Consider the following 48,421-nt stretch of genomic DNA (forward strand, 5'->3'; position numbering starts at 1 on the left):
AAAGTACAGCGCGCAGAACGAATACACATAAAAGTCGAACCACTCGACGAGATTGCCCGATGAAGCGCCAACGATCGCGAAGATACGGCGCCGGGTGTCGAGTGCGGAAACCGCCGCCGGAATATTGAGATTTGTCATTGATCTTTGTACTCCTAGATGTCCCTGTTGATTTGTATTTGTAGTGCGCGGGTCCGCCACGCTTTATTCACTTCTTGGCTCGGCATTCTAAATGAATGTCACGTCGCGCAGCTCGATATTCTGCATCTCTAAATTGCGCATCGAGCGCGTCGACCCGCGAGCTATGCGTCACCAAATGTATGTTCACTTCCTCCGGACCATTGGGCGGCGCGAACATGAGACGCCGTTCAATGTGCCCCGACGGCAAGATGTGACTGAACGAGGCACCTTTCTGCAGGAGTTTCAATGAAAGTCAATACAGGCTCTTACCCGCTCTGGCCAGATGGAACGTCATCGAATAATCAGGACAACGCGCAGAGCTCGCAGAGTCGTGCCGTGCCGGCGGCTGCCGGCCACGGGCAGCGTTCGAACCAGCCTTCCACGTCCCTCGCAAACGCAGGCTTAGCTCCAAAAACCGATCCACGTTTGCCGTCCAAAGGGCCCGTCGCGACCCGGGCCGCCGCAGCTAACAAGGTCGATATCGAAGCTAACGCCATTGCGACGAAGGCGGTGATAGGCAACGAGATCGCAGCGGATATGGAAACGTTCTATGCGTCGCTCTCCACGGTTGATGACGACGTCGAACACCATCACGATACGACCGACCACATGATCGCAGCGGCGTCGGCCTACAGCCGGGTGCTGCAATTGAGCGCATCGGACAAACCGAGGCCCGAATTGCAGGCAAAGATCGACCGGCTCACGACCGCGCTGCAGAACTCCAAAGGCGATGAGTCGCTGGAGGCCATCGGCCAGCAAGCCAACGTCGACCTGTCGGCGTTGACTCATCATCCGGATCCCGCTTCGAACTACGGAAAATATGGCAAGGCGGCGAGCACGTACACACGAGCATTCATCTTCGACGAAGCGCGCTTCAACAACTCCGCTCTCCTGAGGAACTCGCCTTTCGCAACGTGGCAGCGGCCGACCAAGAGCGTACTCGATCCTCTGGGACCGAACGGCCGGCTAAGCATCCTGACTGGCACCCGTCTGAATGCCGCCGCGAGTTATTTCACAAAAGGCGGGCTATCGTTTCTGTCCGGCATGGAGAAATTGCGCAACGGCCAGGATCCGACGAAGGACTTCATCACGGCGGGCGCGACCATTGGACAGGGCATCAACGAGGTCACCGTCGGCATCGGTACCGATGTGGGCAATCATCTGGTCAAGCTGCAGCAGGCGAAAGCAAAGGTACAAATGGCCGGACCGCAGAGCACCGGCACTGGCGGGTCCACGGGCCAGGTTGGCCAAACGCAAGGCCCTTCGGAACCGGTCGTCGGACCCAGCCAGACAGCGGAGTTCGCCGACTTCGACCCGCACGACAAGCCCGATGACGAGGTCGACGAACTCGAAAAGAAAACCGCTGGACACATCGACGACCAACTCACGCAGCAACAGCAAGCCTTGCGCAACGATGTGATCGCGAAGCTCGAGAAGACGAATCCTGATGTACAGCAGCTCGAATTGCAGGATGCGACGGAAGATCTCGCGCCCAGCTATTTCGAGATGAAGGACATGGCGAAGCAATTCAAAGATTCGGCGGTCGATGCGGCCAACGACGCCCACCAAAACATCAAGACGATCGATGCAAAGGCGCAGGATGTCATCGCCAAACTGAAGAGCCAGGGCTTCGACACAGCCGACGCCGCGCGCCAGTCGGGCAAGCCGGACGCGATCGAACTCGGCAAACAGCTCGATCAACTGGCGGGCCTGAAACACGCAGCCTACGACCAGTTCAACAGCGCAATGCAAGAGCGGGAAAACGCGCTCATCGATGCCAAAACCGCTTTCGCCGACCTCGGCAGGCTGCTGAAGGATACGCCCGCGAGCGAGCGTCCTTCGAAGTTGAAGGAGTGGACCGACAAATACACGAAGTTCTTCGGGCAACGTCAAGCCAGCATACTCGCGAAAACCGACAGCTGGCCCGACTGGATGAAGATTTCCAAGCCGCTGCGCATGCAAATGGTGCCCGCCGCGATCAATACCCTTCTTGGCAGCGCGTCGTTTGGCGCTGCGCTGGATACGTACCTGAAGAAGCAGAGTGCGGGTACGCTGACGCCACAGGACCGGCTGGACTTCGCCGCATCCGTCGTCAATCTGTCGAGCGGCATGATTGGATTCGTGCCGGTTGTCGGCCCCGCGCTGTCGTTCGCGCTGGCGACACTCGGGCTGATCGTCGGCGGAATTGCGGATCAGTATGACGCCCGCATACTCGAGACCGATAAGTACAACCTGAAGGAGCAGATACGCGAGGAATACAACGCGAAGCACCCCGGCAAGACGATCGCCGAGCCCTACGACGGAGATTGAGCAGCGCCGGCGTGCGCAACGACGCCGTTCGCACGTCGGGCCGCCTCATGCTCATGCTCATACGAACGCGAAGTGCCATCGCATCGTTCCGCTGCGGACATCGCAACGAGCGATCCACCGATGATTCAAGCGAACGCCGTTACGCAAACTCCTCGCCGAGATCCACGGTGACATCGCGCGGGACCGCCTCGCCGTTCGCATACTGCTCCTCGAGCGAGCCGATGCTCGCTTCGACATACGCGCGCAGCACCGCGAAACTGCGGCCGCGCAGCCGCGCCGGCAGCGCGCGATAACGCGCCAACGCGGCCGGCGCGATCACCACGGTCATCACGATACGGCGCGCGGTCGCGCCGAAACGCATCGCCACCCAGTGAATCGCCAGCGTCGGCGTGCCGTCTTCCGCGGCGCGCTGGATGAACTGCGTCTGCTCGGGAAACAGATCGCTGATGACGCGTGCCAGTTCCTCGAACTCGGGATTGGCGCAGTCGTATTGGTAAGCTTCTTCCATGGGGTGTGCCGAAAGGATAGGCGTGATGGGAGGCCGATTGTAGAGAACGGCCAACGGTTCAACGTGAAGCACGCATCAAGCGGGCATCATAGGCGTCAAGCGGCCACCGCCGGCCGCCTGTACGCCCGGAACAGCAATCCCGCGACGATCACCGCTCCCACGGCATACACCGCATCCACCGCCGCGAGCGGCACCAGCTGCGCCTGGAACATCGCGGCGGGCACGTCCACCAGCGCATGCAACGCGATCGCGAGCGGCAGGATGCCGCGCCAGCCGACCCGCAAGCCACGCCACATCAACACCGACAAACCGATCTGGAACACCAGCGCGGCCACGCGTTCGAGCGCGAAAATGCCGGCGGTCTGCGGCGTCAGGCTGGCGAGAATCAGGTGGATACGCATCAACGAATCGGTCGGCAGATTGCTGAGATAGCCGTCCAGTTGGCCGCGGTTTTCGAAGACCGCGAACAGGATCCATTGAATCTGCACCAGCACGCCGACGAGCCACGCTTCGGCGCCGCCATGGCCGAGGCCGTAGGTCAGCGCAGTGCCGTCGTTCGTGCCCGTTGCCAGCGACGTGGAGCCTGACTTCGCCGCCGCACGCTTGAGCAGCAGCCGCATGCCGATGAACCGCCCCACTTCCTCGCAAATACCCGCGGCCAGCGCGCCGTACGCGACGAAGGCGAGCGGATTCGACAGGAAGCTCGCGGTCGCTTCATTCCGATGCAGCACGTAGTCGTTCAGCGCGCGCTCGATCACCATGGCGAATAGCCCGAAAACGGCGATGCCGGCGATGGCGTCGCGCGGTTTCAGCGCGAGCGGACGGCGCAGACGGCGGTAGATCAGAAAGGGTAAAGCGGCGACGAGCAGCGTCGCGAGGGCGAGGCTCGAGAGGGTAAGCGGTGCAACAACCATGAGTTTCCTTGCGATGTCCGGCGCGCACCCGCTGCGCGCCGCAGCCCGAATGATCGCAGATCGGCGAGAATTCAGCGCAAAGTGGAGGCGCGGACGATCAATTCGCCCGGCAAAAGACAGTCGCGCGCTGTGGTCTGAACGCCTTCAATGCGTTCGTGCAGGAACTCGACCGCGCGGTAGCCGATCTCGTAGGTCGGCTGGCGGATCGTGGTGACGCCGGTCAATTCGGCCCATTCGGGGTCGTCGATGGAAAGCAGCGCGACGCGGGCTTGCCAGTCGGCGCCGTAGCGCGCTTTCAGATGCAAGGCGAGACAGAGCGCGACGGGCGCATTGGCCGCGAACAAGGCGACGCGCGCGGCGTTGCCCGTGGCGCCGGCGGCGTCGCGCGCGTGGGCGGCCGCGTCGATCGCGCGGTCCAGTTCGGCGAGGCTGCGCTCGACGTCGGCGGCATCCGCGAGATTCAGCACCAGCGTGTGACCGCGCGCGGCGCCTTTGCTGCCTTGCTTGCTCTGAGCGCTCATCGCCTCACGGAACGCCGCTTCGCGCAGTTGCCGCGAGCTCACCTGTTCGAAAGGCTGAACCACGAACCAGATATCGTCAAAACCATTGTCCAGCAGATGCCGCGTGCCGAGTTCAGCCGCCGCCCGATTGTCGAGACCGACCATATCCGCGACGAGCCCATCCACCGAACGGTCCACCAGCACCGCCGGAATCCCGCCGCCGCCCACTGGCCGCAACGTTTCCTCGCGCACGCCGAGCGCGTTGACGATCACACCTTCCACCCGGTACGTGGTGAGCAGTTGCAGATAGCGCCGCTCCATCTCGACTTCGTTCGCCGCATGGCAGATCAGCGGCATCAGGCCGAGCGCGTGGCATGCCGCTTCGACGCCTTGCAGCACCTCGACCGTGTAGGGATTCGTGAGGTCGGCGAGCAGCATGCCGATCAGACGGTTGCGGCCACGCTTGAGGCCACGCGCCATCTGGTTCGGCTGGTAGTCCAGGTGCGCGATCGCGGCCTCGATGCGCGCGCGCAGTTCAGGCGACAGCACGCTCATCTCGCCGTTCAGATAGCGCGAGATGCTGGTCTTGCCGGTGCCGGCTTCGCGCGCGACGTCGGTGATCGTCGCGCGGCGCGGCGTGGCCTGCGGCGTCGTGCTCATCGGCTGCTCATCGATCGGAATCGGCTCATTTCGAAAGAACTTCGCGGTTGACGATATTGTTGGCCAGTGTGCCGTCGAGCGCGGCGACCAGGTTCTCCGCCGCATTACGCGCCATCGCGTGACGGGTTTCAAGCGTCGCCGAACCGATATGCGGCAGCGCGACCACATTCGCCAGCTTCAGCAACGGCGAGTCGGCCGGCAGCGGTTCGGTCTCGAACACGTCGAGACCGGCGCCGTGGATCGTGCCGTTTTGCAGCGCTTCGATCAGCGCTTTTTCGTCGACGGTCGCGCCGCGCGACGCGTTGATCAGGATCGCGCTCTTCTTCATCGATTTCAATTCAGCCGCGCCGATCATATGCTTCGTTTCCGGCGTCAAAGGCACTTGCAGGCAGACGAAGTCAGACACGGCGAGCAGTTCAGCCAGTTCGACGCGCCGCGCGCCGTAAGCCTCCTCGGCCTGCGGGTTCGCGCTGCGGTTGGTGTACAGCACCTTCATGTTGAAGCCGAGCGCCGCGCGCCGCGCCACTGCGCCACCGATCCGTCCAAGCCCGACGATGCCGAGCGTCTTGCCCTGCACGTCGACGCCGAACTGCGCCGGTCCGATGCTGTGCTGCCAGCGCCCCGCCTTCACCCACTCGGCGAGTTCGACCACCCGCCGCGCCGACGCGAGGATCAGCGAGAACACCGTGTCCGCGGTGGACTCGGTCAGCACGTCCGGCGTGTGCGCGAGCACGATGCCGCGGCGCGTGAGATCGCCTACATCGAACTGGTCGAAGCCCACCGAGATGGTCGAGAGCGCCTTGAGCCGCGCCGCGCCTTCGAGCATCGCCGGCGTGATCTTCACGCTCGAACCGATGCCGCCGTCCGCGTCCTTCAATGCGGCCACGAACGTGTCGTGCTGCGCGGCATCGACCTGCACGACTTGCGCATGTTGTTGCAGATAGGCGAGCACATCTTCGGGCAACGATTTCCAGGCGACGATCTTCTTCATCAGCTTATTTTCCTTGCAACGGGGTGGCGAGCCGCGGGCGCGTTGTTCTGTTCTTGCGCCTGCGGTTTGACGATCAGCGTCAGAATCACGGCGGCGATCAGCGCCACGCTCATGAATGCATACGACGCCGCGGGCGAACCGGTCGCGCCGTTCAGATAGCCGACCACATACGAGCCGACGAACGAACCGAGCGCGCCCATGCTGTTGATCAGCGCCATCGCGCCGCCCGCGACATTCTTCGGCAGCAATTCCGGCACGATCGCGAAGAACGGGCCATACGGCGCGTACATCGCGGCGCCGGCGATCACCAGCAGCGCATACGAGAGCCAGAAATGCGTGGAGCCGAGCGCGTACGAAGCCGCGAAGGCCACCGCGCCGACCAGCAGGAACGGCCACACGAATACTTTGCGGCGGTTGAGTTTATCCGATGCCCACGAAGCTGCAAGCATCGCGATGGTCGCGGCGAGGTAAGGCAGCGCCGAGAGCCAGCCGGTTTCGACCATGCCGAGCGTCGAGCCGTTCTTCAGGATCGACGGGAGCCACAGCACGAAACCATACACGCCGATGCTCCAGCAGAAGTATTGCGCGCACAGCTTGATCACCGCGGGCGTTTTGAACGCGTCGCTATAGTTGCGCACCGGCTTGATCGCGGCCTGCTCGGCGCGCAGCGTTTCGGCGAGGTCGTCCTTTTGCTGCTGCGTGAGCCATGACACCTGCTGCGGCTTGTCCTGCACGATGAACCACCAGATCACCGCCCAGATGATCGCGGGCGCGCCTTCGGCGATGAACATGTGGCGCCAGCCGAACGAATGCACCAGATAGCCCGACACCACCGACATCCACAGCACCGTCACCGGATTGCCGAGAATCAGGAAAGTGTTGGCGCGCGAGCGCTCGCTTTTGGTGAACCAGTTGCTGATGAAAATCAGCATGGCCGGCATCACCGCGGCTTCGACCACGCCGAGCACGAAGCGGATCACCATCAGCGACGGAATATTGCTGACCATGCCGGTGAGCGACGCGCAACCGCCCCACAGAATCAGGCTCCAGAACACGAGCTTCTTGACGCTGCGGCGTTCCGCGTAGATCGCGCCCGGGATCTGAAAGAAGAAATAACCGAGGAAGAACAGCGCGCCGATCAGCGACGACAGTCCCTTGCTGATGCCGAGATCCTGGTTGATGCCGGCGGCCGACGCGAAACCGAAGTTCGCGCGATCCAGATAAGCGAGGCTGTACGTGATGAATACGATCGGCATGATCGTCCACCAACGGCGAATCGCAAGCGATGAGGTCATGGGGTGTCTCCTTGGACGGCTTCCCGAAACAATGATGGACGGTCATGGGGCGCTCTGTTCGGGCGCTCTTGCTGTTATCGAGGCAGCTTGACTGAACGCGGCGCTTTGCCCGCGTCGCGGGTTGTCAGGCCGCGGCCGCGACGGACGGCGCGCTGGCTGCTTCCAGCGCGTCGAGTTCGGCGCGGCTCGGCAGCCCTTCCGAATCGCCGATCACCTGAATCGCCAGCGCGCCGATGCGGTTGCCGCGCGCTACCGCTTGCGGCAGCGACTTGCCTTCGAGCAGCGCGCTGACCACGCCGACGGCGAAACCATCGCCCGCGCCGACCGTGTCCACGACTTTCGCGACCGGCTGGCCGGCGATCACGGCGGCATCGTCGGCGGTGCGGAAGTACGCGCCGTGCGCGCCGAGCTTGATGATCACGCCACGCGCGCCCTGGTCCAGATAGAACTTCGCGATGTCGTCCGGCTGCGTGTAGCCGGTCAGAATCTCGCCTTCGCCGATGCCGGGCAACACCCAGTCGGCCAGCGCGGCGAGCGCGTTCAAACCTTCGACCATCGCGGCGCGCGACGGCCACAGCGTCGGACGCAGGTTCGGGTCGAAGGAAATCGTCTTACCGGCAGCACGCATTTCCCGCGCCAGATGGAACGCGAGTTCGCGTGAGCTCGCCGAAATCGCGGGCGCGACGCCGGTCAGATGCAGATGACGTGCCGGCAGCACGTAGTCCGCCGCGTAGTCGGCCAGCGACAGATGGCTTGCCGCCGAACCCTTGCGGAAATACTCGACCGCCGGGTCGCTGCCGTCGTCGTTTTTCGACTTGAGCTGGAAGCCGGTCGGATAGTGCTCGTCGGTGGTGACGCAGCCCTGGTCGATGCCCTCTTTCGTCAACGTGTCGCGCACGTACTGGCCGAACGAATCGTTGCCGACGCGGCTCATCCAACCCACCTTGAAGCCGAGGCGCGACAAACCGATCGCCACGTTCAGATCGGCGCCGGCGACGCGCTTCGTGAACTGCCCGACGCCCGCGAGCGGGCCGGTTTCGGCGGCCACGAACATGGCCATCGCTTCGCCGTAGGTGATGACATCGAGTGCTGCGGTTGTGGTGCTCATGCTTCGCTCCTGCGTGATCTTTTTTTGCTGCGTGTTTTGCGAGTTTTGCGTCGGTGCCTGCCGCTTAGCGTTCGCCGCGCAAGGTTTGCCGCGTTCCGTTTGCGCCTACCGTTTTGCGCTTTCCGTTGCTGCGTTCCGTTTGCCGCGTGCTTGTTGCCGCGTGCTTTTCTCGGTGTCGCTGCTCTCTCTCAGGTTCTACCTGCCGCTCACGCGGCGGCCAGCCATGCGACGTAATGCGCCGCGTCCGTGTCGACACGGCTCGTATCGAACGGAAATTCGATGCCGCGCGGCACATGACGCGGCAGCTTGTCGAGCACCGCGGCGAACTGGGTGTCGTCGACGGCCGGGGCGGCGGGAAAGCGTCGTGCGCCCTCGCCCACCGTCGTCTTGCAATGGATGTATTCCACATGCGCCGCCAGCGGCGCGGCGGCCTCGAGCGGCGCGACCTCGCGCCAGGCCCAGTTGCCGATGTCGAAGGTCATGCCGAGCACGTCGGCGTGCCCTTCTCGCGCCAATGCGTCGAACAGGCCGGTGAACTGCGCGAGCGAACCGCCCTCCGCCAATTGCCCGTTTTCGACGACGAGTCGCAGCGCCGCGCAGCGCATGTGATCGGCGATCACGGCGGCATTGGCGTCGGCGGCGAAACCGCCGAGCTGCAACTTGACGAAACGCGCGCCGAGCGCGAGCGCTTCTTCGACCGAGAGGCGCAACGCGTCGGCGTCGAGCTTGCCCTGCGCCGTGTACAGCGAAGCCGGCGTGGAGTACACGGACCACAAGCCCAATTCCGCGATCTGCTTGCCGAGCGCGCGCAGGTGATGCGGCGCGGCGTCGGTCTCGTCGGCGAACAGTTCGCGGCGCACTTCGAATCCCGCCGCGCCGGCCTGCTTGCTCGCTTGCGCCCACTTCAGATGACCGTCCGTGCGGACCGCGTCCATCCCGAATGCGCTTGCGACGATCACTACGTCCACTGGGTCTACCGCTGCGTCAGCCATGTCGAATTTACTCAAATCTGCGTCGTGATCGGCATTTGGAACCGGTTCCAAATACACTTCGAAAAAAAGCGCCGAGGCGCTTCCGATGCCCGAATAGTGCGCCGAGGCCGCCGTCATGCACCATAGTGGAAATCCCCAGGCGCGGGTTGGCACGGTGTGGGATTTGGGGGCCGGCCTGGCCAATTGAAGGGTCTCACCGGGGAAATTCATCCGGCGGCCGGCGGTTCACCGACGCTGGCGACGAAGCCGCGGCCCAAGTCGCGACGGTAGCAGGCTGGCGCCGGACCGTGACGCGTTTTTGCGCTAAACCATCCGCACGCGGGGCGTCGGCTGCCAGCGCCGAAGACTCAAGGCTCTTCCGCAAGACACAGCGCCAGAAACTGCTCCACCACCCGCGACGGTGCGCTCGCATGCGGGACCAGAATCGACAGCCGCCGCGTGAGCGGCTCCGGGCTAAGCGACAGCAGGCACAGCGCGCGGTCCTCGTGCCGCATCGACATGGCCGAGACGAAGCCGATGCCCATACCCGCCCGCACCGCTTCCTTCACGCCTTCGACGCCCGCAATCTCCAACGCCACGCGCATCGGCACGCCCGCCCGCGCGAACGCCCGCTCGACGATCTGCCGCACGCCCGAGCCCGCCTCACGCAGCACCAGCGGATGCTCGCCGAACGCCGCCAGGTCAGCCGGGGCGCCGTCGCCCAACTGCGCCAACGGATGCGAGCGCGGCATGATCGCGACGATCTCGTCTTCGCGCCACGCATGCACCGCGGTGTCCGGCGGCAGATCCACGCCGACCGGCCCCTCGATCATCGCGATGTCCACCGAATCGAGCGCGCCGACGATCTCCGTGGTGTTGCCGTCGGCGGTATGCAGCGTCACGTCCGGATAGCGGCGATGAAAGTCAGCGATCAGATACGGCAGCAGGTAACTCGCCGGCGTGGTGCTCGCGCCGATCCGCAGGGTGCCCTGCTCCAGGCCGCGCAAGGCGTCGCGGTACGCATGCGCCTGCCGCCAGGTGTCGCGCAGCCGCGTGGCGTAGCTGGCGAGCTGCTCGCCCGCGGGCGTGAGACGCACGCCGCGGCCATCGCGCTGATACAGCGGCTCGCCGAATTCGTCCTGCAACTGCCGCAACTGGCCCGACACGGCGGGCTGCGACAAATGCAGCGCCACAGCCGCCCGGCTGATATTGCGATGCTCGGCGACAGCAGCAAACGTTATAAGTTGATCCGGGGTCATGGAGGTCCAAATATCGGCTGAAGCGATACATTACATTCTAAATCATGATTTTTCATATCGATATATCTAATTTAGGATTAGCCCCATTGAATCTTAGTCAGTCACAGAAAAGGGCTGCTCCATGTCCACCGCTCATCTCACCGCCGCCAGTACGACGCCTGCCGGGTTTTCCACTCGCGGGCAACTCAACGGCATTCTGTTCGTCGCGCTGTTTGCCGCGGCCGTCACGCGCATCGCCGCGATTCCCGCCATTGCCGGATTGGGCTTGAGCCCGTTGATCGTGGGCATCGTGGCCGGCGCCATGTACGGCAACGCGCTGCGCGATGGCATGCCCGCCAGTTGGGCGGCCGGCGTCAATTTCTCGGCGCGCAAGCTGTTGCGCATCGCCGTGGCCTTCTTCGGGCTGCGCGTGAGCCTGCAGGAAATCGCTCAGGTCGGCGTACCCGGCCTCGCGGAATCCGTCCTGATCGTGGTCAGCACGCTCGTGATCGGTACGTGGGCCGGCATGAAAATCATGAAGCTCGACCGCGACACGGCCTTGCTGACTGCCGCGGGCAGCGCGATCTGCGGCGCCGCCGCCGTGCTCGCCTTCGAATCGACGCTGCAATCCAAGCCGCACAAGAGCGCGATGGCCGTGGGCAGCGTGGTGCTGTTCGGTACGCTCTCGATGTTCCTCTACCCGATCCTGTTCAAGGCAGGCTGGCTACATCTGGATACGGTCGGCGCGGGCCTCTTTTTCGGCGGCACGATCCATGAAGTGGCGCAGGTGGTCGGCGCGGCCAGCAACGTGAGCCCGGAAGCGACGCACATCGCCACCATCGTCAAGATGACCCGCGTGATGTTGCTGGTGCCGGTGCTGCTGATCGTCGGCATGTGGGTGAACCGTTCGGCACGTCGCGAATCGGCTGCGGCCGGCGCGCAAGGCAACGCACCACGCAAGCTGGCGATTCCCTGGTTCGCGCTTGGCTTCCTCGCCTTCGTCGTGATCAACTCGCTGCATGTGCTGCCCGAAGCCGCCACCAGTACGCTCAACACGCTGGACACCTTCGCGCTGACCATGGCCATGACCGCGCTCGGCATCGAAACGCGCATTGCGCAGATCCGTCAGGCCGGTCCCCGCGCACTGACCACCGGCTTCATCCTGTATGTGTGGCTGATTGCCGGTGGACTGGGAATTACATGGACTGTCCAGCACCTGTTCGGCTAAGCCGCCCTCGCCTTCACACCCACCCCGCCGCGTGCGGGGTTTTGCGCATTCTGGAGACCCATCCGGCCCGCTCGCGCGGCATACTGGTTGCTGACGTCGTCAGCTCATGCAATCGCTTAGGCAATCCGCTTAGGCGTCCCGTCAATGCAACCGGAATGAGGATCGATCGATGAGTCTGGAACTCTACTATTGGGACGGCCTGCAAGGCCGCGGCGAATTCGTGCGACTGGCGCTGGAAGAAGCCGGCGCCGACTACGTGGAAGTGGCGCGCGGCGAACCGTCCGACGGTCTCGGCACCAAGGCGATGATGTCGGTGATGAAGAGCAAGGACGAGCCATATCCGCCGTTCGCGCCGCCGTTTCTGAAAGACGGCGACCTGGTGATCGCGCAGACCGCCAACATCCTGTTCTATCTTGGCCCCCGGCTGAAACTCGCGCCCTCGGTGGAGAGCCTGCGCTACGTGGCCAACGGCCTGCAATTGACCATCGCCGACATGGTCACCGAGGCGCACGACACGCACCACCCGCTCGCCAGCGCGCTTTACTACGAAGACCAGAAAGACGCCGCCAAAGTGCGCGCGCACGACTTCATCGACAACCGCATTCCGAAATTCATGTCGTACTTCGAGCGCGTGCTCAAACAGAATCCGGCCGGCGATCAGTTCATGGTGGGCGACGCGCTCACTTACGTCGACCTGTCGATGTTCCAGCTGATCGACGGCTTGCTGTACGCGTTTCCGCGCGCGCTCAAGCGTTTCGGCGAACACTACCCGCGGCTCGCCGCCCTGCACGACGCGGTGATCGAGCGGCCGAACATCGCCGCGTACTTGCAGTCCGAGCGGCGTATCGAACACAACGAGGCCTGCATCTTCCGGCACTACCCGGAACTCGACAAGGCGGCGACTTGAGCCGCGCCTTCTTCCCTCGTTCACTCAACGTTTCGCGCCCGCCGTCCAAAGCGGGCGCGATGCTGTTACCGTGCGCGCTGTTCAACCCACTTTCACGACCCGTACCGTCGACGTGCTTTCATTCCTGCTGAAGCTGCGCACCCGCGCCCAAGATCTGTTCCGCCTTTCCGACGCCCACACGATGCTGATCTGGTCGGTCGTGGTCGGCGTCGCGGGCGCCTTCGCGACAATCGCCTTTCGCGAAGGCATCGCGCTGCTGCAATTCGCGATCGTCGGCAAGTCCGGCAGTTTCGTCGAAATGGCGCGCGGCTTGCCGTGGACCGTGCGCATCTGGCTGCCCGCGGCAGGCGGCCTGATCGCCGGCTTCTTTCTGCTGATCGCGCGGCGTTACGAGGACAAATGCAATCACGTCGATTACATGGAAGCGGTCGCGATCGGCGACGGCGTGGTGCCGGTCAAGCTGAGCCTGTGGCGCAGCGTGTCGTCGCTGTTCACGATTTCGAGCGGCGGGTCGATCGGCCGTGAAGGTCCGATGGTGCAACTGGCGGCGCTCGCCGGTTCGCTGATCGGACGCTGGGTGCATTTCGATCCGCCGCGGCTGCGCCTGCTGGTGGCCTGCGGCGCGGCGGCCGGGATCACCTCCGCGTACAGCGCGCCGATCGCGGGCGCGTTTTTCGTCACCGAGATCGTGCTCGGCTCGATCGCGATGGAGAGCTTCGGGCCTGTGGTGGTCTCGGCGGTGGTGGCCAACATCACGATGCGTGAATTCGCCGGCTACAAGCCGCCGTACGAAATGCCGGTGTTCCCGCCGGTGGCCGGCCTCGAGGTGCTGCTGTTCGTCGCGCTCGGCGTGCTGTGCGGCGCGGCGGCGCCGCAGTTTCTGCGGCTACTCGACGTGTCGAAGCAAAGCTTTCGCAAGCTGCCGGTGCCGCTGCCCGTGAGGCTCGCGCTCGGCGGCCTGGTGGTCGGCATTCTGTCGGTCTGGACGCCCGAGGTGTGGGGCAACGGCTACAGCGTCGTCAACTCGATTCTGCATTCGCCGTGGACGTGGACCGCGCTCGTCCTCGTGCTGGTGTTCAAGCTCGTCGCCACGGCGGCCACGGCGGGATCCGGCGCGGTCGGCGGGGTGTTCACGCCGACGCTGTTCGTCGGCGCGGTGGTCGGCTCGCTGTTCGGCCAGGGCATGCACGCGCTGTGGCCGCACGGCACGTCGGCGCCGTTCGCGTACGCGATGGTCGGCATGGGCGCGTTTCTGGCTGGCGCCACCCAGGCGCCGCTGATGGCGATCCTGATGATCTTCGAGATGACGCTCAGCTATCAGGTCGTGCTGCCACTGATGCTCTCCTGCGTAGTCGCCTATTTCGTGTCGCGCGCGATCGGCAAGACCTCCATGTACGAAATCACCTTGCGCCGCAATCACGAGGAACAGGAGCGCTCGCGTCTGCGCGCCACGCAGATGCGCGAGCTGATCCGTCCCGCCGAAACCGTCGTGCCGCCCAACGCGACCGTGCAGGACATGACACGCGTGTTCCTCGAATATCCGGTGAAATACCTCTACGTGGCGAACGAGTCCGGTGCGTTCCTCGGCGTGGTCGCGCTCAAGGACATCACCTCCGATCTGCTCGACGGCAGCGACACGTCCGCGAAGACCGCGGCGGATTATCTGCAGCCGCATTTCGACGTGCTCACGCCGGACATGCCGCTCGGCGTGGCGTTGCAGCACTTCCTCGCGTTTCAGGGCGAGCGCCTGCCGGTGATCGAAAGCGCCGCGCATCCCACGCTTGCCGGCGTGGTCTATAAAACCTCGCTGCTCGACGCGTACTTCCGCATGAATCCGACGCGTTAGACGCCGCGCGCACTTCGCCTTCAGGCCGCGCCCGCGCTCTCTTTGGGGCGCGTGCAAAGCGCGCCAGATTCTCTACAATGGACAGACCGCTGCGGCGAACGCCGACAGCGCGCGTTACGCCAGAACGGGCGCATCGAGACGCCCGTCCTTCGATCGGAGCGAAGATGAGCGAACCGTCCCTCGATGCCGTGCGCCGCGATCAGGCGGGCTGGATTTTCCTGCATATCGAAGGCGAGCCGTACGATCGCGGCGAGCAGCACGGCCAGTTGCTCGCCAGCGAAATCCGCAACGCGATCCACACCGCCCGCTATCTCGCGAAATGGGACACCGGCGAAGATTTCGACACCTTCGTCAATGCAGCCGTCTCCCAGTTCGCCAACAAACTCGACACCGAATTCGCCGACGAAATCCAGGGCATCGCCGACGGCGCGAAGCTGCCGTTCGCCGAAGTGCTGGCGTGGAACGGCTACATGGATCTGCTGCAAAGCTGGTGGCCCACTCACGCGTCGCAGAAGCAGCCGGGCCTCGGCGTGAAGCCGTGGCGCGGACGGCGCGGACACCACTGCAGCGCGTTCATCGCCGCCGGCCGCGCGACCCGCGACGGCCGCATCGTGATGGCGCATAACTCGTGGGATCGCTACGCCGCCGGCGACGCGTTCAACGTGGTCTTCGACATCGTGCCCGACCAGGGCAACCGCATCCTCATGCAAGGCCTGCCCGGCTGCATTTCCAGCCTGACCGATTTCTGGGTCACCGCCGCCGGACTGATGGTGACGGAAACCACCATCTCGAACTTCGCCGGCTACAACGCGGCCGGCGCGCCGGAGTTCTACCGTTCGCGGCGCGCGTCGCAGTACGCGAACAGCATCGGCGAATGGTGCGAAATGTTCGCAATCGCCAATAACGGCGGCTATGCGAATAGCTGGCTGCTCGGCGACGCCAAGACCGGCGAGATCGCGCGCTACGAACTGGGGCTGCACTTTTCCGGTTTCGAGAGCACGAAGGACGGTTTCTACAGCGGCTACAACACCGCGACCGATCTGAAGATCCGCAACCAGGAATGCCTCGGCGAAGGCGAAGACTATACGGACGTGCGCAAGAACGGCGCGCGGCGCCTGCGCTTCATGCAACTCGAAGAAATGCACCACGGCAAGATCGACGTGGAACTGGCCAAGGAGATGATCGCCGACCATCACGACGTCTACCTCGACCGCAACGACAATCCGTGCTCGCGCACCATCTGCGGGCATCTGGAACTGGACGACGCGCGCTTTGGCGGCACCGATCACGGACCGTTCAATCCGTGGGGCGCCAACGACGGCAAAGTGGTGGACAGCGAAATGGCGCGCGAGATGGCGTTCAGCGCGCGCTGGGGCCACCCGTGCGGGCGGCCGTTCGACGCGCAGGCGTTCATGAAGCGGCATCCGCAGTGGAACTGGTTGAACGGTTATATGCGCGACCGGCCTTCCTGGCCGTGGACGCGCTTCGAAATACTGCGTTAGAACCGCTTCGGCCGCACTGCAACATCGCTGTCGCACGACCGTTCGCGACGGCGCTGCTGCGTTGTCGCCGCGTTTCTGCCATTATCTGAAATCTACAATACCGTTTTGCCGCAAATGTGCGCGCCCTGCAGATTTTGCGCATCTAAGATTGAAGATGCGGGTTGGCCGCGTACAGCAACACCGCGTGTAGCATGCGCCGTCCTTTCGACGCGGGGACGGCACAGCGCTTGCTCAACTGTCAGCGCCGCATGAGCTTAGGAGGTCGGGCGATGAAAACCTCGACACTGTTGACCATGGTGACGCTGTCAGCCTCGTGTTTCGCCGCGCCGGTTCACACCGCGCCGGACAGCACGAACGCCAATAGTCTTGCCGAACGCGCCAATGCAGCGCCCGTCGCCCCCGCGGCGCCGGACGTTGCCGCCACGGACGACAATCGTCCGCAACAATGGCAACATATCGCGCTGCCCAAATCGCGGCATCTCGATCGAAGCTTTACCGGACAGAACGAGCATTTGCAGACGTGACGCCAGCCTGTGCAGACGTGCGCGCCGGTTGTATGCGGAGATTCGTAGCCTCTGAAACGGAGACGATAGCGAGCGTGTGTGCCCTTTCTGAAGCGGTATGCGGCGCGGCGCGCGGGCTCGGGCTCCTTTGTTCGGCGGCGACACTCTTATCCCACCACGTCCAACCGTATCAACAGGAGCGTTCGCATGACCGCATCGGCTATTCCCGGCGAATCGATTGACCTGCAGATCACCGACATTCTGAGCGAAGTCCAATTTCCGACCTACAAGGACGCGCTCGTCGACGCCGCGCGCGAAGCCGGCGCGAGCAACGAAGTGCTGTCGATGCTCGACGGCTTGCCGGAACAGGATTACGCCGACGTGGCTTCGGTGACGCGCCTCATCAGCGGCAATTACGGTCCGGGGCTCGGTGCATGAGCGAGGCACCGGCTTCATCGCCGCCTCGTTCGCAGCCGCTTTCGCTTTCGTCCAGCCAGAAACGCGGTTCCGACTGGATCTATCGCTCGCCGCAGACGGCCGGCGCGAACGGCATCGAGCGCATCGAGGCGTTCTTTCATCAGGCCGGCTACGCGATGCACCGGCACGATACCTATGCGATCGGCCGCACGCTGTCCGGCGTGCAGAGCTTTCGCTATCGCGGCAGCACGCGCAACAGCTTGCCGGGCGGCACGATGGTGCTGCATCCCGACGAACCGCACGACGGCCAGGCCGGCACCGGCGACGGTTTTCACTACCGCATGATCTATGTCGATCCGGCGCTGTTCCAGCAAGCGCTCGGCGGCAAGCCGCTGCCGTTCCTGGAAGGCGGGCTGTCGAACGATCCGCGCCTGTTCGCCGCCACGGAAAGCCTGCTGCGCGCGATGGACAGCGCGATCGACCCGCTCGAACAGGACAGCGCGCTCTACGACCTGGCCGTCGCACTCGACACGGTGGCTGGCGCACCGGATACACCGCGTCTGGTGGATTACCGCGCGGCAACGCTTGCGCGCGACTACCTGCTGGCGTCGCTCGATCGCGCCGTCACGCTCGATGAACTGGCGGCCGCGGCGGGCCGCGACCGCTGGAGTCTGTCGCGCGATTTTCGCGTGCTGTTCGGCACCAGTCCGCATCGATATCTGACCATGCGGCGTCTCGATCTCGTGCGGCAACTGGTGCTCAAGGGCGTGTCGCTCGCCGACGCCTCGGCGGCAAGCGGCTTTGCCGATCAGAGTCACATGACACGGCACTTCAAGCACGCCTGGGGCGTCGCGCCGGCACAGTGGCTGAAGATGCTCGGCTCGTCGGCGGCCGGCGCGCGCTGAGCGAAGGCGCGCCTGATCGTGCCACGCCGGATGGCTCGCGCGCACAAACGTTCAAGACCTCGCCCCGCCTCACGCCGTACGCTCCTACCTGACACAACCGCTCAGGAGGAGCACTGCGATGTCCAACGCTCAGATCACTCAACGGCCGTATCAGGCCATCAACTTCGCGGAAAAACTGCGGCTCTTCAGCGACCGGTGGCAAGCACGCGTGGTCGCCGAAATGAACGACTATCAGTTCAAGCTGGTGCGAATCGAAGGGGATTTCATCTGGCACGAGCACGCCGACACCGATGAAACCTTCATCGTGCTCGACGGGCAATTACGCATCGACATGCGCGACGGTTTCGTATTGATTTCGGCGGGGGAAATGTTCGTGGTGCCGAAGGGTACCGAGCACAAGCCGTACGCCGAACACGAAGTGAAGCTGCTGCTGATCGAGCCGCGCGGTGTGAAGAATACCGGCGAGGAAGTCAGCGAACGGACGGCGGCGAACGACGTGTGGATTTAGGCAATCCATCCCGCAGCTCGCCGCGGGGTCGGCCGTGCATGTGGCTCATCTACGAGATTCGTCCGCGCGGCTCGCGCACGTAATAAATGTCCCACTCGCTTTCGCCGGTTTTGACGAAGCCGTGGCGTTGGTAAAAACGATTCGAATCGCTGGCGCGCAGCGCGCCTACTTTGATCGGCAGCGATTTCGAGTCCGCCTCGGCGAACAGCTCGGCTAGTACCGCTTGCCCGATTCCCCTGCCTTGCTGCGTTGGGACGATGTAGAGATGGTCCAGCACGAGGTGATCGGCCTGAGACCTGAACAGCACGAATCCGGCTTGCGCGCCGTTCATCAGAATAAACCGGCAAAACGCCGGATCGAACGATGCAACGAAGCGCTCGCGAGCGCGCACCGGATCAAAGCGGCCGACGCGCTCCAGGCTTTCGCGCATCGCGGCGATGCGGATGTGCACGAGCGTATCGATGTCAGCAAACGTAGTGCTGGCGAAACTCAGGTTCATGCGGTTCGGCTCGCTGGGTAATCTTGTCGTTATCGAACTCGTGCGGCTGCACAGCCTCGAATCGAGAAAGATAACCCAGTCGCGCACGTCTGAACCGAAACCCCTCGCGCCCAGCTCACACGTCAACGCCGCGCGCGCGCTAAATCAAAATGGCGTCGACGCCGCGATCCGCGAGCGCGCCGCCTTGTGCAAGGGACGCGCCGCATCGGCAGGCAATTCGGTCACCGGCAGATCGTCCACGTCGTCCGTTATGACCTCCGCCGCCTTGGCCACCGAACGCGCCGGCGCCACGGCGCGCGGATCGCGCGTCTGCTGGCCCGGCTGCTGGAAATACTCGACGAGGTGATCGATGAAAGTGCGCACCTTCGCCGGCAAATGCAGGCGGCTCGGATAGGCGATCGTGATTTCGATCTGCGGCAAACGGTAGTCGCGCAGCAGCGGCACGAGCCGCCCGGACGCCAGATCGCGGCCGATCAGATAGCTCGGCAGGATCGCCACGCCCATGCCCAGCAGTGCAAACTGCCTGAGCATCTCCGTATTGTTCGCGACGATCGCGTTCGTGGGGCGCACGCGGACTTCGCCCTCCGGTCCGGTGAACACGCGCTCCTCGCCGCCCTGCTCGGACGGCCGGCTCAGGCACGGATGCGACAGTAGATGCTCGGGCCGGGTCGGCGTGCCGTGCTGCGCCAGGTAGGCAGGCGTCGCGCAAACCGTCAAATAACCGGTGGTCAGCCGCCGCGTGACGATGCTCGCGCTGCGCATGTGCCGCGCCACCAGAATGCCGACGTCGAAACCCTCTTCGACCAGATCGACATGGCGATCCGCGAGCGTGACGTCGGGCACGACGTCGGGATAACGCGCGGCATACGACTGCACCACGGGCGCGAGGCTGTGCAGTCCGAACACCACCGGGGCAACGATGCGCAAGGTGCCGACCGGCTCATGATTGCGCGCCACCACCATCTGCTCCACGCCTTCGAGGTCGTCGAGAATGTGGCGCACGCGCTCCAGATACGTCGTGCCGGATTCGGTCAGCGACAGACGGCGCGTGGTGCGGTTGAGCAGGCGCGTCCCGAGGCGCGCTTCCAGATCGGCGACATGGCGCGTGACGACCGCGGTGGAAAGATCCAGCGCGCCGGCCGCGCCGACGAAACTGCCGAGGTCGGCCACTTTGACGAATACGCGCATCGACTGTAATTGGTTCATGGGACGACTCCTGCCTCGGTAAAGCCGGGCCGGCGCAGCCCTCGCGCCTGTGTCGACCCGTGCGGCAAGGCGCCCGCGGGTTTGCCCAACGATCCGATTGTATCGACCCGATCATGTCCCAACCCTGACCTGAACATGACAATCCGGACAGGTTTCCGAGACGTTCGCGTCACTTCTGCGCGCTCATGGCCGGCTTTATTGCGAGCATTATTGCGGATTTCGACTAGGTATAAACCCTAGTTTTCTGGTAAGATAGCGACCGAAAGCTAATCAATCGCAATCAATCGCTATGACACACCGTTTTCCGCTTTTCGAAAAAATCGCGTTCTCGCTGGTCTGCTGGTCCGCCGCGGCCTGTTCGGCCTTCATCGCCTATGAACGCTGCCCGGACATCAAGGTGGTCCTGCACGTGGGTAAAGAAGTACTGCGCTACAGCGGTCAGTATTCGTACGTGTGCGCCACGCCGGCTGCCGACGCCTGCGCGCAGTTGCCGACCAACTGATAGCGCGTTTCAACGCGCTTACGCGTCGCGCCCAAACACCACGCGCGCGAAAAATCCCGCCAGCACCGTTTCAGCCATTTCCGCTGGCACGTTCTGCGGGTCGACCGTGTAGAAAAACTGCACGCCGTCGCACAACCCCATCAAGCCGATCGCCAGCGTCTCCGGCGGCATCAGCATCGGCGTGCCGACTCGCGCCGAAAACTCGCGAATATACGCGCTCAATTGCTCGAGCTTCTCGTGCATGAAGGCGTTAAAGCGTATCCGGAAGCGGCCGTCGCGCACCGCGAGCAGCTTCGCCTCCACCCATAGCAGGAAACACTTGTTCTCGCGATGCAGGTTGCTGTAGTAGCGCAGCACGCGCTCTTCCATTTCCTCACGCGATGCCGCGCTCGCGAAAATGGCCTGCAGCCCCGCCTGCATGATCTCGTGGTCGCGCCGCAATAGTTCGAGAAACAACTCACTCTTGCTGCGGAAGTTCGAATAGAACGCACCACGCGTATAGCCCGCCGCCCCCGCGATGTCCTCGACACTCGCCGCGACAAAACCTTTCTTCATAAAAATCGCTTGGGCAGCGTCGAGCAGACGCTCGCGCGTCTGGTCCTTGCTCTGCTCGCGTGTCAGTCGTTGCCGTTTCATGGGCGCAAGTCTAGCACTGAAAAGAATTCCAATTCACCTCAACATTCAAATACAGGTGTGTATTAGAATGCAAAGCGTCATTCGAAGTCAGACGCGTATGCCAATTGCATGAACGGCCGGCGCGTCTTCGCTGGCGGGCCGCTGCGGCTTGCCCTGTTCGTTCGCTGTCTCCAGTTGGGGTAATTGTGAAGCGTCCCGGTCTTCCCGCATCGTCCGCGATGCGTCCGCAGTCCCATCGGTATCGGCATCGCGTGCGCTTGCGCCGCGCCGCGTTGGTTCTGGCTCTGGCCGGCGTCGTCACGCTGGCCGCGTGTTCGAAGAAGGAAGCCGCGGCGCCCGAGCCGCGCCCGGTGGTGGCCGTCGCCGTACATGCGGACGGCGGCGCGACGCAGGCGGCATCACTGCCTGGCGAGGTGCAGGCGCGCTATTCGACTCCGCTGTCGTTTCGCGTCGGCGGCAAGATTGTCGAGCGGCGCGTGCGTCTCGGCGATGTCGTGAAGAACGGTCAGATCGTCGCCCGCCTCGATCCAGCGGACGCGCAGAAGAATGCCGCGAGCACGCAGGCGCAACTCGCCGCCGCGCAGCACGCTCTCGTGTATGCGAAGCAGCAACTCGATCGCGATCAGGCGCAGGCCAAAGAAAACCTGATCGCGCCTGCGCAACTCGAACAGACCACCAATGCGTACGCATCCGCGCTCGCGCAGCGCGATCAGGCCGCGCAGCAGGCGGCGTTGTCGAAGGACCAGTTGCAATACACCACGCTCGCCGCCGATCACGCCGGCGTGATTACCGCCGAACAGGCCGACACCGGCCAGAACGTCTCCGCGGGCCAGGCCGTCTACAACCTCGCGTGGAGCGGCGACATCGACGTGGTGTGCGACGTCCCGGAAAGCGCGCTCGCCGCGCTCTCGGTCGGGCAAACCGCCAACGTCACGCTCGCCGCGCTGCCGGGGCGCAAGTTCACCGCGCGCGTGCGCGAACTGTCGCCCGCCGCCGACCCGCAAAGCCGCACCTATCGCGCCAAACTCACGCTCGAGAATGCCGGCCCGGACGTGCGCCTCGGCATGACTGCCGATATCGAGCTCGCGGCACAAGCCAACGCCTCGGCTAGTCAGCACGGTTCGTTCACGGTGCCCGCTACCGCGCTGTTCCACGACGGCACGCAGCCCGCCGTGTGGATCGTGCGCGCGGTGGACAACGCGTTGGAACTGCGCCGCGTGACCGTCTCGCGTTACAACGAACGCACCGTCGTGATCGGCCAAGGGCTCAAAGATGGCGAACGGGTCGTGCTGCAAGGCGTGCATACAGTGACCGCCGGCGAAAAAGTCCGCGCGATTGCGCCGCTGCATCCCGAGGACTTCGCTTCATGAGCACCACGCATGAAGAAGGACGCTTCAACCTGTCCGCATGGGCGCTGCGCCACCAGGCGCTGGTCGTTTTTCTGATCGCGCTCGCAACCGCCTTCGGCATCCTCGCCTATACGCGGCTCGCGCAATCCGAAGACCCGCCCTTCACGTTCCGCGTGATGGTGATCCGCACCTTCTGGCCCGGCGCCACCGCGCGCCAGATGCAGGAACAGGTCACGGACCGCATCGGCCGTAAATTGCAGGAAACGCCGGCCATCGATTTCGTGCGCAGCTACTCGCGCCCCGGCGAATCGCTGATGTTCTTCTCGATGAAGGACTCGGCGCCGGTCAAGGACGTGCCCGAGACCTGGTATCAGGTGCGCAAGAAAGTCGGCGATATTGCGGCCACGCTGCCGCAAGGCATTCAAGGCCCCTTCTTCAACGACGAATTCGGCGACGTCTACACCAACATCTACACGCTCGAAGGCGACGGCTTTTCTCCCGCGCAACTGCACGACTACGCGGACCAGTTGCGCTCGGTGCTGCTGCGCGTGCCGGGCGTCGGCAAGGTCGATTATTTCGGCGATCCGGATCAGCACATCTACATCGAGATCGCCAACACGCAACTCACGCGCCTCGGCATCTCGCCGCAGCAACTCGGCCAGGCAATCAACTCGCAGAACAGCGTCTCGCAAGCCGGCACGCTGACCACCACCGACGACCGCGTGTTCGTACGCCCCACTGGCCAGTTCAAGGACGTCAACGCGCTCGCCGACACGCTGATCCGCATCAACAACCGCTCGTTCCGTCTCGGCGATATCGCCACGATCAAGCGCGGCTACGACGACCCCGTCGCCACGCAAATGCGCGCCGGCGGCAAAGCCGTGCTCGGCATCGGCGTGACGATGCAGCCGGGCGGCGACGTGATCCGTCTCGGCAAGGCGCTCGATCAGCAGATGGTGCAGTTGCGCCGTGCGCTACCCGCCGGCTTGCAGCTAGTCGAAGTGTCGAGCATGCCGAACGCGGTCGCGCGTTCGGTCGACGACTTTCTCGAAGCCGTCGCCGAAGCGGTGGCGATCGTGCTGGTGGTGAGCCTGGTGTCGCTCGGCGTGCGCACCGGCATGGTGGTCGTGATCTCGATCCCGGTGGTGCTCGCCGTCACCGCGCTGTGCATGTATCTGTTCGACATCGGCTTGCACAAGGTGTCGCTCGGCACGCTGGTGCTCGCCTTGGGACTGCTCGTCGACGACGCGATCATCGCGGTCGAGATGATGTCGGTGAAGCTGGAGCAAGGCTGGAATCGCACGCGCGCGGCGGCCTATGCGTACACCAGCACCGCGTTTCCGATGCTGACCGGCACGCTCGTCACCGTCTCCGGTTTTCTGCCGATCGCGTTGGCCAAGTCGAGCACCGGGGAATACACGCGCTCGATTTTCGAAGTCTCGGCGATTGCGCTGATCGCCTCGTGGCTCGCCGCGGTGGTGCTGATTCCGCTGCTCGGCTATCACCTGCTGCCCGAGCGCAAACGCGAGGCGCACGAAGCGCATCTGCCCGACGATCACGAGCACGACATTTACGACACGCGTTTCTACCGGCGCCTGCGCGGCTGGATCGGCTGGTGCATCGAGCGGCGCTTCGTCGTGCTGGCAATCACCGTCGCGCTGTTCCTGCTGGCCATGGCGGGTTTCACGCTGGTGCCGCAGCAGTTCTTCCCGAGTTCGGACCGTCCCGAGTTGCTGGTGGATGTGCGGCTGCCCGAAGGCGCGTCGTTCGAAGCCACGTTGCGCGAAGCCACGCGGCTGGAAAAAGCGCTGGTGGGCCGACCGGAAATCGATCACACGGTCGACTTCGTCGGCACCGGCGCACCGCGTTTCTATCTGCCGCTCGATCAGCAATTGCCGCAACCGAATTTCGCGCAGTTCGTGATCACGGCGAAGTCGGTGAAGGACCGGGAAAAGCTCGCGCAATGGCTCGAACCCGAATTGCGCAATCACTTCCCGGCGATCCGCACGCGTCTGTCGCGGCTCGAAAATGGACCGCCCGTCGGCTATCCAGTGCAGTTCCGCGTCAGCGGTGACGACATCGCGACCGTGCGTTCGATCGCCGATCGCGTCGCCGCCACCATGCGCACGGACCGCGGCACCAGCAACGTCCAGTTCGATTGGGACGAGCCCGCCGAGCGCTCGGTGCGCTTCGAAGTCGATCAGAAAAAAGCGCGCGAACTCGGCGTGAGCTCCGAAGACATCTCGAGCTTCCTCGCGATGACGCTCTCCGGTTACACCGTCACGCAGTACCGCGAACGCGACAAACTGATCAGCGTCGATCTGCGCGCGCCGAAGGCCGAACGCGTCGACCCCGCGCAGCTCGTCATGCTGGCCATGCCGACGCCGAATGGACCTGTGCCGCTCGGCACGCTCGGCCATTTGCGCAACGACCTCGAATACGGCGTGATCTGGGAGCGCGACCGTCAGCCGACCATCACCGTGCAGTCCGACGTCGCGCCCGGCGCGCAAGGCATCGACGTCACGCATGCCGTGGACAAAGCGCTGAGCCAGATTCGCGCGACTCTGCCGGTCGGCTACCGGATCGAAATCGGCGGCTCGGTCGAGGAAAGCGGCAAAGGCCAGACCTCGATCAATGCGCAGATGCCGATCATGATCATCGCCGTGCTCACGCTGCTGATGATCCAGCTGCAAAGTTTCGCACGCGTGCTGATGGTCGTGCTGACCGCGCCGCTCGGGCTGATCGGCGTGGTGCTCACGCTGCTGCTGTTCGGCCAGCCGTTCGGCTTTGTCGCGATGCTCGGCGTGATCGCGATGTTTGGCATCATCATGCGCAACTCGGTGATTCTGGTCGATCAGATCGAGCAGGACATTGCCGCGGGGCATAAGCGTTTCGATGCGATTGTCGGCGCGACCGTGCGGCGGTTCCGGCCCATTACGCTGACCGCGGCGGCCGCCGTGCTCGCGCTGATTCCGCTGCTGCGCTCGAACTTCTTCGGCCCGATGGCCACCGCGCTGATGGGCGGCATTACGAGCGCCACGATCCTCACGCTGTTCTATCTGCCCGCGCTGTACGCCATGTCGTTTCGCGTGCGCGCTGATGAACGCGAGCCGCAGACGCCGTCCGCGTCCGGCACGACGCATACGGGGAATTGAGCATGGCCATTTCCGCACTCTCCCGATACCCGCGCCTCGCCGTGCTCACCGGCATGGCATGCGCCCTCGCCGCCTGCTCGTTCGGGCCGAGCGGCGAGCCGCCCGCGATGCCGCAACCGGCCCACTACGGCGCACAGGCGCAGCCGACGCAAACCGTGCCCGCACAAGGCGTCACGCAGCAGTTCGTGGTCGGCGCGAAGCCGGTGCCCGAATGGTGGAAGCTGTATCAATCGGACGCGCTGAACGCGCTCGTCGACGAAGGCCTGCGCAATAGTCCGACGCTCGCGGCGACGGACAAAAGCCTCGCCGCCGCGCGTGAGCAGTTGCGCGCGCAGATCGGCAGTTCGATGCTGCCGACCATCGACGCCGGCGGCCAGGTGACGCGCAATCGCGCGCTGGCGATTCCGGAGATCGGACCGAACACGTTTCTGTACAACGTCTTCGTCGGTCAATTGCAGGCGCACTATACGTTCGACCTGTTCGGCGCCGCGCGCCTGGCCGACGCGGCGCTCGCCGCGCGGGTCAACGTGCAGGCGTATCAGTTCGATGCCGCGCGCCGCGCGCTGGCCGCCAATATCGTGACCGCCGCGATCACCAGCGCCGCGCTGCATGCGCAGATCGAGACGACCGAACGGCTCGTGACGATCGCCAACGATCAGGCCCGTGACACGCAGCGGCGCTATGCACTGGGCGCTGTCTCGCACGCCGATCAGTTGAGCGCGCAACAGAGCGCGGCCAGTCTGTCCGCGAGCTTGCCGGGGCTGAAGCAGCAATGGCTGACCACGCGCCACGCGTTAGCGGTGCTGCTCGGCCGCACGCCGGACGCGGCGCCGGATGACCTCGAACTCGCTCTGTTGCATGTGCCTGAGCAGGTGCCCGTGGTGGTGCCGTCGGAACTGCTGCGCGCGCGTCCCGACATTCAGGCCGCCGACGCCGCCTTAAAAGCCGCGGCGGCCGATGTCGGCGTCGCCACGGCGCAGATGTTCCCGAGCCTGTCGCTGAGTGCGTCGATGGGCCAGGGTGGCTTTAGCTGGCCAGTGGCGCTCTCCGGTGCGGGCGCGATCTGGAGCATCGGTGCGTCGCTGTCGCAGCCGCTGTTTCATGGCGGCGCCCTGTTCGCGCAACGGCGCGCGGCGGTCGATACATACGACGCCACGGTCTCGCAGTACAAGCAAACGGTACTGGCCGCGTTTCAGAACGTCGCCGACACGCTCGCCGCGCTCGAGCACGACTCGCAGGCGCTGGACGCCGCGAACGTTGCTGCGCGCTCGGCGCAGGGCATTTTCGACGAGACCTCGGGGCGCTATCGGTTGGGTGCGTTGCCTATTGCGTCGGCCCGTTCGAGCGAGCAGCAGTTCCGCAACGCGCAGCTCGATGAGATCCGCTATACGAGCGCGCGTCTGACGGACACGGCGGCGTTGTTTCAGGCGATGGGGAATCCGCCGGTGGAGTCGGCGGCTGCGGCTTCGGCTTCGGCGTCCGCGGTTCCGCCAGCGAACGCGGGCATCGCCGAATAGCTAAACCTGGGATTCCGTAGCGATGGCCGCCGACTTATCCCCACTTTTTGTTGATGAGCCTGTTGAAAACTATCTGACAAGAAGGCTAACTCATTGAACGCATGGCGAATTGTGCGTGCGGTACGGAATGAACCAGCAGGCGTTGAGCGGCGGCTTTTTCACTGAACGAAGACCCTGGGATGCCTCAACGTTATCCCCAGTTTATGTTGACAGGGTTGTTGATAACTCTGGGGCTACAGGCTTAAGTGGTTGAAGCGAATGGGTTTGTTACTTGAGGTGCCGGTGGATGCAGCGGTGTTGAGCGCTTCGGGGGTGGTGGGTGGCACTGCTGTTTATCCACAGTTTGTGTTGATAAGCCTGTGGAAAAATCACACCCTGTGATAAACAGCCCGCCGCATAAGGCTTTCCGGGCAGCGTGTGGGGAAAGTACCGTCCCCCGTGCGCCTCAAACATCCATTCCCCCACGTTTCCCCACACGCTGCGGCACGGGGAAACCGCCGCTCCCTGTAGAAAGAAACCAACTCTGCCGGTCTCTCGTTGATCAGCGCCGCCGTATCGCGGGATCAGCCGTACTGGCCCGAACCTTCTAAGGTGAGTTATGTCCGGGCCAGACAGTTGTTATGCAGCGAGATCCAATAGTAAGGGCTGGCTAAGAATCAAACCCCCCATAGATGTGGCGAAGGTCCGCGCCGCCAACGCGGCTGTTACCGTCCACAATCATCAACCCATCGCCTGCTTCAGGATAATTGACCACCGGCTCGCCATCGAGACGATCAACTGAAAAAATGTCAAGAACGAATCCGTCCTCCGCTTCTTCGGTGACCACGTAGATAAGCACCGGGATGCCCTCATCAAGGCCGACAAGCTCATATCTTAGGGTGCGGCTGCGCCCTTCAGGCTTGAGAGCAGTACCCACATGACTGATCCTCAAGCAATACGGTACGTTAACTTCGTGGACCGTACAATGCTCAAGTTGAGCTATCCAGCGACTTGATTGATCCGGATAAAGCGGCTTATTCACATCCAGAATGAACCCAAGCAGTCTGCGCTCGTGCGGCTCCAGGTTTCGTTCCATATATGTATCCATCACGGTCATTGGCGCGGAGGTCGAATGGAACCAACCCGAACCGAGTTGCCCCCCATCTTATACGCAAGTCACATTGGCGCTCGCGTTCGTCCAGTTCCTGCTGTGGCCGGACAGTCTGGGCCTGCTCGATCCTGATCTTGTCTGGAACCAGCTTGTGCTGACCCGCTAAATCACGGTCGCACTGCGTTCACGACGCGCCTGTGATCAACGGCACTGAGCTTCAGGAACGCCCCGTCACTGATTGTTTGAGAGTCTTTCCCTCAGAGTTATTCCCCACAAAACAGCAGAATGGATGTTTGTAGGCTTTGTGCATGCGGGATCAATTTATCCACAGATTGTGTGCTCAAGTCCGTGGATAAGTATCTCCCCACAGCGCTCAACCCCACGCCATAAGGCATTGCGGGCCATGTGCGGGGAAATTGAGCATTCCCCACAGGCCGCCAAACATCGTTCCCCCACGTTTCCCCACACGCTGCGGCGCGGGGAAACTGCCTTTCCCCTCGATTGGGGTGGCCTACATATTAGACATGTGTCTTGTAAAACACTCAAGCTAACGGCGACCGCTCGCGGTCGCCACCAAGACAAGCGACTTGTTTAAAGCTAAGACAGATGAATTGTCGATGCTGCGATGCACGTGGCATGGGGAACTACTCAGACATTCCCCGCAAAAAGCGTTCAGCAATTCGGTTATACCCACTAGATCCGAATCAGAAAGATGCATTACGGCGATGCTCATCGAAATTGTCTCTCTCGACCTGTCTGGCTAAACGCCTCAAAACGACAGATCCGTTAAATCGTGTCAGCCTCCCTGATAACCGCAATAGCGTGTGTGCTTTGTGCCGCCGCAGATGGCCCAGAAATTGAGATAGTCTCTGGCACCCTGCCGATCTATATAATTTGCCACTCCGCACATACCTCGAAAATCCTTCATGCGAGTCGCCGTCATCAGCGCCTATTACAAGGAACCGCTTCACGTTTTGCGACGATGCCACGAAAGCATCCTTGCACAGCAAGGTGACGTCATTCACTTTATGATCGCCGATGGATTCCCTGCCAGCGACGTTGATGGCTGGGAGCGCGTGATCCACATTAAAATTCCCAATCACGCTGACTATGGCGATACCCCTCGCGGCGTAGGTGCCGCTTGCGCGGCTTCCGATGGATTTGATGCGATCTGTTTTCTCGACGCGGACAACTGGTACGAGCCCAACCACGTCGAAGCGATGCGCACAATAACCGAGATAACGGGTGCGCAGGTGGTTACGGCCACTCGAAGAATTTTCGCTGCAGACGGCCGCATGCTGGGCATCTGTCAGGAATCCAACGGACTCGATTTCAACGATACCAACTGCTACTTCCTTACGCGAACTGCCTTTCCCGCATGTGCAGCGTGGCTCTTCAAAGACTCGTCTGAAAGCATTGTCGGCGACAAGATATTCTGGAACGCCGTCCAAACTGGCGGCTACATGCGAGTCCACTCGACCGTACCAACCGTCAACTACGTGACCACGCTCGCATTTCACTACGAGATGTTTGGACAAATCCCACCCGACGACTCAAAGCTTATCGTACAGATGAAGGGTCACCAACATTTTCAGACAATCAGTTACGCGCAACTCAAAGCGATGAGACGCGAGGCCGACTGCTAACAAGGGCCGTATACATTCGAATTCTGCTTGCGATTGCGCATCACGGCCATCCGCCCGACCTCGGCGAATAGGGCAACGGGATACGATAATCCGAGCGGCAGTATAATACTGTGGTTGCGCAAAGGCGTGGTGGGTTTGGACGATCACAGCGATGCACGCGCCATGTGCTTCGGTACGCGCGTTCCCCACGGCGAGCGGTGATAGGGTTACTTTGCTTGGTGCTGACTGTCCTCTGTGGGTAGCCAAGGCACTCAACAGCGAGTGGTCCTCCCGCACTAATATGTTATTCAAGCTGCAAATGATGCCTGCACGCCGCACGCGCAGCTCGCGGCTTAACACCCGCTCATGTTCAGAATGAAAAGCCAGCTCCACAGGTTCCTCGCCTTCATGCTCTTTACACTCGGCAGGGGTCAACGAGCCTCGGACAAGTTACTGTTCTGACGATCGATATTGAGCCATTAACACCCCAAGCACGTCTGGAATCTATCGAATACTTTTTGTCTGCACAGCGCTCGCAAGCGGGGCAGGGAGCAATCCCTGCCCTTACGGGGTCACGGCATCAAGTCGGCCTCTTACTCACTCCTCTGATGGCTTGTCCAGCGGGTGCTGCGTAGCGACTAGATATTGTTTGAGTTCCGGCTGACCCAGCGCAATCAAACTGAGCACGGAACAGCCAAACCGGCGCGCGAACTCGTCGTCAAGTCTGAAGTCGAATTCATCAAGCAATATCGGCATCTCAATTGCACCGGCGACCAGGGAAGCACGCCTTGCGGGATCAACAGATTGCAGAATCAGCTGTTGACGGTCTTCGTCGTAGGTGACAACGATGGAACGCGGTGGAACATTAGTCATCAATAACCTCGACACTCTTGATAGTCTTGGAACGCGTTTTGTTTGCATAGTGCACGACCCCGCTTACCCCCCATGATTGTGCCCAAAGTATTGCAGTTCAGCATGTCTAGCTCGTACTTTCTATGGCAGTCGGCCTCTCGAAAGTCGTTATCCCCGTGACTTCCACACTTAACCATTCCCGCGTCCCCGCTTCCGGCTCCGAAGAGGGTGCTGTAAAGTATCGACCTCTTCGCCGAGCTTGTCAGATCCGGCACAAGCACTGGGTAAGGAACCTGCGCCTGATCGCTCAGCATCAGCTCAGTCGTCTCGCCCCATGTCGGAATCGAAGCGCTCAGTTCACTTCCAAATAGCTTCCCCGTCAGCTTGGCCTTCCAGCCCATGTAGCACTCAACGCACATGTCAGGAATGAAGGCCGGAGCATCCGACTGGAGTCCTGACAGGTTGGCGGGTGGCGCAACCGGGTCGTTCCCCAGTTCCCAGTTAGTGAGCCACGTACCCAGTTCCGCATCACTGATCGGCTGCCACCAGGCACCGTTCGTTGAGACGCTCGCTGAACGCGAAGCCACCGTGCCGTCGGGCGCATACCGGTAGTTGACCGCCAGTACGCGGGCAAGCCCCCCGTTAGCGGTACTAGCTGGCTCGGTGTACTGGAAGGAAGATACGCGACCCAGTTGATCGTAAGCGATGCCCGCCTGGCCGCTGTTACCTGCTATTTGCGTCGCACGATTCGCAGCGTCACGACCAAGTGTTCGCATTGACCAACCAGAAACGGCATCCTGCGTCGTTGCGATGTTCCCGCGCATGTCATACGTGTAGGTCCAGTCTTCAGTCTTCGTGCCATTTCGGACTACGGTGGCAGAAAGAATACGGTTTGCCTGGTCGTAGCGCGCCCCGACTGTCATCTGACTGCCTGTCCCAACCGCCTGCATTCCTAATTCGCCCGTCAGGTCGGTCGTCTGCCACTCTGCGTAGCCAGTGACGTTGCCTCCCGTGTCGTAGACGAACGCCCTGACCTTGCCCGGTGTTGCGACCAGATGTGGGCGCAACGAGATGCTGTCACTGTATTCAATCGTCGTTACTGTCTTGTTGCCCGCGACGGTTGCAATTGCTTTCGTTGGCCGGTTGGCGCCGTCCCACGTGTACTGAGTATTTCCATCTGGGGTAACTTTTTGCTTCAGGTTCCCTGACATATCCCACGTGCGTGACACCGTGCCTCCAGGTGTGACGATTGAGCCAGGACGCGACGTGTCTCCAACATTGAAGGAGTACGTGCTGTTGCCGGACATGTTGCTGACGGTGGTTATGCCAGAGCCATAGCTTAGTGAAACATTACGTGTCGTGTCAGGATGAGTGACCGAGATTGCACGTCCACTGGAATCGTAGGTCCATGTTGCAACCCGCGAACCGGATTGATCCTTTATACCGGTCAATGCGTTTGGAAAGCGGGCGTCCTCGTACAAGTACTGGCGCACATAGCCGTCTGACTGGGTTTCCGAAGCAAGATTGCCTTTTCCGTCGTAAGCGTAAGACGTTGGATTACCCAAAGGATTTACCAACATCACGATGCGGTCGTTATTATCGTACTCCACGCGAATCGACGTCGCAGCTACCGAAGTCAGGTTATCGACTGGCCATTGGGTGATCACTGACAGCCGCTGCTTGCCGTCATAGAAAACTTTACGGATCACACCTGTGCGGGTCGTCTCAGAATAAATCTTACCGGTGCTATCCGAGTAGGCCTCTGTCGTACCAAGCCGTTCATCTTTGAGGTAGAAATATCCGTCGCCAGCTTTCGTCAGGGAAAGACCCGACGTTCCCGGCACCGCCCACGCTCCGCTAACCCACTTGAATATCAGAGGCTGCCCGTTACTCCGGTAAGCAGCGATCTTCGGCGTGCTCGCATTGACCGAGGTCAGATCAAGTCTTCTTTGCCAGTTGCTGAACCAGAAGCCCCCCATCGCTGCCTGTCCTTTGTCGAACGGCTTCGAAAGGTAGCTACGACTGAATACGAGCGGCGACGTGTCACCACTTGCAAAGTCGGTTTCGGAGAGCGTGACAATCCCATTTGCCGGAAACACCGGGTCTGCCACCGGGCAGGTATCGTCAGGAGGGGTTTGGGTTGAGTTGCACCACTGATCAATCAAGGCGAAGTCATTGATGCACGCATAGTTGCCCATCCCGCCGGGCGTATTGCTGGTGACATCCAGCTTGCAGGTCTTGGAGCCCGGCGTTGCGCCGGACTTTGCGTAAAGCGTGAAGCAATCGTCCGCGTTGGCTCCGAACGCCATGCTGAGCATGCATGAATGCAGCCAACAGGCGTGCTGTCATTCCCACAGGGTTCTCGGTAATTCTCTTTCTTTTCATAGTTATCCCAGTTGGTTGAACTTGGTTAATTCCCAAGCACCCTATAGGGACCGAAGTGAACAGAAAATCCGACAATTCCTAAAATTACACCTGCTTTGCGCAAGGGCATGTTGACTTCCGTCCACACCTACACGTAACGCAGGAAAACAACCCGGCAACTGTCATCCGTCTGTCAGACGCAACGCATGGAACAGGGCATTTCCGGTGACTACGAATGGAAGCGCACTGACACGAGACTAGAGAGAAGGAAAAAGACGGGGTGCCGTGAAAGCCACCCCTGAATGAGAGTGACGGCACTGGGGAAGTACCGCTTCCATATAGTAGTGCGAACTTCAGTCCCGATAAACAGATGCACTTCGCATCGTCAAGTCACTTGCCGCACCGCCCTCAGTTCGATGTACTTTTCCGCGTCCCGTTGTCGCCAAAGTATGCGCGCATTAGTGATAGGCCCCGCAGAAACGACTCCCTCGCGGGCGCCGGGAAATCACAGGGTGTGATTTTTTCAGGGCTTCCCTCCTGCCTTATACCACCGCCCGCCGCCTTCATCATCGTCCTGCGCGAGCGCACGCTGCGCCTCGGTACGGGCGATCCCCTTGCCACACTCGGCCCAGCGCTGCAGGCTGTGGCGAATCTCCATGATCTGCATGGCCGTGGCATGCCCCTCACGCACGGCGGCAATCGCCGCGCTGCGCGCGGTGTCGGGTGGTTTTGTATCGAGCACCCGGAGGGTGCCCACCTGGGGCAGCAGATGCAGTTCGAACATGCGGCGGACCTGCTGCGCGCCCTGTGGCGTGTTGTCAATCATCGCCTCGGGATGCCAGTCCTCGAACATCGCGTGCACGGTCAACTGCTGCTCGGCCTGCTCACGCTGCTGTTCGGCCAGTTCCTGCTGCTGCTCAAGCTGGGCCTGTTCAATCTGTATCTTCTGCGCGACGGCCTTTTTCTGGCCGGCCGGATCGCCGCCACGCTCGACACGCAGCTTCGTTTCCTCGAAGTTTGCACGGATCGCATCGAGCGCGATTTTCGGCCACGCACCCAGCGGCATCTCACGCGGCTCGCCCTGAAAACGGTAGCGATAGCGGAAGTGAACGCTGATGCCTTTCGTGCCTGCATAGACCTTGCCGGACAGGCCGGTGCCATCGTTCAGGATGCGGCCATGATCGGCTGCGTTGAGCTTCAGGAGCATCCCTTCGCGAATGGTTTGCGAACGATTTTCCCCCACGATATTCCCCACAAAACAGATGTCACGGTCGGATTCTAGCCAGCGCCGAATCCAACATGTAAACATCTAACCTGTTGAACTTAAACAGAACAGATGTTTGTGGGTGTGTTTGCGTTGCGGGAAAAACTTTTCCACAGCTTTTGTTGACAGCCCTGTTGATAACGCAGGAGATCCCACCTAAGTGCTTGCCCGCGCAGCACATTCATCTCCAGATGCGTTTAGCGCCGCCCCACATCAATAAACACTCGCCTCCCCGGCGGGCCGATTCTTGAACCGCTTATGCACCCAATAATATTGATCAGGAATCCGCCTCACCTGCGTCTCGAGAAACTCGGTGATACGCCGCGCGTCGACGGCCACGTCATCGGACGGAAAATCGCTTAGCGCTTCGAAGATGCTCAGCTTGTACCCGCGATAATCCGGCAGCACTTCCGTCACGAACGGCACCACGCGCGCATTCGCCGCGCGCGCCATCCGCGAGACGGAGGTCAGTGTGCAGGCCGGCACGCCGAAGAACGGCACGAACACCGAATCCCGCAAGCCAAAGTCCATGTCCGCGGCCAGCATCACCGGCTTGCCGTCGCGCAGCGCGCGCAACGCCCGCCGCACGCTATCGCTGCGCGGAATCATCTCCGTGCCGAAGCGGCCGCGCTGACGCTTGGCCATCGCATCGAGCAGGAGATTCGACATCGGCGTATAGAGCGAGGCGACCGGATGCCGCGTCGAATACATCATGCAGCCCGCCTCGATGCCGACGAAATGGAAGCCGACGAAAATCGTCGGCTGACCCGCCATGTCGGACAGATCGATCGCGCTCTCCACTTCGACGAGGCGCGCCAGCGCCTGCGCATTGCCGAACCATTGCGGCCCGCGCTCGACATAACTGCGGATCACGTGACAGAAGTGCGCGCGCGCCAGACGTTCGCGCGCCTCGTCGCTCATGTCCGGGAAACACAGTTTCAGATTGGTATGCACGACACGCCGGCGCGTGCTGGGAATCCGGTACAGCAAGGCACCGATACCGGTGCCAATCCGCGCGACAACGCTGTACGGCAGAAAGGCAAACGCGCGCAGCAGACCTGTCATCAGACAGATCAGTATTCGACTTTTCACAAGACGGGACCCGGTGGATGCTGGATGGCAAACACGCCGGCCGCGGCAAACTCGACATTGCCAGCAGACGAAGTGACATGCGCGCGCGTCATACCGGGTCTCGCGCGGCGCGGGTTTCGAGAATGAACGTCTCGCTCGCGGCGAAACGCAGTGGTGCTGGAGGCCGACACCGTTTAGGGATCAGGCGTCCTTTAGGACCCTTGATAAATGCACCGCAGGCGTGATTAAAACACACTGCGCATGCCGGGCACACAATCCGCCGGGTGGACCACCCGACAAGCGGCACGAAAACCGCGCCGGGCGGCGCTTTTCTGCTCTTTCAAAAACTTGCTTGTGCGTGCGGGCCGCGAGATTCACACGGCCCGTATACCTCCGTTGCCTTCCAAGGGGATCCCCTTGGAGAACATCACGGCTTGTTCGATTCGAACAGATCCATGATCTGCTTCTTCTCGTTCGACGAGACGCTCGGCGGCGGCACCGCCGGCGGCGTCATGCCCGCCGGGCCCACACCGCCGACCGCGTCGCTCACGCCGGCGGTCGGATTCGCCGAGTCCAGACCGATGCTGGCCACGAAGCCATTGCCCGGCGTCATGTCGGTATAGAACAGCTCGCCGTCGACCGAAGTTACGCCGTCCGGTTGGGGCGGTTCGCCTTGCGGCACCCCGCGCAACGCGCGCTGCATGTATTCCACCCAGATCGGCAACGCCAGTTGCGCGCCGAATTCGCGGCTGCCGAGGCTCTTCGGCTGGTCATAACCCATCCACGCCACCGCCACGAGCGACTGCTGATAGCCTGCGAACCAGCCGTCCTTCGCGTCGTTGGTCGTCCCCGTCTTGCCCTGCAAGTCCGAACGATGCAGCGCATTGGTGCCCGCGCCCGTGCCGGCCGTGGCCACCGAATGCAGCAGACTGTTCATGATGTACGCGTTACGCGGTTCGAGCGTGCGCGGCGCATCGCGTCCGGCCGTCAGCGGCTGCGCCTTGGAGAGTGGTTCGCCACGCGCATCGGTCACTTCGTTGATCAGATACGGATTGATCCGGAAGCCGCCGTTCGCGAACACCGAATACGCACCCGCCGACTGCAACGGCGTGACGAGGCCCGCACCGAGCGCCATCGGCAGATACGGCGGGGTCTTGTCGGCGTCGAAACCGAAACGCTGCGTCACGAAGTCTTGCGCGTACTTGGTGCCGATGAACGACAGAATGCGGATCGACACCAGGTTCTTCGACTTCTGCAATGCGAGGCGCAGCGGCATCGGACCGTCCGGCTGGTCGTCGTCCTTCGGCTCCCACGCGTCGCCGCCCGGCGTGCTCGACGGGAAATACAACGGCGCGTCGTTGATGATCGTGGCCGGTCCGAGACCCTTGTCGAGCGCGGCCGAATAGATGAACGGCTTGAAGCTCGAACCCGGCTGACGCCACGCCTGCGTGACGTGGTTGAACTTGTTCTTGTTGAAGTCGAAGCCGCCCACCAGCGCGCGGATCGCGCCGTCCTGCGGCGTGAGCGACACCAGCGCGCCTTCCACCTGCGGCAATTGCGTGATCTGCCAGTTGCCCTTGTCGTCCGCGAGAACACGCACGATCGAGCCGACCTTGATTCTGGTGGCGGCCGTGGCGCGCGCGCTCAATGCGGCGGCGGCAAAGCGCAGGCCGTCGCCGCTGATCGTCACCTGCGTGCCGTCCACCAGTTGCGCCTTGACCTGCTTCGGATTCGCGTCCGTCACCACGGCGGCGATGATCTCGCCGTTGTCGGGGTGATCGGTGAGCGCGTCGTCGATGGTCTGATCGCGGTCGTCGCCCGGCGCGGGCAGTTGCACGAAACCTTCCGGCCCGCGATAGCCATGGCGCCGCTCGTAATCCATCACGCCCTTGCGCACCGCGCGATAAGCGGCGTCCTGGTCGGCGGAGTCGATCGTGGTGGTGACGTTCAGGCCGCGCGTATAGGTTTCGTCCTTGTACTGCGCGTACATCATCTGCCGGACCATTTCGGCGATGTACTCGGCATGCACGCTATATTCGTTGCCCGGATTCTTGGTGTGAATCTCTTCCTTCACGGCCTGGTCGTACTGATCCTGGCTGATGTATCTGAGCTCGAGCATGCGCCGCAGAATGTACTCCTGACGGATCTTCGCGCGCTTCGGATTGACCACTGGGTTATACGCGGACGGCGCCTTCGGCAAGCCGGCCAGCATTGCCGATTCCGCCAACGTGATGTCTTTCAGATCCTTGCCAAAGTACACGCGCGCGGCCGCAGCGAAACCATAGGCGCGTTCGCCCAGATAAATCTGGTTCATGTACAGCTCGAGAATCTGATCCTTGGTCAGCGCGCGCTCGATCTTGTACGCGAGCAGCATTTCGTAGATCTTGCGCGTGTAGGTCTTCTCGCTCGAAAGGAAGAAGTTGCGCGCCACCTGCATGGTGATCGTGCTCGCGCCCTGCGACGCGCCGCCGTGCGAAAGGTCGGAGACACCCGCCCGCAGAATGCCGATGAAGTCGACCCCGCCGTGCTCGTAGAAGCGATAGTCTTCGATCGCGAGCACCGCTTTCTTCATCTGATCGGGAATGTCCTGGAAGCGCACGAGACTGCGCCGCTCCTCGCCGAACTCGCCGATCAGCACATGGTCGGCGGTATAGACCCGCAGCGGCACCTTCGGACGATAGTCGGTCAGCGCGTCGAGCGACGGCAGTTGCGGGCCCATCACCACCAGCGCATAGCCGACGATCAGCGCGCCCACCACCGCGATGGTCGCGAGCAGGCTGGCGAACCAGATGGCAAGGGTCGCGCCGATGGAACGGCGGCCAGCCTCGGCGTCGCGCGAAGCTGCATTGCGTCCTGGCGTGCGTTGGTAGGAATCCCGGTCTTCACCAGACGGAGAATTGGATGAATGCGGTCGTTTGATGATTGGCATGACTGGAATAGTGGGCGCATAGCTGAACGCCTTTCTGCGCGCGCTCCTGGCGCGCACATGGATCGTGATCGAGCATCGTAGCCTGAGGCGCAAACACCGTACGGCCTTTGCCCCCGGCCGGCCGCACGGCGCGCCCGGATCGAGTCCGGCGCAAACGTAACAGCGCATTTTAAAAGAAATCAAGCGCGGTCCAAGTTAGTTTTTTTGTAAGAATTCCCTTCGCGCGAAAGGAGTCTGTAGTTTCGGGCGGTCTTACGAGCGCTTTCACGCGCGGCTGGAGTTATTCACAGAAAATGTTGAAAGGCCTGTGGACAAGCCGCCCGCAAACGCTACAACTCCTTGATGTCACGGGATTTTCATGTCGCGCCCGTTCCGCATCGGGGCAACTCGTCATATGATGGTCTCGGCGCGCGCCAACACCTGCTCGCGCCACGGCGTCCGCCAAATGCACGCTTTGAACCGCCCATGCCAACAAGTATGCGAGCCGACTATGAACAAGCCCAGCGAACGCATCGTCGTATTCGTCACGACCGCGCAGAAACGCGCTATCACTTCCACCGCCGAGAATCTGGGGATTAGCGTCAGCGAGCTGATGCGGCGCGCGGTGTTGAGCTTCGGCGCAACCAGCGAGCAGGTGAAAGCGGCGAGCATCGTCGACCGGTTGCGCGCGCCCCGCGCGCCGGACGCGCTCGACGCCGCGCTGCAACGAGTCGCGCGCGGCACGCGGCATGCGCGCGCCGCATTGCCGCCGGCTTTGCAAACACACGGCGACAGCGCGACCGGCGCGTCCACGAATAACGCGGCGGGATCCACTGCACCGGCCCCGGCTGCGAGCGGGTTGCCGAGTGCGCCAGCAGGGCAAGCAGAGGCTGAATCCGCGCCGTTATTGCCGGCAGGTCTGGCCGCCGCCCTCGCCGCCGGCATCGACGAGGAAGCCGCGGCAACGGCCGAAGCCGTCGCGCGCATGGCGGCGGCCGAAGCAGCCGCGGCGGAAGGATCCGCGCCCCAGCAGACCGATACGGAAGCGCAATTGCGCAGCGTGCTCAAGCGCCCGCGCATCGACACGCCGCGCGACGACGACGATCCGCTCGGCGATCCGAGCACGAAAGGCGGCCGTTTCGCGTAATGAGCATGGGCGACGCATGTCGCACGACGCGTAACGCCGCGTTGCATATCGTTACATCGCGTCATTCAAAATGCGCGAGCTTTCGGCGATGCAAGCCTGGCATTCACCGAGCGATTCGCAGCGGCTCGTTACGCATTGAAAATACGCGTGGCGTACGCGTCTTTTGTGTCGTTGAATGCACGGCTGCTGGACGTGTTCAGCCATGCTCACGTACGGCGACAACGGACGCAAACAAAGCACACGCGCACCGCATCCATTCACGCCAGCGACACTTGCCGCGCGCAAAGTTGGCCAATTTGTCATCGCGCCCTTTAAGTCGGTTTTAAGAGAGCGCGTGGTGTAATATCCGCGAGCGGCTGAATGACAGGTCGCGCGATTTAACCTTTGAGCTGTTTGTCACTCGATATTCGAATCGAACAATTTACGTCGCCGCTATTGCAATCGGCGCGCGCGCCCCGAACTCCGGTCCGAACGTTGCGCAGCTTCGCGCGCAGCGGCGTAAAGTAGCAGTTGAATGCGGTTAAGCGCGCGGGATTATTCAGCGCCGTTTACATTCTTTGGAGGTTTTCATGTCGCTTTTTGACAGCATTTCGCGCACGCTTAAAGGTCTCCTGAACGACGCAGCCGATTCCGTGCAGGATCCGTCGCGCGACTCGCGCCAGATCGTGCGCGAACTCGACGAGAGCATCGCCAAAGCCGAGAACTCGCTGATCGAGATCCAGGCACAAGTGGCCACGCAGCAAAGCAAGCGCGATGTTGCCGCGGACAAGGCGAAGAAATACGAAGACGGCGCGAAACGCGCGCTGCAATCCGGTGACGAAGCGCTAGCGCGTGAAGCCCTCGGCGCGCAAGCCACGGCCGAAGCCGAGCGCGATGCGCTCGCGAAGGAACTGACTACGCTGGAGCCGTCGGTGGCGCAGCTCAAGAGTCAGATCGAAGACATGCGCACGCGTCGCAACGACCTGAACGCACGCTCGAACATTCTGCAAGCCAAGCAGCAGATCGCTCAGGCGAAAGATGTGGCAGCCACGGCATTGGGCGGCATCGGCGGCAAGAATCTGTCCGAAGATTTCCAGAAGCTCGAAGACAAGGTCGCGTTGTCGAATGCCCGTTCGGACGCACGCCTGAATTCGGCTGACGTGAAGAGCGGCAAGGCGCTCGAAGACAAGCTCGCGGATCTGAACCGCGGCCCGTCCGTCGAAGATCGTCTCGAAGCATTGAAGAAGCAGATCAACACGCCGGCCCAGTAATTGCGTCAGCAGCAGTACATACCGGCGGCCTTCGTGTGAGCCGCCGGAATCGACTGAAGGAGACGGGCGCAACGCGCCCGGTCCGTAAATGAAAAAAATTCTCGCAACCGCGTTTGCCTCACTGCTGTTCGTGTCGGCCGCGGCGTTCGCTGTGCCCACCGTTCAGCAGATCGAATCGGCCATGTCGCAAGGCAACTGGCAACAGGCCGACGCCGGTCTGAGCGAAGTGCTGCAGGCGCATCCGAACAATGCGCGCGCCCACTATCTGTACGCCCAGGTGCTCGATCGCGAAGGCCGTTCCGCCGACGCGCTCGCCCAGGTGCAGCAGGCCAAGACACTCGACCCGCAAATCCGCTTCACGGACCCGACCCGCTTCGCGCAAACCGAAGCGCGTATTCGCAAGGACGCGGAACGCGCAGGCGCCGCGGGCGGCAACACGACCAGCCGCGCGCCCAACCCGTTCGCGCAGCAGCAGACGGCGCCGTCCGTGCAACAACAGTCGGCCGTGGCGCCGCAAGCGCCGCAACGGCATGGTCCGGGTATGGGCATGTGGATCGGCATCCTTGTCCTCGTCGGCGTGATCGCGCTGGTGCTGCGCTGGACCTTGCGCCGCGCCCGCACGCAAGGCGATACGCGCGCCGACGACGAGCGTCGCGTGCAGCTCAAGCGCGCCACGGAGATGCTCAACACCGTGCGTTCGCTCAAGCTCGATGTGAAGCTCTCCACCGTGCAAGGTCATGAGGCGCTGGAGAAGGAAGTCGAGGCCACCGAAGACCAGTTGCGCGGCCTCGTCGAAACACTGTCGGGCAGCAAGAATCCGCTGCCGCCGTATCAGCTCGACGAGCTCGAGCAACGACTCGGCAGCATGCGCGCGCGCCTCGAGGGCCGGCCCGATCCGTATGCCGCACCGGCCGCCAGCGCGCAGCAACAGTCGCCGTATGCGCAGGAAGCCGAACGTTTCGGCAATCCGCCGCAAGCGCCCTATCCGCAGCAAGGACCGTATCAGCAACAGCCGCCGGTTATCGTGCAGCAAGGCGGCGGCGGTTTCGGCGGTGGCATGGGCGGCCTGCTGACCGGCGTGCTGCTCGGCGAAGCGCTGAACTCCGGACGTGAGCGTGTGGTGGAGCGCGACGTGGTCGTCGACGACGAAGCGCGCCGTCGTGGCAACGACGGCGGCAATGGCGGCGGCCTCGACTTCGGACAGGGCTCGAACGACTGGAGCGACAACAGCGGCGGCGTCGACATGGGCAGCAACGACGACTCCGGCGGCTGGAACGACAACACCTGAGCTTCGGCGCTGCTGAAAATCCGATTAGTCAGGCAAGCATGCGTCAATGAAAACAGGCTCCTTTTGGAGCCTGTTTTGTTATGGCGATTCGTCTTTTTGAGGCTTCACGCCTGCATCGGCACCGGCACCTTTTCCGGCTCATGCTGCGCCAGCAACACCGAACCCGCGAACAGCCTGACAATGAAGCGCTCCGCATAGGCGATCAGCGCATCGCGGCGCGCGTCGTCCGCGTCGATATAGTCAGCCGACAGATGAAAGAGTTGCAGCACGATCTGTGTGCAGATTTCATCGACAGTTTCACGCGTGAGCGTCGGCATCAGTTCCAGTTGAACGACGTCGTCGGCCATTTCCGCCGAGACCTCGTGCAGGTTCGCGCGCACCGCCTCGCGCAATGCCGGCGATGTACCATGATATTCGGCCAGCGCGCTCAGAAACGCCTCGCGGTTTTCCAGCGCGAACGCAAAGAACGCGACGCAGGCGCGACGCGGCACGCTATGCGGCTCGTCATGCGCGGCGAGCCAGCGCTCACGCCGCAGCATCGGCCGCAAACGGCGGCTCACCGATTCGACGGCTTCGCGCGCCAGTTCGTCGAGCGTGTCGAAATGACGATAGAACGTATTGGGATTGAGCCCCGCCTCGCGCGCCAGTTCGCGCAAACCCAGGCTCGTAAAACTGCGGCCGCCCGCCGTCAGGCGCAATGCGGCTTCGATCAGTTTGCGCTTGCCGGCCGGCAATTCCTGGCCTGCGGCAATGCCATGCTCCGCGGCGGCTGCCGCGTCGGATACGGATGTCATGTGTTTTCAATCGATGCGCGCTACGCGCGTTTAATAGCAGTACTCTAAACGATCTTGACGCCGAGTGCACAGTTGTCTACCCTGCGCGTTATGTTGCCGTAGACACATGTCGACGCTTGACTTCACCCCATGCCGGAGACCGCCGTGACGCCTGCTTCATCCGCCCCATCTGCCGCGCCACGCATCGCGATTGTCGGAAGCGGCTTTGCCGGCATCGGCATGGCAATTCGCCTGCAGCGAATGGGCATCACGTCGTTCACGATTTACGAGGCGGCCAGCGATATCGGCGGCACGTGGCGCGACAACACGTATCCCGGCGCGGCCTGCGACGTGCCCTCGCATCTCTATTCGTTTTCGTTCGAGCCGAATCCCGCGTGGTCGCGCGCGTTCGGCGGCCAGGCGGAAATCTTCGCCTATCTGAAGCATTGCGCCCGCAAGTATGGCGTCGAGCGTTACGTGCGTTGCAACGCGCGCGTGGCCGCGGCGCGTTTCGACGAAGCGCGCCAGGTGTGGCATGTCGAACTCGATCTGAACGGCGTGCGCGAAAGCATCGAGGCCGATGTGGTGATCGCCGCGAGCGGCCCGCTGTCCCGCCCGGCCATGCCGAAGATCGCCGGACTCGAGGGCTTCAAAGGCAAGCTGTTTCATTCGGCGCGCTGGGATCATGCGTATCCGCTCGAAGGCAAACGCGTCGCGGTGATCGGCACCGGCGCGAGCGCGATCCAGTTCGTGCCGCAAATCCAGCCGCGCGTCGCGCACCTCGATCTGTTCCAGCGCACCGCGCCATGGATCATGCCCAAGCCCGACAAGCCGATCGACACGCGCGCCCGATGGCTGTTCCACCATCTGCCGTTCACGCAGCGCTTCGTGCGCAGCGCGATCTACTGGCAACTCGAATCGCGCGCCATCGCGTTCGTGGTCAATCCGAAACTGATGAAGGTGCCGATGAAGTTCGGCCTGAGCTACCTCGAACGACGCGTCAAGGACCCTGTCCTGCGCGCCAAGCTCACGCCGAACTACTGGTTCGGCTGCAAGCGCGTGCTGCTGTCGAGCGACTACTATCCCGCGCTCAGCCAGCCGAACGTCGACGTGGTGACGAGCGGCATCCGCGAGATCGTCGCCGACGGCATCGTGACCGAAGACGGCGTGCATCGCCGCGCCGACGCGATCATTTGCGGTACGGGCTTCCAGGTCAACGACGTCGGCGCACCGTTCGACGTAACCGGCGTCGACGGCGCGGATCTCAGCGCCCTGTGGCTGCGCGACGGGCCGGAAGCCTACCTCGGCGTCAGCGTGGCGAACTTTCCAAACTTCTTCATGATCGTCGGCCCGAATACCGGGCTCGGCCACAACTCGCTGCTCTACATGATCGAGTCGCAAGTGCAGTACATCGCCGATTGCCTGCGCGTACTGCGTCGCCGCAACGCACGCACGATGAATCTGCGATCCGACGTGCAGCGCGATTTCAACGCGCGTTTGCAGAAGGACATGCAGCACTCCGTGTGGGCGAGCGGATGTCGCAGCTGGTATCAGACCCGAAACGGCAAGGTCACCGCGTTGTGGCCCGGCTTCACCTTCAGCTTTCGCAAACGGACGCGGCGTGTGCGTCCACACGACTATCGCTTCGCGCCCTGACGCCGTGCGCGGCGCGTGATGGACTGGGAGAGCGAGACGCCGCCGATGCAATCCGATTCGAAGCCAGGTGAATTACAAAATCGAACTACAAGGGAGACAACAAAACATGGCAAGCATCGACTCCAGCACGCCCGCCTCGACATCCCCGCTGCCGCCGCGCTCGCTCGCCGCGCGCCTCGGCATCACCAGCGTGCCGCGCGACGAATTGCGGCGGCGCTATACGCAAAGCGGCTCCAGATTCGTGAAGATCATGGGCGCCGACGTGCATTACGTCGATGAAGGCAGCGGCGACATCATCGTGATGATTCACGGCTTCGCGTCTTCGTTGCACACGTGGAATCGCGTCGCCGATGAACTCAAGCGCGAGCATCGCGTGATCCGCCTCGATCTGCCGCCGTTCGGCGTGACAGGACCGCTGCGCTCCAGCGACGGCGAAATCGAAACGATGAATCTGCCGACCTATCGGCGTTTCATCGACACGTTCCTGCAGGCACTCGGCGTCTCGCGCGCGACCTTCATGGGCAACTCGCTCGGCGGGCTGATTTCGTGGGACTATGCGGTGCGTCATCGCGAAGCCGTCGAACGGCTCGTGCTGATCGACTCGGCCGGCTTCCCGATGAAACTGCCGATTTACATCGGCCTGTTCAACAGCGCGCTGGTGCGTATCAGTTCGCCGTGGTGGCTGCCTGAGGTCATCGTCAAAAGCGCGGTGCGCAACGTCTATGGCGATCCGCGCAAGATCGATGCGGTGACGCTGCGACGTTACGTCGAGTTCTTCCACGGTGAAGACACGCGTACCGCGATCGGCAAGATGGTGCCGACGCTCGACTTCAAGGAAGTCGACACCGACGTGCTGAAGACACTCGATGTGCCGGCGCTCGTGCTATGGGGTGCGAAGGATCGCTGGATTCCGACTGCGCACGCGGCCGAATTCGCAAGCCGCATTCCGGGTGCGAAGTCGGTCATGTATCCGGGGCTCGGCCATATTCCGATGGAAGAAGCGCCCGAGCGCGTGATGGCCGATTTGCGCGCGTTTCTCGGCACGCGCGGCGCGCCGGACTGACCTGGCTGCCTCTTTCCCGCTGATTCATTCAATGGATGCTTCGCGTGTGCATGTCGCGCGTGGATCTCGCACGCCCTTCCCTCCCGCCGCGTCGACGCGCTCAACCGCCGCCCAGCAGGCGCAATAGTCCCCAGAGAAACTTGCAGAGCATGACGATCAGCTCCCACAGGTGATAGAGCTGTTGCCAGCCCGAAACGCGCGCGAAGGTGTCGATCATGGGTTGCCGGTAAGAGACGGAAAGGTCTGCGGATAAGGCTGTGGTTCACAGTTCGACCGCACATCATAACGACTGCGGGATACCCCGTATCAAGTCGCTTGAAAGTCCGCCGTAAACGCGTCGAGGAGACGCTGAATCCGCGCTGGGTGACTGCGCCAACTGAATGCGCCGAGCGCGCCATCAGCAAACAAGTTGCATGGGACCAGAGTAAGCGCTAAAGCGCCAACTCTGGTCGACCGCTTTGCATGGGACCAGAGTAAGCGCTAAAGCGCCAACTCTGGTCGACAAAGGAGACACCATGACGCGTTTCAGCTTTCGCCGGGCGGCCCGTTCGCATACGGTCGTCGGCGATATTGCCGCGCAAGCCGGCAAACTGGGCATAGAGATCTGCGACGTATCGGGCCACGTCGAGGAAGTCGCCGCACGCGTGCAACGCCAGGCGCAAGTATGCCGCGCGCTGCGCGAATCGGCTGCGCAGACGCTCGCGGGCAATCATCGCATTGCCGCTGCCGCGCAGAAAATGAGTCACGTATCCGCTGAAGCCGCGACCGGCGTGCAGGAATCGCAACAGACACTCGAAGCGTCGCTGGCCGACATCCACGGACTCGTGGAAGGCGTGACGGTCATCGAAAATCAGATCGGCGCGCTGCGCAGCGCGTTGGCGCACGTGAGCCGCGTCTCCGAGGAGATTTCGCTGATCGCCCGTCAGACCCATCTGCTGGCACTGAATGCCGCGATCGAAGCCGCGCGCGCTGGCGACTCCGGCAAGAGTTTCGCGGTCGTCGCGGCCGAGGTGAAGAACCTCTCGGCGAAGACCGCGCAAGCCACCGGGCAGATCGAGACGACGCTGGCAAAACTCACCCAACAGACCGAGCAGTTGATCAGCGAGGGTTCCGTGAACACCGCGCGGGCGCACCGGGTGCGCGAAGGCACGCGCAAGATCGGCGACGTCGTGCATGCAACTGGCGATGCGATCGCGCATCTGAACGACGAGGCGGGACAGATCGCCGTGCTGACCGGCGAGATCGAATCGCAGTGCGGCGGACTCGAGGCACAGGTGCTGGAAATGGCGAGCGGCGTCGAGGACTCGAGCGAAAACTTTGTGCAGGCGAAGGACCGTTTGGGGAATCTGCTCGGTGTGTCCGAAACACTGATCGAACTGACCGCCGCTACGGGTGTGGAAACGGCGGACACGCGTTTTATCGAGGCCGTGCAGCGGGCGGCGGCCGCGGTGAGCAAGGCATTCGAAACGGCAGTGGCACGTGGTGAAGTGTCGATTGAGGATCTGTTCGATCAGCATTACGTGCCGGTGGCTGGGAGTCAGCCTCCGCAGTTTTTGACGCGGTTTACTGCATTGACCGACCGGGTGTTGCCCGCTATTCAGGAGCCTTTGCTTGATCTCGATCCACGAGTCGCGTTTTGTGCGGCGGTCGATTTGCGGGGTTATTTGCCGACGCATAATCTGAAGTTCTCTTTGCCGCAGCGTGCTGATGACGTGATCTGGAATACGGCGAATTGCCGGAACCGACGGATGTTCGATGATCGGACCGGCATTGCTGCGGCTTCACATACCAAGCGGTTTTTGTTGCAGACGTATCGGCGGGATATGGGGGGTGGGGAGTTTGTGTTGATGAAGGATGCGTCGGCGCCGGTTTTTGTTAGCGGGCGGCATTGGGGTGGGGTTCGGGTTGGGTATAAGGTTTGAGTTGTTTCTTGCGCATTGCGCTCCACCTGGGTACGACGGGCCGTGACCGCACCCATTCCAGCCATCCGCGCCGCTCGAAAGCCGCCCTTCGGGGCGGTCAGCGTTGCACCTTGCAGACGTTATGTTTTAACCACGCCAGGATGTTCTGATCTGTGACTGCTTTGGGATGCGTATCATTGAACGTCAGATACCCGTGGAATCCGCCATTTGTGTCGACGATAACAGGCGGATCAGATGCTATGTCATTGCAAGGGCTTTCAGAAGATATGTCTGACCCGTTCTGGCCTATGTCATTGAAGATGCTCTGCGGCGAAATGTCTGAACCGTATTGGCCGATATCGTTGTGGACTGAGTCGGGTGCCACATCTGAGCAGTTCAGACAGCCCAAATAAACGTCATGGCCTGCGCTTCCGAACAACATGAGTTTGACCTGTGCCTGCGCTATGCCGGAAGCTGTTGCCAGCATGAAGAACAGTAATATTTTTTTAACATTCATTTCTGCCTCCTTCTTGGTTATTGATTACGCCCATCGGCCGAGTTTGATCCTGAGCGCACGATCGCCAAGCCAACAAAGGGACATTTGCGGGGCACGCTGTGACCAAGTCGATGTGACAACGTTGACCATCAGCGCGTTCGTTCTTTCAGATAACTGGCATCACCATGCGGCCGCCCCTGCTGGGCGAAGTTGCCTGCACGTACTTATGCACAGATCACCCATTTACCCCCTAAGGGCTATTGGCGCTTGCCGGTGCGTATCTCTTCGGAGATGCGATCCATCTCCGCGATCGACCGCTCA

At 62.4% G+C, this 48,421-nt stretch carries 39 protein-coding genes and 1 pseudogene; 20 read left to right on the forward strand and 20 right to left on the reverse strand.

Going from position 1 to position 48,421, the window contains the following annotated elements:
- Window positions 1-138 (reverse strand): annotated as a pseudogene (locus PQR32_RS37750) (alpha-ketoglutarate permease); the annotation flags it as partial.
- Window positions 139-423: 285 nt separating this feature from the next.
- Here PQR32_RS37750 and PQR32_RS37755 point away from each other — a divergent pair.
- On the forward strand, window positions 424-2,487 hold the full coding sequence (locus tag PQR32_RS37755; RefSeq protein ID WP_408239625.1) for a hypothetical protein: 2,064 nt from the start codon (window positions 424-426) through the stop codon (window positions 2,485-2,487).
- Between the two features lie 139 nt (window positions 2,488-2,626).
- Here PQR32_RS37755 and PQR32_RS37760 read toward each other — a convergent pair whose 3' ends face one another.
- The 8 genes from PQR32_RS37760 to PQR32_RS37795 all read right to left on the reverse strand — a co-directional run bounded on the left by PQR32_RS37760 (window position 2,627) and on the right by PQR32_RS37795 (window position 10,693).
- Window positions 2,627-2,995, reverse strand: a complete 369-nt coding sequence (locus tag PQR32_RS37760) for a DUF3022 domain-containing protein (protein ID WP_408220444.1) — start codon at window positions 2,993-2,995, stop codon at window positions 2,627-2,629.
- A 95-nt stretch (window positions 2,996-3,090) separates the two neighbouring features.
- Complete coding sequence (locus PQR32_RS37765; protein WP_408239628.1) at window positions 3,091-3,909, reverse strand: YhfC family intramembrane metalloprotease; 819 nt, start codon at window positions 3,907-3,909, stop codon at window positions 3,091-3,093.
- Between the two features lie 71 nt (window positions 3,910-3,980).
- Entirely contained in the window at window positions 3,981-5,069 is a 1,089-nt protein-coding gene (locus tag PQR32_RS37770; RefSeq protein ID WP_408239631.1) for a LacI family DNA-binding transcriptional regulator, read from the reverse strand.
- A gap of 25 nt (window positions 5,070-5,094) precedes the next feature.
- A complete protein-coding gene (locus PQR32_RS37775) occupies window positions 5,095-6,060 on the reverse strand; it encodes a 2-hydroxyacid dehydrogenase (RefSeq protein WP_408239634.1) in 966 nt (321 codons plus the stop codon).
- Window positions 6,060-7,355: an MFS transporter gene (locus PQR32_RS37780; protein WP_408239637.1), complete on the reverse strand. Its 1,296-nt coding sequence runs from the start codon at window positions 7,353-7,355 to the stop codon at window positions 6,060-6,062. Before PQR32_RS37780 ends, PQR32_RS37775 begins: the two co-directional genes overlap by 1 nt.
- Before the next feature lie 124 nt (window positions 7,356-7,479).
- Window positions 7,480-8,463 carry a sugar kinase gene (locus PQR32_RS37785; RefSeq protein WP_408239640.1) on the reverse strand — a complete coding sequence of 328 codons (984 nt, stop codon included), beginning with the start codon at window positions 8,461-8,463 and terminating at the stop codon, window positions 7,480-7,482.
- Window positions 8,464-8,669: 206 nt separating this feature from the next.
- Complete coding sequence (locus PQR32_RS37790) at window positions 8,670-9,455, reverse strand: IolE/MocC family protein (RefSeq protein ID WP_408239643.1); 786 nt, start codon at window positions 9,453-9,455, stop codon at window positions 8,670-8,672.
- Between the two features lie 347 nt (window positions 9,456-9,802).
- Window positions 9,803-10,693 (reverse strand): LysR family transcriptional regulator, encoded by an 891-nt coding sequence (locus PQR32_RS37795; RefSeq protein ID WP_408239646.1) that lies wholly within the window; start codon window positions 10,691-10,693, stop codon window positions 9,803-9,805.
- A 121-nt stretch (window positions 10,694-10,814) separates the two neighbouring features.
- Between PQR32_RS37795 and PQR32_RS37800 the strand changes: the two genes are divergently transcribed.
- The 8 genes from PQR32_RS37800 to PQR32_RS37835 all read left to right on the forward strand — a co-directional run bounded on the left by PQR32_RS37800 (window position 10,815) and on the right by PQR32_RS37835 (window position 18,488).
- Window positions 10,815-11,900 carry a YeiH family protein gene (locus PQR32_RS37800; RefSeq protein ID WP_408239649.1) on the forward strand — a complete coding sequence of 362 codons (1,086 nt, stop codon included), beginning with the start codon at window positions 10,815-10,817 and terminating at the stop codon, window positions 11,898-11,900.
- A gap of 169 nt (window positions 11,901-12,069) precedes the next feature.
- Window positions 12,070-12,807: a glutathione S-transferase gene (locus PQR32_RS37805; protein WP_408239652.1), complete on the forward strand. Its 738-nt coding sequence runs from the start codon at window positions 12,070-12,072 to the stop codon at window positions 12,805-12,807.
- A gap of 112 nt (window positions 12,808-12,919) precedes the next feature.
- Window positions 12,920-14,653, forward strand: coding sequence for a ClcB-like voltage-gated chloride channel protein (locus PQR32_RS37810; protein ID WP_408239732.1), 1,734 nt, complete (start codon window positions 12,920-12,922; stop codon window positions 14,651-14,653).
- A 164-nt stretch (window positions 14,654-14,817) separates the two neighbouring features.
- A complete protein-coding gene (locus PQR32_RS37815) occupies window positions 14,818-16,155 on the forward strand; it encodes a C45 family autoproteolytic acyltransferase/hydrolase (RefSeq protein WP_408239655.1) in 1,338 nt (445 codons plus the stop codon).
- Between the two features lie 269 nt (window positions 16,156-16,424).
- On the forward strand, window positions 16,425-16,679 hold the full coding sequence (locus PQR32_RS37820) for a hypothetical protein (RefSeq protein ID WP_408239658.1): 255 nt from the start codon (window positions 16,425-16,427) through the stop codon (window positions 16,677-16,679).
- Window positions 16,680-16,865: 186 nt separating this feature from the next.
- On the forward strand, window positions 16,866-17,096 hold the full coding sequence (locus PQR32_RS37825) for a DUF2795 domain-containing protein (protein ID WP_408239661.1): 231 nt from the start codon (window positions 16,866-16,868) through the stop codon (window positions 17,094-17,096).
- Window positions 17,093-17,980: an AraC family transcriptional regulator gene (locus PQR32_RS37830; protein ID WP_408239664.1), complete on the forward strand. Its 888-nt coding sequence runs from the start codon at window positions 17,093-17,095 to the stop codon at window positions 17,978-17,980. Before PQR32_RS37825 ends, PQR32_RS37830 begins: the two co-directional genes overlap by 4 nt.
- A 118-nt stretch (window positions 17,981-18,098) precedes the next feature.
- Window positions 18,099-18,488: a cupin domain-containing protein gene (locus PQR32_RS37835; RefSeq protein ID WP_408239667.1), complete on the forward strand. Its 390-nt coding sequence runs from the start codon at window positions 18,099-18,101 to the stop codon at window positions 18,486-18,488.
- Window positions 18,489-18,537: 49 nt separating this feature from the next.
- Here the strand turns inward: PQR32_RS37835 and PQR32_RS37840 are convergent, their stop codons facing one another.
- Window positions 18,538-18,987: a GNAT family N-acetyltransferase gene (locus tag PQR32_RS37840; protein ID WP_408239670.1), complete on the reverse strand. Its 450-nt coding sequence runs from the start codon at window positions 18,985-18,987 to the stop codon at window positions 18,538-18,540.
- A 144-nt stretch (window positions 18,988-19,131) separates the two neighbouring features.
- On the reverse strand, window positions 19,132-20,193 hold the full coding sequence (locus PQR32_RS37845; RefSeq protein WP_408239673.1) for a LysR family transcriptional regulator: 1,062 nt from the start codon (window positions 20,191-20,193) through the stop codon (window positions 19,132-19,134).
- A 289-nt stretch (window positions 20,194-20,482) separates the two neighbouring features.
- On the opposite strand from PQR32_RS37845, the gene PQR32_RS37850 reads away from it, so the two are divergent.
- Window positions 20,483-20,695, forward strand: coding sequence for a hypothetical protein (locus tag PQR32_RS37850; RefSeq protein ID WP_408239676.1), 213 nt, complete (start codon window positions 20,483-20,485; stop codon window positions 20,693-20,695).
- An 18-nt stretch (window positions 20,696-20,713) separates the two neighbouring features.
- Here PQR32_RS37850 and PQR32_RS37855 read toward each other — a convergent pair whose 3' ends face one another.
- Entirely contained in the window at window positions 20,714-21,331 is a 618-nt protein-coding gene (locus PQR32_RS37855; protein WP_408239679.1) for a TetR/AcrR family transcriptional regulator, read from the reverse strand.
- Window positions 21,332-21,549: 218 nt separating this feature from the next.
- Between PQR32_RS37855 and PQR32_RS37860 the strand changes: the two genes are divergently transcribed.
- The 3 genes from PQR32_RS37860 to PQR32_RS37870 are packed head-to-tail and all read left to right on the forward strand — an operon-like array spanning window position 21,550 to window position 27,352.
- Window positions 21,550-22,701, forward strand: coding sequence for an efflux RND transporter periplasmic adaptor subunit (locus PQR32_RS37860; protein ID WP_408239682.1), 1,152 nt, complete (start codon window positions 21,550-21,552; stop codon window positions 22,699-22,701).
- On the forward strand, window positions 22,698-25,835 hold the full coding sequence (locus PQR32_RS37865) for an efflux RND transporter permease subunit (RefSeq protein WP_408239685.1): 3,138 nt from the start codon (window positions 22,698-22,700) through the stop codon (window positions 25,833-25,835). Before PQR32_RS37860 ends, PQR32_RS37865 begins: the two co-directional genes overlap by 4 nt.
- A gap of 2 nt (window positions 25,836-25,837) precedes the next feature.
- Window positions 25,838-27,352, forward strand: coding sequence for an efflux transporter outer membrane subunit (locus PQR32_RS37870; RefSeq protein ID WP_408239688.1), 1,515 nt, complete (start codon window positions 25,838-25,840; stop codon window positions 27,350-27,352).
- 649 nt (window positions 27,353-28,001) lie between these two features.
- On the opposite strand, the gene PQR32_RS37875 is transcribed toward PQR32_RS37870, so the two are convergent.
- Window positions 28,002-28,427: a hypothetical protein gene (locus PQR32_RS37875; protein WP_408239691.1), complete on the reverse strand. Its 426-nt coding sequence runs from the start codon at window positions 28,425-28,427 to the stop codon at window positions 28,002-28,004.
- A gap of 941 nt (window positions 28,428-29,368) precedes the next feature.
- On the opposite strand from PQR32_RS37875, the gene PQR32_RS37880 reads away from it, so the two are divergent.
- Entirely contained in the window at window positions 29,369-30,088 is a 720-nt protein-coding gene (locus PQR32_RS37880) for a glycosyltransferase (protein WP_408239694.1), read from the forward strand.
- 576 nt (window positions 30,089-30,664) lie between these two features.
- Here PQR32_RS37880 and PQR32_RS37885 read toward each other — a convergent pair.
- The 5 genes from PQR32_RS37885 to PQR32_RS37905 all read right to left on the reverse strand — a co-directional run bounded on the left by PQR32_RS37885 (window position 30,665) and on the right by PQR32_RS37905 (window position 38,547).
- Window positions 30,665-30,940: a hypothetical protein gene (locus tag PQR32_RS37885; protein ID WP_408239697.1), complete on the reverse strand. Its 276-nt coding sequence runs from the start codon at window positions 30,938-30,940 to the stop codon at window positions 30,665-30,667.
- Window positions 30,940-33,237 carry a DUF6531 domain-containing protein gene (locus tag PQR32_RS37890; RefSeq protein WP_408239700.1) on the reverse strand — a complete coding sequence of 766 codons (2,298 nt, stop codon included), beginning with the start codon at window positions 33,235-33,237 and terminating at the stop codon, window positions 30,940-30,942. Before PQR32_RS37890 ends, PQR32_RS37885 begins: the two co-directional genes overlap by 1 nt.
- A 569-nt stretch (window positions 33,238-33,806) precedes the next feature.
- Window positions 33,807-34,490 (reverse strand): Arm DNA-binding domain-containing protein, encoded by a 684-nt coding sequence (locus tag PQR32_RS37895; RefSeq protein ID WP_408239703.1) that lies wholly within the window; start codon window positions 34,488-34,490, stop codon window positions 33,807-33,809.
- 270 nt (window positions 34,491-34,760) lie between these two features.
- Complete coding sequence (locus tag PQR32_RS37900) at window positions 34,761-35,639, reverse strand: lipid A biosynthesis lauroyl acyltransferase (RefSeq protein WP_459252011.1); 879 nt, start codon at window positions 35,637-35,639, stop codon at window positions 34,761-34,763.
- A 406-nt stretch (window positions 35,640-36,045) separates the two neighbouring features.
- The gene (locus PQR32_RS37905) at window positions 36,046-38,547 is read right to left on the reverse strand and encodes a penicillin-binding protein 1A (protein WP_408239708.1); all 2,502 of its coding nucleotides are present in this window, start codon (window positions 38,545-38,547) and stop codon (window positions 36,046-36,048) included.
- A 490-nt stretch (window positions 38,548-39,037) separates the two neighbouring features.
- On the opposite strand from PQR32_RS37905, the gene PQR32_RS37910 reads away from it, so the two are divergent.
- The 3 genes from PQR32_RS37910 (at window position 39,038) to PQR32_RS37920 (ending at window position 42,211) form a co-directional block, all read left to right on the forward strand.
- Window positions 39,038-39,673 (forward strand): hypothetical protein, encoded by a 636-nt coding sequence (locus PQR32_RS37910; RefSeq protein WP_408239711.1) that lies wholly within the window; start codon window positions 39,038-39,040, stop codon window positions 39,671-39,673.
- A 569-nt stretch (window positions 39,674-40,242) separates the two neighbouring features.
- Window positions 40,243-40,923, forward strand: a complete 681-nt coding sequence (locus tag PQR32_RS37915; RefSeq protein WP_132374200.1) for a PspA/IM30 family protein — start codon at window positions 40,243-40,245, stop codon at window positions 40,921-40,923.
- Between the two features lie 88 nt (window positions 40,924-41,011).
- Entirely contained in the window at window positions 41,012-42,211 is a 1,200-nt protein-coding gene (locus PQR32_RS37920; RefSeq protein WP_408239714.1) for a tetratricopeptide repeat protein, read from the forward strand.
- A 104-nt stretch (window positions 42,212-42,315) separates the two neighbouring features.
- Here PQR32_RS37920 and PQR32_RS37925 read toward each other — a convergent pair whose 3' ends face one another.
- The gene (locus PQR32_RS37925) at window positions 42,316-43,005 is read right to left on the reverse strand and encodes a TetR family transcriptional regulator (protein WP_408239717.1); all 690 of its coding nucleotides are present in this window, start codon (window positions 43,003-43,005) and stop codon (window positions 42,316-42,318) included.
- 144 nt (window positions 43,006-43,149) lie between these two features.
- Between PQR32_RS37925 and PQR32_RS37930 the strand changes: the two genes are divergently transcribed.
- The 3 genes from PQR32_RS37930 to PQR32_RS37940 all read left to right on the forward strand — a co-directional run bounded on the left by PQR32_RS37930 (window position 43,150) and on the right by PQR32_RS37940 (window position 47,625).
- Entirely contained in the window at window positions 43,150-44,640 is a 1,491-nt protein-coding gene (locus tag PQR32_RS37930; protein ID WP_408239720.1) for a flavin-containing monooxygenase, read from the forward strand.
- A 106-nt stretch (window positions 44,641-44,746) separates the two neighbouring features.
- A complete protein-coding gene (locus PQR32_RS37935) occupies window positions 44,747-45,703 on the forward strand; it encodes an alpha/beta fold hydrolase (protein WP_408239723.1) in 957 nt (318 codons plus the stop codon).
- A 515-nt stretch (window positions 45,704-46,218) separates the two neighbouring features.
- Window positions 46,219-47,625 carry a methyl-accepting chemotaxis protein gene (locus PQR32_RS37940; protein WP_408239726.1) on the forward strand — a complete coding sequence of 469 codons (1,407 nt, stop codon included), beginning with the start codon at window positions 46,219-46,221 and terminating at the stop codon, window positions 47,623-47,625.
- Window positions 47,626-47,722: 97 nt separating this feature from the next.
- Here the strand turns inward: PQR32_RS37940 and PQR32_RS37945 are convergent, their stop codons facing one another.
- Window positions 47,723-48,121 carry a hypothetical protein gene (locus tag PQR32_RS37945; RefSeq protein WP_408239729.1) on the reverse strand — a complete coding sequence of 133 codons (399 nt, stop codon included), beginning with the start codon at window positions 48,119-48,121 and terminating at the stop codon, window positions 47,723-47,725.
- Between the last annotated feature and the right edge of the window lie 300 nt (window positions 48,122-48,421).

This window comes from Paraburkholderia dipogonis (genome assembly GCF_046027395.1).
Taxonomy (GTDB): domain Bacteria; phylum Pseudomonadota; class Gammaproteobacteria; order Burkholderiales; family Burkholderiaceae; genus Paraburkholderia; species Paraburkholderia dipogonis_A.

Bases quoted from the DNA above. Each gene is read 5' to 3' on its own strand.
- PQR32_RS37760 (WP_408220444.1), bottom strand. From the start codon at position 2,995: ATGGAAGAAGCTTACCAATACGACTGCGCCAATCCCGAGTTCGAGGAA.
- PQR32_RS37850 (WP_408239676.1), top strand. From the start codon at position 20,483: ATGACACACCGTTTTCCGCTTTTCGAAAAAATCGCGTTCTCGCTGGTC.
- PQR32_RS37840 (WP_408239670.1), bottom strand. From the start codon at position 18,987: ATGAACCTGAGTTTCGCCAGCACTACGTTTGCTGACATCGATACGCTC.
- PQR32_RS37805 (WP_408239652.1), top strand. From the start codon at position 12,070: ATGAGTCTGGAACTCTACTATTGGGACGGCCTGCAAGGCCGCGGCGAA.
- PQR32_RS37825 (WP_408239661.1), top strand. From the start codon at position 16,866: ATGACCGCATCGGCTATTCCCGGCGAATCGATTGACCTGCAGATCACC.
- PQR32_RS37860 (WP_408239682.1), top strand. From the start codon at position 21,550: ATGCGTCCGCAGTCCCATCGGTATCGGCATCGCGTGCGCTTGCGCCGC.
- PQR32_RS37830 (WP_408239664.1), top strand. From the start codon at position 17,093: ATGAGCGAGGCACCGGCTTCATCGCCGCCTCGTTCGCAGCCGCTTTCG.
- PQR32_RS37915 (WP_132374200.1), top strand. From the start codon at position 40,243: ATGTCGCTTTTTGACAGCATTTCGCGCACGCTTAAAGGTCTCCTGAAC.
- PQR32_RS37895 (WP_408239703.1), bottom strand. From the start codon at position 34,490: ATGCTCCTGAAGCTCAACGCAGCCGATCATGGCCGCATCCTGAACGAT.
- PQR32_RS37775 (WP_408239634.1), bottom strand. From the start codon at position 6,060: ATGAAGAAGATCGTCGCCTGGAAATCGTTGCCCGAAGATGTGCTCGCC.
- PQR32_RS37925 (WP_408239717.1), bottom strand. From the start codon at position 43,005: ATGACATCCGTATCCGACGCGGCAGCCGCCGCGGAGCATGGCATTGCC.
- PQR32_RS37795 (WP_408239646.1), bottom strand. From the start codon at position 10,693: ATGACCCCGGATCAACTTATAACGTTTGCTGCTGTCGCCGAGCATCGC.
- PQR32_RS37755 (WP_408239625.1), top strand. From the start codon at position 424: ATGAAAGTCAATACAGGCTCTTACCCGCTCTGGCCAGATGGAACGTCA.
- PQR32_RS37945 (WP_408239729.1), bottom strand. From the start codon at position 48,121: ATGAATGTTAAAAAAATATTACTGTTCTTCATGCTGGCAACAGCTTCC.
- PQR32_RS37855 (WP_408239679.1), bottom strand. From the start codon at position 21,331: ATGAAACGGCAACGACTGACACGCGAGCAGAGCAAGGACCAGACGCGC.
- PQR32_RS37910 (WP_408239711.1), top strand. From the start codon at position 39,038: ATGAACAAGCCCAGCGAACGCATCGTCGTATTCGTCACGACCGCGCAG.
- PQR32_RS37820 (WP_408239658.1), top strand. From the start codon at position 16,425: ATGAAAACCTCGACACTGTTGACCATGGTGACGCTGTCAGCCTCGTGT.
- PQR32_RS37905 (WP_408239708.1), bottom strand. From the start codon at position 38,547: ATGCCAATCATCAAACGACCGCATTCATCCAATTCTCCGTCTGGTGAA.
- PQR32_RS37800 (WP_408239649.1), top strand. From the start codon at position 10,815: ATGTCCACCGCTCATCTCACCGCCGCCAGTACGACGCCTGCCGGGTTT.
- PQR32_RS37920 (WP_408239714.1), top strand. From the start codon at position 41,012: ATGAAAAAAATTCTCGCAACCGCGTTTGCCTCACTGCTGTTCGTGTCG.
- PQR32_RS37835 (WP_408239667.1), top strand. From the start codon at position 18,099: ATGTCCAACGCTCAGATCACTCAACGGCCGTATCAGGCCATCAACTTC.
- PQR32_RS37765 (WP_408239628.1), bottom strand. From the start codon at position 3,909: ATGGTTGTTGCACCGCTTACCCTCTCGAGCCTCGCCCTCGCGACGCTG.
- PQR32_RS37890 (WP_408239700.1), bottom strand. From the start codon at position 33,237: ATGCTCAGCATGGCGTTCGGAGCCAACGCGGACGATTGCTTCACGCTT.
- PQR32_RS37780 (WP_408239637.1), bottom strand. From the start codon at position 7,355: ATGACCTCATCGCTTGCGATTCGCCGTTGGTGGACGATCATGCCGATC.
- PQR32_RS37870 (WP_408239688.1), top strand. From the start codon at position 25,838: ATGGCCATTTCCGCACTCTCCCGATACCCGCGCCTCGCCGTGCTCACC.
- PQR32_RS37790 (WP_408239643.1), bottom strand. From the start codon at position 9,455: ATGGCTGACGCAGCGGTAGACCCAGTGGACGTAGTGATCGTCGCAAGC.
- PQR32_RS37935 (WP_408239723.1), top strand. From the start codon at position 44,747: ATGGCAAGCATCGACTCCAGCACGCCCGCCTCGACATCCCCGCTGCCG.
- PQR32_RS37785 (WP_408239640.1), bottom strand. From the start codon at position 8,463: ATGAGCACCACAACCGCAGCACTCGATGTCATCACCTACGGCGAAGCG.
- PQR32_RS37875 (WP_408239691.1), bottom strand. From the start codon at position 28,427: ATGGAACGAAACCTGGAGCCGCACGAGCGCAGACTGCTTGGGTTCATT.
- PQR32_RS37885 (WP_408239697.1), bottom strand. From the start codon at position 30,940: ATGACTAATGTTCCACCGCGTTCCATCGTTGTCACCTACGACGAAGAC.
- PQR32_RS37940 (WP_408239726.1), top strand. From the start codon at position 46,219: ATGACGCGTTTCAGCTTTCGCCGGGCGGCCCGTTCGCATACGGTCGTC.
- PQR32_RS37880 (WP_408239694.1), top strand. From the start codon at position 29,369: ATGCGAGTCGCCGTCATCAGCGCCTATTACAAGGAACCGCTTCACGTT.
- PQR32_RS37770 (WP_408239631.1), bottom strand. From the start codon at position 5,069: ATGAGCACGACGCCGCAGGCCACGCCGCGCCGCGCGACGATCACCGAC.
- PQR32_RS37865 (WP_408239685.1), top strand. From the start codon at position 22,698: ATGAGCACCACGCATGAAGAAGGACGCTTCAACCTGTCCGCATGGGCG.
- PQR32_RS37845 (WP_408239673.1), bottom strand. From the start codon at position 20,193: ATGAACCAATTACAGTCGATGCGCGTATTCGTCAAAGTGGCCGACCTC.
- PQR32_RS37815 (WP_408239655.1), top strand. From the start codon at position 14,818: ATGAGCGAACCGTCCCTCGATGCCGTGCGCCGCGATCAGGCGGGCTGG.